The organism is Agathobaculum sp., assembly GCF_022775115.1.
Taxonomy (GTDB): Bacteria; Bacillota; Clostridia; order Oscillospirales; family Butyricicoccaceae; genus Agathobaculum.
Genome location: NZ_JALFLA010000042.1, coordinates 1 through 57671, shown reverse-complemented (window position 1 = coordinate 57671; position 57671 = coordinate 1). Strand labels below are relative to the sequence as shown.

Annotated in this window: 55 protein-coding genes and 1 pseudogene (1 of these 56 running past the window's edge); 20 read left to right on the top strand and 36 right to left on the bottom strand. The window is 59.9% G+C overall.

From position 1 onward, the window contains the following. From MR935_RS05650 to MR935_RS05635, 4 genes are all read left to right on the top strand, one after another. Positions 1-856, top strand: partial view of a radical SAM protein gene (locus MR935_RS05650; protein ID WP_442863015.1) — the 3' portion only. 17 nt of this gene lie to the left of the window's left edge; only the last 856 of its 873 coding nucleotides appear in the window; its start codon lies beyond the left edge, outside the window; its stop codon occupies positions 854-856. A 177-nt stretch (positions 857-1033) separates the two neighbouring features. After that, positions 1034-1633 carry a zinc dependent phospholipase C family protein gene (locus MR935_RS05645; RefSeq protein WP_290571834.1) on the top strand — a complete coding sequence of 200 codons (600 nt, stop codon included), beginning with the start codon at positions 1034-1036 and terminating at the stop codon, positions 1631-1633. 184 nt (positions 1634-1817) lie between these two features. After that, positions 1818-2255: a ribonuclease HI gene (gene rnhA, locus MR935_RS05640; RefSeq protein ID WP_290571832.1), complete on the top strand. Its 438-nt coding sequence runs from the start codon at positions 1818-1820 to the stop codon at positions 2253-2255. A 12-nt stretch (positions 2256-2267) separates the two neighbouring features. Continuing rightward, positions 2268-2924, top strand: coding sequence for a hypothetical protein (locus MR935_RS05635; RefSeq protein WP_290571830.1), 657 nt, complete (start codon positions 2268-2270; stop codon positions 2922-2924). Positions 2925-2981: 57 nt separating this feature from the next. Here the strand turns inward: MR935_RS05635 and trxA are convergent, their stop codons facing one another. From trxA to MR935_RS05600, 7 genes are all read right to left on the bottom strand, one after another. Beyond that, complete coding sequence (gene trxA, locus MR935_RS05630; RefSeq protein WP_442863017.1) at positions 2982-3311, bottom strand: thioredoxin; 330 nt, start codon at positions 3309-3311, stop codon at positions 2982-2984. Further along, complete coding sequence (locus tag MR935_RS05625; protein ID WP_290571827.1) at positions 3308-4117, bottom strand: DNA-3-methyladenine glycosylase family protein; 810 nt, start codon at positions 4115-4117, stop codon at positions 3308-3310. The genes trxA and MR935_RS05625 overlap by 4 nt, the downstream gene beginning before the upstream one ends. Then, the gene (locus MR935_RS05620; RefSeq protein WP_290571825.1) at positions 4098-4490 is read right to left on the bottom strand and encodes a DUF3783 domain-containing protein; all 393 of its coding nucleotides are present in this window, start codon (positions 4488-4490) and stop codon (positions 4098-4100) included. The genes MR935_RS05625 and MR935_RS05620 overlap by 20 nt, the downstream gene beginning before the upstream one ends. 154 nt (positions 4491-4644) lie before the next feature. Continuing rightward, positions 4645-4875, bottom strand: a complete 231-nt coding sequence (locus MR935_RS05615) for a hypothetical protein (protein WP_290571823.1) — start codon at positions 4873-4875, stop codon at positions 4645-4647. A 2-nt stretch (positions 4876-4877) separates the two neighbouring features. After that, positions 4878-5114 (bottom strand): preprotein translocase subunit SecG, encoded by a 237-nt coding sequence (gene secG, locus MR935_RS05610; protein ID WP_290571822.1) that lies wholly within the window; start codon positions 5112-5114, stop codon positions 4878-4880. A gap of 102 nt (positions 5115-5216) precedes the next feature. Further along, positions 5217-5738 carry a hypothetical protein gene (locus tag MR935_RS05605; RefSeq protein ID WP_290571820.1) on the bottom strand — a complete coding sequence of 174 codons (522 nt, stop codon included), beginning with the start codon at positions 5736-5738 and terminating at the stop codon, positions 5217-5219. 13 nt (positions 5739-5751) lie between these two features. Next, positions 5752-6672 (bottom strand): nucleotidyltransferase family protein, encoded by a 921-nt coding sequence (locus MR935_RS05600; RefSeq protein ID WP_290571819.1) that lies wholly within the window; start codon positions 6670-6672, stop codon positions 5752-5754. Positions 6673-6927: 255 nt separating this feature from the next. Here MR935_RS05600 and pyk point away from each other — a divergent pair, with 255 nt between their 5' ends. The 4 genes from pyk to MR935_RS05580 all read left to right on the top strand — a co-directional run bounded on the left by pyk (position 6928) and on the right by MR935_RS05580 (position 11851). Further along, complete coding sequence (gene pyk / locus MR935_RS05595) at positions 6928-8391, top strand: pyruvate kinase (RefSeq protein ID WP_290571817.1); 1464 nt, start codon at positions 6928-6930, stop codon at positions 8389-8391. A 4-nt stretch (positions 8392-8395) separates the two neighbouring features. Then, positions 8396-9613: an LCP family protein gene (locus MR935_RS05590; RefSeq protein ID WP_290571816.1), complete on the top strand. Its 1218-nt coding sequence runs from the start codon at positions 8396-8398 to the stop codon at positions 9611-9613. A 66-nt stretch (positions 9614-9679) separates the two neighbouring features. After that, the gene (locus tag MR935_RS05585) at positions 9680-10927 is read left to right on the top strand and encodes a M16 family metallopeptidase (protein WP_290571814.1); all 1248 of its coding nucleotides are present in this window, start codon (positions 9680-9682) and stop codon (positions 10925-10927) included. A 93-nt stretch (positions 10928-11020) separates the two neighbouring features. Beyond that, the gene (locus tag MR935_RS05580; protein ID WP_290571812.1) at positions 11021-11851 is read left to right on the top strand and encodes a polysaccharide deacetylase family protein; all 831 of its coding nucleotides are present in this window, start codon (positions 11021-11023) and stop codon (positions 11849-11851) included. An 8-nt stretch (positions 11852-11859) separates the two neighbouring features. On the opposite strand, the gene MR935_RS05575 is transcribed toward MR935_RS05580, so the two are convergent. Continuing rightward, complete coding sequence (locus tag MR935_RS05575) at positions 11860-12078, bottom strand: hypothetical protein (protein ID WP_290571810.1); 219 nt, start codon at positions 12076-12078, stop codon at positions 11860-11862. Between the two features lie 91 nt (positions 12079-12169). Between MR935_RS05575 and MR935_RS05570 the strand changes: the two genes are divergently transcribed. Further along, positions 12170-12388 (top strand): helix-turn-helix domain-containing protein, encoded by a 219-nt coding sequence (locus MR935_RS05570; protein WP_290571808.1) that lies wholly within the window; start codon positions 12170-12172, stop codon positions 12386-12388. Between the two features lie 116 nt (positions 12389-12504). On the opposite strand, the gene proC is transcribed toward MR935_RS05570, so the two are convergent. Next, positions 12505-13314: a pyrroline-5-carboxylate reductase gene (proC, locus tag MR935_RS05565; protein ID WP_290571806.1), complete on the bottom strand. Its 810-nt coding sequence runs from the start codon at positions 13312-13314 to the stop codon at positions 12505-12507. A gap of 192 nt (positions 13315-13506) precedes the next feature. On the opposite strand from proC, the gene MR935_RS05560 reads away from it, so the two are divergent. Together MR935_RS05560 and MR935_RS05555 are read left to right on the top strand one after the other, a co-directional pair. Beyond that, entirely contained in the window at positions 13507-14424 is a 918-nt protein-coding gene (locus tag MR935_RS05560) for an FUSC family protein (RefSeq protein ID WP_290571804.1), read from the top strand. Between the two features lie 59 nt (positions 14425-14483). Beyond that, positions 14484-15857: a sodium-dependent transporter gene (locus tag MR935_RS05555; RefSeq protein WP_290571803.1), complete on the top strand. Its 1374-nt coding sequence runs from the start codon at positions 14484-14486 to the stop codon at positions 15855-15857. Between the two features lie 62 nt (positions 15858-15919). Here MR935_RS05555 and MR935_RS05550 read toward each other — a convergent pair whose 3' ends face one another. The 12 genes from MR935_RS05550 to speD form a co-directional block, all read right to left on the bottom strand. Beyond that, complete coding sequence (locus MR935_RS05550; protein WP_290571802.1) at positions 15920-16939, bottom strand: Gfo/Idh/MocA family oxidoreductase; 1020 nt, start codon at positions 16937-16939, stop codon at positions 15920-15922. 174 nt (positions 16940-17113) lie between these two features. After that, entirely contained in the window at positions 17114-17968 is an 855-nt protein-coding gene (locus MR935_RS05545) for an AraC family transcriptional regulator (RefSeq protein WP_290571801.1), read from the bottom strand. A gap of 116 nt (positions 17969-18084) precedes the next feature. Further along, positions 18085-19194, bottom strand: coding sequence for an N-acetylglucosamine-6-phosphate deacetylase (gene nagA, locus MR935_RS05540; RefSeq protein ID WP_290571799.1), 1110 nt, complete (start codon positions 19192-19194; stop codon positions 18085-18087). A 14-nt stretch (positions 19195-19208) separates the two neighbouring features. Next, positions 19209-19949, bottom strand: coding sequence for a glucosamine-6-phosphate deaminase (gene nagB / locus MR935_RS05535; RefSeq protein WP_290571797.1), 741 nt, complete (start codon positions 19947-19949; stop codon positions 19209-19211). A 175-nt stretch (positions 19950-20124) separates the two neighbouring features. Then, positions 20125-20559 carry a PTS transporter subunit EIIB gene (locus MR935_RS05530; RefSeq protein WP_290571795.1) on the bottom strand — a complete coding sequence of 145 codons (435 nt, stop codon included), beginning with the start codon at positions 20557-20559 and terminating at the stop codon, positions 20125-20127. 52 nt (positions 20560-20611) lie between these two features. Further along, a complete protein-coding gene (locus tag MR935_RS05525) occupies positions 20612-20869 on the bottom strand; it encodes an HPr family phosphocarrier protein (RefSeq protein ID WP_290571794.1) in 258 nt (85 codons plus the stop codon). 35 nt (positions 20870-20904) lie between these two features. Continuing rightward, the gene (locus MR935_RS05520; protein ID WP_290571792.1) at positions 20905-21393 is read right to left on the bottom strand and encodes a PTS sugar transporter subunit IIA; all 489 of its coding nucleotides are present in this window, start codon (positions 21391-21393) and stop codon (positions 20905-20907) included. 364 nt (positions 21394-21757) lie between these two features. Continuing rightward, positions 21758-22888, bottom strand: coding sequence for a carboxynorspermidine decarboxylase (gene nspC, locus MR935_RS05515; protein WP_290571790.1), 1131 nt, complete (start codon positions 22886-22888; stop codon positions 21758-21760). A 1-nt stretch (position 22889) separates the two neighbouring features. Next, entirely contained in the window at positions 22890-24149 is a 1260-nt protein-coding gene (locus MR935_RS05510; RefSeq protein ID WP_290571788.1) for a saccharopine dehydrogenase family protein, read from the bottom strand. A 164-nt stretch (positions 24150-24313) separates the two neighbouring features. Beyond that, positions 24314-25171, bottom strand: a complete 858-nt coding sequence (speE, locus tag MR935_RS05505) for a polyamine aminopropyltransferase (RefSeq protein WP_290571786.1) — start codon at positions 25169-25171, stop codon at positions 24314-24316. Beyond that, entirely contained in the window at positions 25162-26622 is a 1461-nt protein-coding gene (locus MR935_RS05500; RefSeq protein ID WP_290571785.1) for an aminotransferase class I/II-fold pyridoxal phosphate-dependent enzyme, read from the bottom strand. Before MR935_RS05500 ends, speE begins: the two co-directional genes overlap by 10 nt. Positions 26623-26827: 205 nt before the next feature. Further along, positions 26828-27592: an adenosylmethionine decarboxylase gene (speD, locus tag MR935_RS05495; protein ID WP_290571783.1), complete on the bottom strand. Its 765-nt coding sequence runs from the start codon at positions 27590-27592 to the stop codon at positions 26828-26830. Between the two features lie 670 nt (positions 27593-28262). Here speD and MR935_RS05490 point away from each other — a divergent pair. Both MR935_RS05490 and aroF read left to right on the top strand, forming a co-directional pair. After that, on the top strand, positions 28263-28958 hold the full coding sequence (locus MR935_RS05490) for a peptidoglycan recognition protein family protein (RefSeq protein WP_290571781.1): 696 nt from the start codon (positions 28263-28265) through the stop codon (positions 28956-28958). A gap of 132 nt (positions 28959-29090) precedes the next feature. Continuing rightward, a complete protein-coding gene (gene aroF, locus MR935_RS05485; protein ID WP_290571780.1) occupies positions 29091-30113 on the top strand; it encodes a 3-deoxy-7-phosphoheptulonate synthase in 1023 nt (340 codons plus the stop codon). A gap of 77 nt (positions 30114-30190) precedes the next feature. On the opposite strand, the gene MR935_RS05480 is transcribed toward aroF, so the two are convergent. Continuing rightward, positions 30191-31312, bottom strand: a complete 1122-nt coding sequence (locus tag MR935_RS05480) for a DUF362 domain-containing protein (RefSeq protein ID WP_290571778.1) — start codon at positions 31310-31312, stop codon at positions 30191-30193. A 183-nt stretch (positions 31313-31495) separates the two neighbouring features. Continuing rightward, positions 31496-32524 carry a type I glyceraldehyde-3-phosphate dehydrogenase gene (gap, locus tag MR935_RS05475; protein WP_290571776.1) on the bottom strand — a complete coding sequence of 343 codons (1029 nt, stop codon included), beginning with the start codon at positions 32522-32524 and terminating at the stop codon, positions 31496-31498. 269 nt (positions 32525-32793) lie between these two features. Here gap and MR935_RS05470 point away from each other — a divergent pair, with 269 nt between their 5' ends. Next, positions 32794-33879 carry a sensor histidine kinase gene (locus tag MR935_RS05470; protein ID WP_290571774.1) on the top strand — a complete coding sequence of 362 codons (1086 nt, stop codon included), beginning with the start codon at positions 32794-32796 and terminating at the stop codon, positions 33877-33879. 90 nt (positions 33880-33969) lie between these two features. Here MR935_RS05470 and MR935_RS05465 read toward each other — a convergent pair whose 3' ends face one another. The 7 genes from MR935_RS05465 to MR935_RS05435 form a co-directional block, all read right to left on the bottom strand. Continuing rightward, entirely contained in the window at positions 33970-35364 is a 1395-nt protein-coding gene (locus MR935_RS05465) for an aminopeptidase (RefSeq protein WP_290571772.1), read from the bottom strand. Next, the gene (gene coaE / locus MR935_RS05460) at positions 35354-35959 is read right to left on the bottom strand and encodes a dephospho-CoA kinase (protein ID WP_290571770.1); all 606 of its coding nucleotides are present in this window, start codon (positions 35957-35959) and stop codon (positions 35354-35356) included. The genes MR935_RS05465 and coaE overlap by 11 nt, the downstream gene beginning before the upstream one ends. Before the next feature lie 53 nt (positions 35960-36012). After that, positions 36013-37041 (bottom strand): L-threonylcarbamoyladenylate synthase, encoded by a 1029-nt coding sequence (locus MR935_RS05455; RefSeq protein ID WP_330636462.1) that lies wholly within the window; start codon positions 37039-37041, stop codon positions 36013-36015. Continuing rightward, positions 37038-38123: a peptide chain release factor 1 gene (gene prfA, locus MR935_RS05450; RefSeq protein WP_290571768.1), complete on the bottom strand. Its 1086-nt coding sequence runs from the start codon at positions 38121-38123 to the stop codon at positions 37038-37040. The genes MR935_RS05455 and prfA overlap by 4 nt, the downstream gene beginning before the upstream one ends. Positions 38124-38166: 43 nt before the next feature. Then, positions 38167-38928, bottom strand: a complete 762-nt coding sequence (locus tag MR935_RS05445; RefSeq protein WP_290571766.1) for a YdcF family protein — start codon at positions 38926-38928, stop codon at positions 38167-38169. Continuing rightward, positions 38925-40826: a ribosomal protection-like ABC-F family protein gene (gene abc-f / locus MR935_RS05440; protein ID WP_290571763.1), complete on the bottom strand. Its 1902-nt coding sequence runs from the start codon at positions 40824-40826 to the stop codon at positions 38925-38927. Before abc-f ends, MR935_RS05445 begins: the two co-directional genes overlap by 4 nt. 129 nt (positions 40827-40955) lie before the next feature. Continuing rightward, positions 40956-43529, bottom strand: coding sequence for a X2-like carbohydrate binding domain-containing protein (locus tag MR935_RS05435; RefSeq protein ID WP_290571761.1), 2574 nt, complete (start codon positions 43527-43529; stop codon positions 40956-40958). A gap of 183 nt (positions 43530-43712) precedes the next feature. Here MR935_RS05435 and MR935_RS05430 point away from each other — a divergent pair, with 183 nt between their 5' ends. The 3 genes from MR935_RS05430 (at position 43713) to MR935_RS05420 (ending at position 46920) form a co-directional block, all read left to right on the top strand. After that, the gene (locus MR935_RS05430) at positions 43713-45083 is read left to right on the top strand and encodes a Mur ligase family protein (protein ID WP_290571759.1); all 1371 of its coding nucleotides are present in this window, start codon (positions 43713-43715) and stop codon (positions 45081-45083) included. Positions 45084-45097: 14 nt separating this feature from the next. Beyond that, the gene (locus MR935_RS05425) at positions 45098-45841 is read left to right on the top strand and encodes a type 1 glutamine amidotransferase (protein WP_290571757.1); all 744 of its coding nucleotides are present in this window, start codon (positions 45098-45100) and stop codon (positions 45839-45841) included. Positions 45842-46041: 200 nt separating this feature from the next. Next, entirely contained in the window at positions 46042-46920 is an 879-nt protein-coding gene (locus tag MR935_RS05420) for a helix-turn-helix domain-containing protein (RefSeq protein ID WP_290571755.1), read from the top strand. A 354-nt stretch (positions 46921-47274) separates the two neighbouring features. Here the strand turns inward: MR935_RS05420 and MR935_RS05415 are convergent, their stop codons facing one another. The 6 genes and pseudogenes from MR935_RS05415 to MR935_RS05390 form a co-directional block, all read right to left on the bottom strand. Further along, the gene (locus tag MR935_RS05415) at positions 47275-49176 is read right to left on the bottom strand and encodes an ATP-binding protein (RefSeq protein ID WP_290571753.1); all 1902 of its coding nucleotides are present in this window, start codon (positions 49174-49176) and stop codon (positions 47275-47277) included. Positions 49177-49183: 7 nt separating this feature from the next. Continuing rightward, positions 49184-50686 (bottom strand): hypothetical protein, encoded by a 1503-nt coding sequence (locus MR935_RS05410; protein WP_290571751.1) that lies wholly within the window; start codon positions 50684-50686, stop codon positions 49184-49186. Between the two features lie 40 nt (positions 50687-50726). Next, a complete protein-coding gene (locus MR935_RS05405) occupies positions 50727-51284 on the bottom strand; it encodes a hypothetical protein (protein ID WP_290571749.1) in 558 nt (185 codons plus the stop codon). Beyond that, positions 51281-51721 carry a LytTR family transcriptional regulator DNA-binding domain-containing protein gene (locus MR935_RS05400; protein WP_442863016.1) on the bottom strand — a complete coding sequence of 147 codons (441 nt, stop codon included), beginning with the start codon at positions 51719-51721 and terminating at the stop codon, positions 51281-51283. The genes MR935_RS05405 and MR935_RS05400 overlap by 4 nt, the downstream gene beginning before the upstream one ends. Further along, positions 51695-51871: pseudogene (locus tag MR935_RS05395) on the bottom strand (LytR/AlgR family response regulator transcription factor); the annotation flags it as partial. The gene MR935_RS05400 and the pseudogene MR935_RS05395, both read right to left, overlap by 27 nt. A gap of 18 nt (positions 51872-51889) precedes the next feature. Then, complete coding sequence (locus MR935_RS05390) at positions 51890-52012, bottom strand: hypothetical protein (protein ID WP_290571747.1); 123 nt, start codon at positions 52010-52012, stop codon at positions 51890-51892. A 198-nt stretch (positions 52013-52210) separates the two neighbouring features. Here MR935_RS05390 and MR935_RS05385 point away from each other — a divergent pair, with 198 nt between their 5' ends. Genes MR935_RS05385 through MR935_RS05375 form a run of 3 tightly spaced genes read left to right on the top strand, consistent with a single transcriptional unit; the run spans position 52211 to position 57426 of the window. Next, on the top strand, positions 52211-52564 hold the full coding sequence (locus MR935_RS05385; protein ID WP_290571746.1) for a hypothetical protein: 354 nt from the start codon (positions 52211-52213) through the stop codon (positions 52562-52564). A gap of 9 nt (positions 52565-52573) precedes the next feature. Next, a complete protein-coding gene (locus MR935_RS05380) occupies positions 52574-52954 on the top strand; it encodes a hypothetical protein (RefSeq protein WP_290571745.1) in 381 nt (126 codons plus the stop codon). Continuing rightward, positions 52951-57426 (top strand): S-layer homology domain-containing protein, encoded by a 4476-nt coding sequence (locus tag MR935_RS05375; RefSeq protein WP_290571743.1) that lies wholly within the window; start codon positions 52951-52953, stop codon positions 57424-57426. Before MR935_RS05380 ends, MR935_RS05375 begins: the two co-directional genes overlap by 4 nt. Positions 57427-57671: the final 245 nt, after the last annotated feature.

Genomic DNA, 57671 nt, shown 5'->3' with positions numbered 1-57671 from the left:
CCGTGTGTTCCGGCCGCCGTCTGAGGCACATAGCCTGATTGTGCAGGTCACAATCGGCTGCAGCCACAACAAATGCACTTTTTGCGATATGTACCGCGAAAAGTGCTTCCGCATCCGGAGGCTGGACCAGGTAAAGCGCGATTTTGAAGCAGCGCGCCAGATGTACCGCAAGGTCGACCGCATCTTTCTAGCCGACGGCGACGCGCTCATGTGCCGCGCCGAGCATATGGCCGAGATATTGTGCTACATTCGGGAAATTTTCCCCGAGTGTGAGCGAGTGACCAGCTACGGCTCGCCCGCGTCTATCCTGTGCAAAACGCAGGACGAGCTGAATATGCTGCACACGCTGGGGCTGGATATGATTTACCTTGGTCTGGAATCCGGCTCGGACGAGGTGCTGCGCCGCGTCAACAAGGGCGAGACTGCCGACGAGATCGTTCGCGCAGGATTGATGGTCAAGCAAGCGGGCATGAAGCTGTCGGTCACCTGTATTGCGGGGCTTGGCTCACTCGAGCTGAGCGAAGAGCACGCGATCGGCACAGCCGAGGCGCTCTCGCGCATGAAGCCGGAGTACATCGGCCTGCTGACGCTGCTGTTCGAGCTGGAGACCCCGCTCATGCGCGATTGGAAGGAAGGCCGCTTCTATCTGATGAACCCGATCGAGATCGCGCAGGAAACGCTCATCCTGCTCGAGCATATCGACGCCGAGGGCAGCGTGTTCCGCGCAAACCATGCTTCCAACTATGTCAACCTTGCCGGCACGCTCAACGCCGACCGCGAGGCCATGTGCGAGCGGCTGCGGCAGGCGCTCGAGGGCAAGGTCAAGTTCAAAAACGAAGCCTTCCGCGCCAGATAACGCGCATTTTGGATAAGTTTTCCGTTCATCATGTGCCATTTCCTGTGCATTGTGTGATTTCTATGAAATTTTCAAAAAAGGGGAGACAAGGCCGCAAAAGTATGCTATACTAACAAGGATGAACGCAAAGATCCGGTAAATCAAAACAGGAAAATGCGCCTGTCTGGAGGGCTGTTGATGGATTCCGTCTCCCATATTCGTGTTGCACATCTGCTGATGGACTATGTAGAGCAGACGTGCGGCGTTACATTTGACCAAAGCGGCTTTGTTTATGGCAATCTCAAGCCCGACCTGACGGGTACTTACCTGACCAAGCGCCATTATCCCTCGCTGATGATGGACGAGGTGATGGATAAAATTCGCGCGTTTACCGAAAAGTACACGATCGGCCCGGTCAACGGCCGCGAGCTGTCGGTCGATTTGGGCGAGATTTGCCACTTTATCACCGACTTTTTCACCTTTCCGCACAACGATGATATCTACGACCGCAATCTGCTGGCGCATTATGTGTATGAAAAGCGCATTGCGCTTGTCATCCGCCGCCGTATGACCGAAGCCCGCTTTGAGCAGTGGGCCAGCCCGATCATCCCGCCGGTGACGGTCGATGCGCTGATTAGCCGCATCGGCGCGATGCACGATGAATACCGCGCGGCCGACCGCCATCATGGCATTAACGATGATTTGGAGCACATCTGCCGCGCCACGGCCATGGTGGTGCTGTCCATCATCAACATCGTTTACGAGCAGGCCGAGGTATCGGCCGCCGTCATCGCCTGAGCGAGCGGATACCCCCTGTTTTACGGCTCAAGCGCCGTCTGGATGATACATCCGGGCGGCGTTTTGTTTTCCCTGGCGTGCGAGACAAGAAAGTTTTGCTATCGCCCGGCGGTAAAATCGAAATTTCGCCTGACAGCACGGCCAAAATTTGCTATAATTAAGAAAAAACCATTTGGGAGAAACTATGAAAAACGTTGTCATCTATACCGACGGCGCCTGCTCGGGCAACCCCGGCCCGGGCGGCTGGGGCGCTATCCTGCAATATGGGCAGGCCGAAAAGGAGCTTTCCGGTGCCGAGCCAATGACCACCAACAACCGCATGGAGCTGCTCGGCGTGATCACCGCGCTTGAAGCGCTGACCGAGCCATGCGCAGTCGACCTGTATTCGGACAGCAAGTATGTCGTTGACGGCATCACCAAGGGCTGGGCCAAAAGCTGGCGCGCCAAGGGCTGGGTCAAGAGCGACAAAAAGCCCGCTAAAAACCCCGAACTGTGGGCGCGGCTGCTCGACCTGCTCGAACGGCATGAGGTGCGCTTTCACTGGGTCAAGGGGCATGCGGATAACCCATATAACAACCGTTGTGACGAATTGGCCGTCGGGGCATACCAGCAGTACAAATAAAACGGAGGGTCTATGGAACGGATGAAGCGCGTGCGCAACGGCACGCTGGTGTTTTATTATGTCTTCACGGTCTATGCGGTGGTGTTCGGCCCGCGGCATGAAGCGGTGCTGTACAATGGCCTGCTGCCGGTGGCCGCCTTTGCGTTGCCGGCGGTGCCGTTTGTGCTGTACCGCGTGTGCCGCCTGCGCCCGGTCTACCTGTTGGAGATCGTGTTTAACGCCTTTGTGTGCGCGGCGGTGCCGTTTGCCAGCCTGCTCGGCGGCTACACGCTTATCCCGTTTTGGGATAAGCTGCTGCATTTTCTCTCAGGCTTTCTGTTCGCCGTGCTTGGCACGATTGTGTACTTTGCCAAAAAGCCCGGTCACGCGCTCGACGCGGCAGATGCCTTCAACGCCTCGCTCTATACATGGATGTTCGCTATGATGAGCGCGGTGCTGTGGGAGATATGGGAGTATTTCATCTCCTTTTTCGGCGTCGATCCGCAGCAGGTGGCACGCACCGGCGTGAGCGACACCATGCAGGACACCATCGTGTGTACGATTGGCGGGCTGATCACCGCGTTCTCTTGCTGGAAATATCTGCGCCACCGGGGGGAGAAGCGCCATATCGGCCTGATGATGCGGCTGTTTGAGGCCTATTATACGCAGAATATTGCGCCGCGCGGTTAAAAGCAAATCAAAAAGCGGAAACGGCTTTCCCGTTTCCGCTTTTTTGTTGTCCCCGCCTTACAGCAGGCGGAGAATCTGCTCCTTGGGCATCGCGCCGACGGCCTGATTGGTGATCTCGCCATTCTTGAGCACGACCAGCGTCGGAATGCTCATCACGCCGAACTGCTGCGCCAACTCGGGCTGCTCGTCGATGTTGACCTTGCCGACCTTGATATCGGTGCGCTCTTCGGCGATCTCATCGACGATGGGCGATACCATGCGGCACGGGCCGCACCAAGTCGCCCAGAAATCGAGCAGCACGGGCTTGTCCGACTGCTTGACCTCGCTCTCAAAATTGTCCTTCGTGACGGTTAAAACTGACATATCAGCATTCTCCTTTTTGTTTATTCTGTCTGAAGCTCGTAAAAAAATGCATACTGCTGCATCACGCCCGCAAAGCCCCTGTACCGCGAGAGCGGAAAGCCCTTGGGATAATGCGCATCCAGCATCTGCCGGATGTGCGTGTCCACCGGAAAGGCGGCTGTATGGTGCAGCGCGAACAGGCAGATGCACTCGGCCACCTTGACGCCCACGCCGGTCAGCTTCATCAGCGCGGCCTTGGCGCGCGGGTAGCGCATCCGCCCGATCGCGTCCAAATCGACCTCGCCCGAGGCGACCTGCTGCGCCGCAGCGACGATGTACCGCGCCCGGTAGCCCAACCGTACAGCAGCCAAGTCGTCCGCCGTGCAGGCAGCCAGCCGCGCGGCGGTGGGAAAGGCATGGTATGCCTGCCCCTCTATATTATAGCAGGTTTCTCCAAAAAGCAAACACAAATTTTCGACGCATTTCGTGATGCGCGCGATATTGTTCTGCTGGGAGATGATGAAGCAGACGATGGTTTCCCACAGCTCCTGCCGCAAAATGCGCAGCCCCCAGCCCGCCGCTACCGCGCCTTGCAGATACCGGTCGCGCTTGCCCACGGCGCACTTGTAGCGGCCGTAGTCAGCGTCCAGATCGAAATACGGCCGCCATACCGTGTCAAACTCGTCCGCATCGCAGTCAAAGCACACGGTCTGCCCCCGCTGTGTCAGCTCGAGATAGCGGCCATATGCGATAAGCGACCAGCGTCCCTCGCCCAGCGGGCGAAAGCGGAAGCACTGGCCCGACCGCGCGATCTGCCCAATATCAAAATCCTCAATGATGCGTTCGATCATTTTGCATGGCCTCATGCTCGGCGGCCAGCTCCTCATAGAGCTGGTGGAACAGCCAACCGAGGTTGTCCTGCGTGACGACCGCCTTGTACGGCACGGATACGCCGCTTTTCTTCAGCGCGCGCAGCAATAGCTCGAGCCGCTTGTCGGTAAAGCCGTCGAGCACAAGCACCGGCTCGGCAAGCGCGGGCGCCTCGGCCTGCTCGCGCGCGTCGAAGCCCTTGCGTCCCAGCAGGCAGCCCACCGTCTGTCCGACCGCGTCAGGCGCGACGTTTTTGATCCGCGCGCCCATGCGCACCAAAATGGATTTGACCGCCACGGCGCGTGCGCCGCCTTGGGGGTCGTAATATAATACTGTTTCACGAGATACCGGCATAGTAATGTCCTCCCGCCGTGTGTTTTTGTCCGCCCAAGGCGGTTTTTTCTATTGTATCACAAAACGTGCGTCGCTGCGACAATATTTTCCCGTACACCCGGCGCAGATAAAAAAAGCGGACTCTCCGCCCGAGAGCCCGCCCTTTTTGTTCCGTTCATGCGCCAAGGCGCGTGTATACGCCTACTAAAATGCAGAGCACCAAGCTGATGCCGGCCGCCGCGGCAAAGGCCGCCGCGCGCTTGGCGCAGTCCTTGGCCGCGGGGTCTGACTGGGGATCGTCATACGCGCTGCGGCCTGTGATCATGCCGTAGCGGAGCTGCTGGAAGGCGGTCAGCGCCGCGCAAACCAGAAAGAAGACCAGCAGACCCAATTGAAGCGAGCGCACAATCAGTGCACCAGATTGAGCACGATTGCCGCGATGATAAAGACCACGCCGATGACCGAGGTCAGGCGGGCGAGCACCTTATCCGCCGCGCTGGCCTTGCCCGAACCGAAGAAGGTCTCCGCGCCGCCGGAAACAGAGCCAAGCCCCTGCTGCGCGCCGCTTTGCAGCAGCACAACGATGATAAGAAACAGGCTGGCGATGATCATAACAGCGGAAAGTGCGATTTGTGTGGTGGTCATTTACAGATTCCTCCAAAATCATTGATAGGCGCGCGCAGCCGGAGCGACGCGGGCGCATTTCTGCCCATATACTGTGTACTATATCACAGCAGCGCGTGTATTTCAAGTGTTTTTTGACAAAAAAGGCCGCAAAATGCTCTTGAGCGGCTGGCCCATGCGGTTGACATAGATCGCGCCGCTGCCCAGCTCGACCGCGGCCGCGCGGATGGCCGACCAGCCCTGCTGCCCGCCCGCGAACTGCCGCTCAGCCTCGAGCTTTTTCAGCTTTTTCTGCGCCGCGCGGTCGACCTCGCCCGCGGCCAGCAGCAGCGAGATGAGCGAAAAGCTGTGCGAGGCGTCCGGCCGCACGAGGGCGCGCTCGGCCTCGATGGCGTAGCGCCACCAATCGTCCAGCGCGGGCGCGTCGAGCACGGGCACGCCGAACAGCAGCCGGTATTCATGCGCGCGGCTCGTGCCCCCGGTCGGCATTATGCCGAGCAGCTTGCGCTCGGTGCACACGTCAAAGCTGCTCAGCAGCGCGGCCGTGCGTCCGGCCACCTCGGCGTTTGCGCGGCAGACGAAGTCGTTGCCCTGCCCGTCGCGCATCCGGTCGCGCAGGGCGACAAATTCGGTCGAAAAGTCCATCCCTGTCCCTCTTTCACAGCCCGGCGGGATACGCGCCCTGCGCGGTCATCCCGGCAATCGCGGCGCACACGACCGGCTTATCCTCCCGGTAGGTCACGCCGAACCAGCGCGCGTCCGTCGGCAGCACGCGCGCACTCGCGCGCCCCGCGCCGATCAGATCATCGACCGCAAAGGGCAGGTAATACTCGCCCTTCAGCGGGTTGTGCGGCAGTGTTTCCGCGAAAAAGCGGCGCAGGCCGTCCGTAAGCGCGGGCAGGAAGGAGGGCGTGAAGCCCCACAGGTTCATCGAGACCGGCGTACCCGCGGCGATCTCGCCGGCGGGTGCGTCGCCGTCGGCGGCATAGACGATGCGCCCGTCCGCCGCGCGGGAGATGGCCGTGCGCTCGACGATGCCGGTCAGGCAGCCGTTTTCGTCCACCGTGCACACCCCGCGCGAGACCGTGCCGTTTTCGGTCAGCGTGTTTTCCACGCGGTAGCCGACCATGCAGTAGCGGTACCTGTCGTCATCCTCGGCTGTGCACAGGTAGTCATAGACCTTGCGGAAGGCGTCCGCGCCGTAAAAATCATCCGCATTGATGACTGCGATGGGCACGCCCGCGGCCAAATCGCCCGCACACCAGACAGCGTGCGCCGTCCCGAGCGGCTTTTGCCGGTCGGCAGGTGCGGTCAGGCCGGCGGGCAGGCGGTCAAGCGTCTGGTAAGCGTAGTCCACCTGCATCAGACGGCGCGCCTTGCGGCCGATGGCAGCTTCAAACGCCTGCTCAAGCTCGGGCCGGATGATGAACACCACCCGGGCAAAGCCCGCGCGGTGCGCGTCGTAGATCGAATAATCGAGGATGATCTGCCCCTGCGGGCCGACCGGGTCGATCTGCTTAAGGCCACCGTAGCGCGAGCCCATGCCCGCGGCCATCACGACTAAAATCGGTTTTTCCATTGCATACTTCCCCCGTTTTCGGTGAAAAATATCAAAAACGATACCGCCGCTCTCGCTCTTGTGTACCCATTATACAAGACCGTATCAGAAAACACAAGATGTTTGCGCCGCGCACGGGCTTTTTTGTAGAAAAGCAATGAAAATCGCATAAAAGCCGCGCCGGCAATTGCAAATCTGGGTGGAAACTGTTAAAATAATGCCGTTAAGAATCATAATAAAGGCAATCTGTTGATTGTAAGAGAGGAAGCAAAAACAATGCGCAAGACCAAAATCATCTGCACCCTTGGCCCCGCGGCTGAGCCCGTTCTGACCGAAATGATACAGGCCGGCATGAATGTCGCCCGCCTGAATTTCAGCCACGGCTCTCACGAGGAGCACAAAGCCCGCATCGACGCGGTCAAGGCCGCACGCGCGGCACTCGGTGTGCCGGTCGGCATCATGCTGGACACCAAAGGCCCCGAGATCCGCACCAAGACCTATCAGAGCGGCCAGATCGATATCACCGAGGGGCAGCAGTTCACGCTGACCACCCGCGATATCGAGGGCGACAACACCATCGTTTCGATCACCTACGCCGGCCTGCCGGGCGATGTGTGCCCGGGCACCCGTATTCTGATCGATGACGGTTTGGTGGCGTTTGAGGTGATCGAGGTCAAGGACGGCACGGATATCGTCTGCCGGGCGCTCAACGGCGGCCCTCTGTCCAACCGCAAGTCGATCAACGTGCCCGGCATCCAGCTGAACATGCCGTTCGTCTCGGACAAGGATCGCGCCGATATCGAGTTCGGTCTGTCGCAGGGCATCGACTTTATCGCCGCTTCCTTTACCCGCACCGCGCAGGACGTGCGCGATATCAAGGACATCCTCAAAGCGAACGGCCGCGAGGACGTGGAGATCATCGCCAAAATCGAAAACATGGAGGGTGTGCGCAACATCCAGTCCATTCTGGACGAGGCAAACGGCGTTATGGTCGCCCGCGGCGACCTTGGCGTTGAGGTGCCGTTTGAGGAGCTGCCCGAGATTCAGAAAAGCATCATCAAAACCTGCATCTCGCGTGGCAAGCGCGTGGTGACTGCCACACAGATGCTGGAAAGCATGGCCAAAAACCCGCGCCCGACCCGCGCCGAGGTGTCCGACGTGGCCAACGCGGTATACGACGGCACGAGTGCTATCATGCTGTCGGGCGAGACCTCGGTGGGCAAATACCCGGTCGAGACCGTCGCTACGATGAGCCGTGTGGCGGAAAACGCCGAGCGCACCATCCACTATGACCGCCGCCGTTCGACCCGGCTGGAGTTCCAGAACATGAATGTATCGGGCGACCTTAAGACCAACGCCATCGCGCACGCGACCTGCTCGACCACGGCCGACCTTGGGGCGAAGTGCATCGTCGCCTTTACCGAGTCCGGCTCGACCGCGCGCGCGGTATCCACCTACCGTCCGGGCGCGCCCATCATCGCGGCCACGCCCAGCGAGCAGACCTTCCACCGGCTGACCATGTCGTGGGGCGTTACGCCGGTGTTAGTGTCGTGCCGCCCGAATTCGGGTACCGAGCTGTATGAGCTTTCGGCTGGGGCGGCCGTGTCCGCGCTCGACCTGCGCGTGGGCGATACCATCACCGTCACCGCGGGTATGCCGGTCGGCCGCGTCAATTACACCAACACCCTGCGCGTACACCAGCTGACCGAGCACGCTTTCGCCCATCTCGTGCAGGATTAACACCATGTCGATCAAGCGCTTGCAGCGTGTGCTGACCCGGATGCTCACCGTGCTGGTCGTGCTGTCCGTCCTTTTCTGCTTTGGCCTGTATGCCTACCGGGTATTTTTCGGCTATAACTACGATTCCTCGCTGTTTGAAAGGGATCTCGCCGCCGGTATACAGGTGGATGAAAATATCACCAACCTCGCGCTGTTCGGGCTGGATGCGCGCGCGGGCGAAACGCAGAGCCATTCGGACTGCATGATGATCGTCACGATCGACAACACGCGCGGCAAGATCAAGCTCATCAGCCTGATGCGAGACAGCCTTGTGTCCATCCCCGGCTATGGGGAGGACAAGCTCAACGCCGCGTACTTTCTCGGCGGGCCTTCGCTCGCCATCGAGACGATCAACCAGAATTTCGGCACCGATATCCGGGATTATATCGCGGTCGGCTTTGAGCAGCTGGCCGAGATTGTAGACGCGCTGGGCGGCGTTGAGATCGACGTGCAGGCGTATGAGGTGGACGAGCTTAACCGCGTCATCCGCGATTACGGCATCGAGCAGGGCAAGACCTTCGCGGGGGTGGAGCGCGCCGGCCTGCAGCGGCTGGACGGCACACAGGCACTGTGCTACGGCCGCATCCGCAAGGGCAACACGGGCGATGACTGGGGGCGCGTCGAGCGGCAGGGCATCGTACTGAACGCGCTGTTCACCAGTGTGCAGAAAATGAGCGCCAGCCGCTTGATCGGCCTGATGAACAAGCTGATGCCCCATGTGACCACCTCGCTCTCCCCTGCTGCGCTTGCCCCGCTGATCGCAGGCGCGGTGCGCGGGGGCATGCCCGCGCTCGAGCGCACGCGCGTGCCGCTGGACGACGAGTGGGATTACTATGGCGCGTCGGGCGAGTATATCCTGTATGATCTGGATACCGCGGCCGACCACATCCATCAGTACATTTACAGCGACCTTTACCCCGGCGATACCGTGCCCGCCGATACACCGGCCGCTGACGGCCCGCTTGGCGGCGTTGACTTTGACGAGGAGCCGACCGGCCCTGCCGGACTGGACGAGGACGGCGGCGCTGCCGTCGACCCCGCTTCGCTCGCCGAGGAGGGCGGCAGCTACGACCCCGCGACCGGCGACTACCGCGATTCCGACGGCGATTATTATCGGCTCAACCCTGACGGCTCGCGCACCTATTACGACCAGCAGACCTACCGCGCCCGGCTGGCGGGCTGACGGACGCGCCACCGTTTGTTTCGTTTCTCCCCCGCCCCTATGTCCTGCAAGAAAGGAACAACGCCCATGTATGTCAAACGTGTTCTCCCCAACGGCGTGCGGCTGATCTCGGAGCGGCTCGACACGGTGCGCACCGCGTCGGTCGGCATCTGGATCGGCAACGGCAGCCGCTATGAACCGGCCGCGCTCGGCGGCATCTCTCATTTCATCGAGCATATGATCTTCAAGGGCACGGAAAAGCGCTCGGCGCGCCACATCGCCATTGCGATCGACGCGCTCGGCGGGCAGGCCAACGCCTTTACAGATAAAGAGTGCACCTGCTATTATATGAAGGTGCTGGACAGCCGCCTGCAAACCGGCGTGTCCATCCTTGCCGATATGTTTATGCATGCGCGCTTTGACCAGCACGATATCGAGCTGGAGCGCGGCGTTGTGCTCGAAGAGATCGGCATGTACGAGGATTCACCCGAGGACGTCGCCATCGACAAGCTGTTCGAGCAGTGCTACGCAGGCTCGGCGCTCGGCCGCCCCATCCTCGGCACGCCGGAAACGCTGCAAGCGATCAACTCCGAGGCCATGCACGACTATGTGCGCCGCTTCTACCGCCCACAGGATACGGTCGTGGCGGTGTCCGGCCACTTTACCGAGGATGACCTCGATTACATTGCCGCCCTGTTTGCCGATATGCAGGGCGAGGGGCGTAATGAGCTTGTCCCCGCCGTCTACCAGCCCGGGCTGCTGCTGCGTGAAAAGGACATTGAGCAGAACCACCTCTGCCTGTCCTTTCCGGGCGTTTCGCTGCTGAGCGAGGAGCGCTATGCGATGGGCCTGCTCAGCGCCATCCTTGGCGGCGGCATGTCCTCCCGCCTGTTCCAGACCGTGCGCGAGCAAAACGGCCTGTGCTACTCGATCTACTCCTTCACCACCCCGCATCTGGATACCGGCCTGTTCTCCGTCTACACCGGCCTTGGGGCAGAGACCGAGCAGCGGGCGCTCGAGCTGATCGTGCGCGAGCTGCGCGCGTTCTGCGAGGATGGGCCTGCGCCGGATGAGCTTTCCCGCTGCCGCGAGCAGGTCAAGACCAACCTGCTGATGGGGCTGGAGAGCACGGGTACGCGCATGATGACCATCGGCCGCAGCGAGCTGCTGCGCGGGCAGGTGCTCTCTGTCGAGCAGGTGCTTGCCGCCTACGACCGGGTGACCGAGCAGGATTTGCTCGGCCTTGCCCGCCGTGTGTTTGATTTTTCGCAGGCCTCGCTGGCCGTCGTCGGCCAGCCGGGCAGAGCAGAGGGCTACCGCGCCCTGCTGCAATAAATCCATAGCATGAAAACGCCGCCCGCGCCCGATAAACGGCGGCATACCGCATGCCCCCTCGGCATACTGTTTTACCGAGAGGGGCGTTTTTTTATGTTTATCACGATCACACGCGATACCCTGTACCGTTTTGCGGCTGCGGCCGGTGTATGCGGCCTGCTGGCCGCGCTGTTTGTGCTGCAGCCCATGGCCGGGCAGCGCGCCGCCCGCGCCAGCGCCGAGGCCGCTATACCCGCCGCCGTGACCGATTGGGGACTGTCCTTCCAGACCAAGGGTCAGCCGCCGGTCGGTAATGTCTCCGCCGAGACGCTGCGCCAGTGGAACGCCTACTATGTGGGCGACACGGGCAAAAAGGTGCTCTACCTGACCTTTGACGCGGGCTTTGAAAACGGCTTTACCCCGGCCATTTTGGACGCGCTCAAAAAGCACAACGCGCCCGCCTGCTTTTTCCTCGTCGGCAACTATATCGACACCGCGCCCGAGCTGGTCAAACGCATGGTGGATGAGGGACACATCGTCGGCAACCACACGCTGCACCACCCGGATATGTCCCGCATTGCTGACCGCGCCGCATTCGAGGCCGAGCTGAACGGCCTTGCCGACAAATACAAGGAGGTGACCGGGCAGGAGCTGCTGAAATTCTACCGTCCGCCGCAGGGCAAATTTTCTGAGGAAAATCTCAAGCAGGCGCAGGAGCTTGGTTATACGACAGTGTTCTGGTCGTTGGCCTATGTCGATTGGTATACCGACAACCAGCCCACCGACCAGCAGGCCTATGACAAGCTGCTGCCGCGCATCCATGACGGCGCGATCGTGCTGCTGCACTCGACCAGCGAAACCAATGCACGCATTTTAGACGATCTGCTGACCCGTTGGGAGGAGATGGGCTACACCTTCGCCCCGCTGACCGACCTGCCCAAATAACGCGGCTGTTACAGCAGGGTGACCCGCTCTTCCGCATCCTCGAGCGAGCGGGTGAGCAGTCGCTGTATGTAGTTTACGCTGAGGTTTTGCCCATCGGTCTCGATCTCTTGGATGATCGCTTCTATCCTGCTGGTCAGCACGGACAGCGCCTTTTCATAATGCAGCGCGCCGCCGTACTGCACACTACCGTCCTCCAGGTATGCGGCATCCAATTCTTCATGTGCCATCTTTATCACCTCATCACTATTTTAGAACATTTTGTTCTGAATAGCAATGAACATTTTGTTCTAGACTATACTAAACGCAGGTGATTTGAAGATGCTCTATCCGCGTATCCGCGCCCTGCGTGAAGACAAGGACCTCAAACAAAAACAGCTTGCGGCAGCCATTGGCGTTTCGCAGCGCACTTATTCTTATTATGAAAACGGCCAGCGCATGCTGCCGCCCGAGGTGCTCTGCGCCTTGGCTGATTTTTACGGCACCAGCACCGATTACCTCCTCGGCCGCACGGATGATGACGCGCCGCCGCCAAGGTAACGGGCTGTGCTGTGCGGCGCAGCTTGGCTTTGCCCTGTGCAGCCATGACGGCCAAAGAAAAATCCCTCTTGCAATCTGCAAGAGGGATTTTTGCGCTGTACGGGGCGATGCGCTATTCATTTGCCAAGGGCATAGGCGCGGTCGATGCACCGGTCGCACATTTCGGCGATCATGCCGTAAAAATCGTGCGCTTCGAGCACCTTCATGCCCTCTATCGTCGTGCCGCCGGGCGAGCAGACGGCGCGGATCAGCTCGGCCGGTGTTTGCTCGCGCCGCAGCAGCATATGCGCCGCGCCAATCATCGTCTGGCAGACGAGCGAGAGCGCGTCGTCCGCGCTGATGCCGTGCGCCCCGGCGCTCTGCACCAGCGCGTCGGCAAAGGCATAGAGGTACGCCGGGGCCGAGCCGGCGTAGGGGATGACCTCGTTGAGCATCCGCTCCTCGTCAAACACAACGGTCACGCCCATTGTGTCGAACAATGCGCGTACCCTGTCCAGCTGCTCGGCGGTAGCGGCAGCGTTTTTGACCAGCTGGGTCGCGCCCATGCCAAGCACGAGCGGCGTGTTGGGCATGACGCGGATGATGGGTGTGTCCGCGCCGAGCGCGGCCTCCATCCGAGCGAAGGGGATGCCCGCCGCGATGGACACGAGCAGCGGCTTATCCCCGCCGCACGCGGTCAGAGAGGGCAGCACTTCGTCAAAACTCTGCGGCTTGACAGCCAGCACGACCGTCTCACAGTCCCGCCAGACGGCGGCGTTGTCGCCGGTGACGGCGTAGCCCTGCGCAGCATGTGCCGCGCGGCTTTGCGCGCCGCGGTTGGCCAGCAGCACCTCGCCGGGGGGGAACAGCCCGGCGCGTACCGCGCCCTGCGCGATCGCCGTGCCCATGTTGCCCGCGCCGATCACGCCGAAGCGGTATTTTTTCATCAGGGATGCACTCCTTTTCCGCCGGTGCGGCGTGCGCCGTCCGGTTTTCTCTTTTTTCGGTGGCTTGCCGCGCACGGCTTGCGGCGCGGCCTGCTTGCATTATAGCACAATGCGCTTTTCTGCGCAAATAGCTTGTTAGAACCGGTTTTTCGTGGTACAATAAACACATTATCTGTTTGGAGGCTGACAGCTGTGACATGGCACATCCCGCATATCGGCCTGCGCACGGTCAAAACCGGCCTTGCAGTCGCGTTGGCACTGCTGTTTGCCGACCTGCGCGGCTCACCGGCGCATATTTTCGCCGCCATCGGCGCGATCAGCGCCATGAGCCGCTCGGTGGATGATTCAGTCGCCTCCTGCCGCACGCAGTTTTTCGGCATTCTGCTGGGCGCGAGCTTTGGCACGCTGTTTGTCAGGCTGTTTGAAGGACTGCACTACTTCGGCATCGGCCTTGGGTTGATCGTGCTCATCCTGCTCTGCGTGCAGCTGCGGCTGCGGTTTGCCGTGCCGCTGGCGTGTATCGTGTTTGTCTCGGTCTGCCTTTCGCCCGCGAGCGAGGCGCTGCACTACGGTACAAATCGCCTGCTGGACACCTCGATCGGTTTGTTGACCGCACTGGCGGTCAACATTGCGATCAAGCCGTATAACAACCGTGCGCAGATCGAGCGGATGCTGATGTATTTTATCCAATCCGCGCCGTCGCTGGTCAAGGAGCGCGCGCTGTACGGCCACTATCCCGCGCTGACCCCGCTGGAGCGCCAGCTTGAGCGTCTCGCACAGGAGCTTGCGGTGTTCGAGGGGCAGAATGTGTTCCATATGCGCGACCGCGCCGAGCAGGCCGCGTTCCTGCGCGGCTGTGAGCAGCTTGCGCGCTCGATCTTGCAGGAGCTGCGCGCGCTGTGTGCGATGGACGAGCGCGGCCGCATCTCGCCGGAAAACGCGCGGGAGCTGGCCATACTGGGGCTGGACGCGGCCGAGGCGCCGGTCGCCCCCTGCCGCAGCGAGGCCGATATCGTCGGCAACTACCATCTGGGCAACCTGCTGCGCGCCTACCGGTATCTGAGCGAGTTTTTGTCCATCCCGCCCTCCGGCGCGGCGGCGGTCAAATGATTCCGGCGGACGGCGCGGCACACGATGAGAAAACGATAAGGGGAGTTTAAACAACAAGTATGGAAAAGAAAAAGAGAAGCAGTTTTTCCAGCCGTATCGGCTTTGTGCTGGCGGCGGCGGGTTCGGCGGTCGGTCTGGGTAACATCTGGCGCTTTCCGTATCTGGCGGCAAAGTATGGCGGCGGTATTTTTTTGCTGGTCTATTTGATTCTTGCGGTGACTTTCGGCTTTGCGTTGATGATCACCGAGATCGCCACCGGCCGCAAAACGCGCTTGTCCTGCATCGGCGCTTACCGTGCGCTGGATAAGCGTTTTTCCGCGCTCGGCTGGCTGGCCTCGCTCGTGCCGGCCATCATCACGCCGTATTACTGCGTCATTGGCGGCTGGGTGCTCAAATACTTCTTTGAATATGTCACCGGCGGCGGCGCGGCGCTGACGGGAGACAGCTATTTCGGTGATTTCATCGGCTTTACGGGCGCGGGCGTGACCGCCACGCCGCTGTTCTGGTTTGTGCTGTATGTGCTGCTGACGACGGCTGTCGTGCTGCTCGGTGTGGAAAAGGGCATCGAGAAGGTCTCCAAGATTATGATGCCCGTGCTGGTCGTGCTGTCGGTCGTCGTTGCCGTGTTCTCGCTTACCATGCCGGGCGCGGTCGAGGGGCTGAAGTTCTATCTTGTGCCGAACTTCTCCCATTTCTCGGGCACGACCGTGCTGGCCGCGATGGGGCAGATGTTCTACTCAATGTCGTTGGCCATGGGCATCATGATCACCTACGGCTCGTATATGCCGCGGGAGAGCAACCTCGAGCGCTCGGTCGGCCAGATCGAGATATTCGACACGGCCATCGCGTTCATCGCGGGTCTGATGATCGTACCCGCGGTGGTCGCGTTCAACGGCGGCGACCCGGCCAAGATAAACGCCGGCCCGGGGCTGATGTTCGGCACGCTGCCCAAGGTGTTTGAGCGCATGTGGATGGGGCACATCGTCGGCACGGTGTTCTTCCTGCTCGTGCTGTTCGCGGCGCTGACCTCGTCGATCTCGCTGATGGAGACGGTCGTCTCGATCGTGTGCGACAAGCTGCACTGGAACCGCAGGCTGGCCGCGCTGGCGGTGGCCGTGTTCCTGCTGCTGGTGGGCATCCCCTCCTGCCTTGGCTACGGCCCGTGGGCGGGCGTGACGCTGCTCGGTATGCAGTTCCTTGACTTCTTTGACTTTATCTCCAACTCGATTCTGATGCCCATCGTCGCCTTCCTGACCTGTATGCTGGTCGGCTGGGTGGTCGGCACGAAGGTCGTATCCGACGAGGTGGAGAGCAACTTCCCCTTCCACCGCAAGCGCCTGTTTGAGGTGATGGTGCGCTTTATCGCGCCCATTCTGGTCGTCTGCATTCTGGCGGGCGAGCTGCTCAAGTTCGCGGGCATCCTTTCGGTATAAAACAGAAAAGCCTGCCGCAGAGTGCAATGCTCTGCGGCAGGCTCTTTTTTCGCTGCCCCGCCTCAGCGGATGGGCAGCATTTTGCCGGTTTCGAAGGACTCCTTGCAGCGGTAGGCGGCCTCGGATACGGCTGTGCCGTCGTACACGGTCAGGTCGCTCGGCTTGGTGCCCGTGCGCACATGGTCGGTAAAGGCGACCATCTCGGCCACGAACGCCTCATGCCAGCGGCTCATAAAGTCCGGGTAATACTCCTCGCGCGAGCCGTGCTCGTCGACGATGTTGAGCAGGTTCTTCGCGCCCACGTTTGCAATGCGCAGCGTGCCGTGCGTGCCGATGATCTCAGTCTCGACATTCGAGCCGGCGGCGTGGGTGCGGTTGGTGAACATAAAGCCCATCGCGCCGTTGTCCATCTGCACGGTCGCGGCGGCGTTGTCGGCGTCGTTCAGCTCCTTGTAAAGGTCAAACTCGAACACGCCGCCGATGGCCCATACGTTTTTAACATCCGAGCCGGTGAACCAGCGGATGAGGTCGATATCGTGCACGCACATATCGAGGAACTGACCGCCCGAGTGCGGCGCGAACTTGAGGGTGGATTCGATCGTCGTGCGGGGGTCCTGCGTGTAGGAGCGCACGAGCACGACCTTGCCGATCGCGCCCGCGTCGATCTTGCGCTTGGCCTCGGCGTAGGACTTGTCGAACCGGCGCATAAAGCCGAGCTGGAAGATCAGGTCGGGATGGGCTTCGACCACCTTTTCCGCGGCCTTGCACTGGGCGACATCGGTGCCGAGCGGCTTTTCGCAGAACACATGCTTGCCGTTTTTCATTGCGATCTCGATCTGCTCGCAGTGGAGGAAAGACGGGGAGACGATCACGATCGCGTCCAGCGCGGGATTTTTGCACATCTCCTCAAAATCTGTGTAAGTATGGGGCACGCCAAGCTCCTCAGCGACCTCCTTGACGCGCGCCGCGTCCACATCGCAGATCGCGGCCAGCTCACAGCCGGGCACCTGTGTGGCCAGATTTTTCGCGTGCTCATAGCCCAGACGGCCGAGGCCGACCGAACCGACTTTTACCGTTTTCATTTCGCATTCTCCTTTTCTTGTTAGGAATGGACGGGCGCGCCGCCCGCTTGTGTACTTTCTTTCATTTTACCGCGCCGCGCCCGAAAAAACCAGAGCGTTCTTGCTTTTTGCCGCGCGAAAAAAGCCGCCTCTCGGGCGGCGGGGCGGGCGGACTTTTGGATTCTTGTTTTCCGCTCATTTGTGATACACATACTCCCGGCGGAAGGTGCGCGGCGGCATACCGACCGCCTTGGCAAACTGCGCGTTGAAGTGCGTGACGTTGTCATAGCCGACCTGCGCGGCGATGCGCGCGATGGGCAGGCCGGTGGTGATCAGCAGGGTCTGCGCCTCGCCGATGCGGCGGCGCAGCACATATTGCAGCGGGGAATAGCCGGTCGCGTCCTTGCAGACGTGGGACAGGTAGTACGGACTGACATGCAGGCTGTCCGCCATCTGCCGGAGTGAAAACTCCTCGGCAAAATGCGCGTCGATATACGCCTTGATGCGGCGGGAAAGGGCGTTTTCGTCGGCTGTGTGCGCGCCCTGCCCGGCCGCGCCGCGGTATTGCTCGACCAGCGAGAGCAGCGCCATCAGCAGGTGGTGTGCGCCGTCGTCGTTGCCCTCGGTTAGCTCGTCGTACAGCACGTCATACAGCCGCTCGAGCCGTGCGGTCTGCGGCTCGGTCAGGCGGCAGACGGGCGAAGCGTCCTCCGCGATGAGCGCGTTTTCGCGCAGGCCGGGCGCGTGCAAGCCGCCTAGCGCAAGGCTGACCGTAGAAACCGGCCGGTCAGGCCCGGAGGGCTCGTCGTGCACAACGCCGCTGTTGTAGATGAACAGGTCGCCGCGCGTGGCATCGTAGACCGTGCCGCCGACAAAATAGCGGCTGCTGCCGCCACGCACCAGCACGACCTCGACCAGATCGTCGTGCGCGTGCATGACGCGCGGGTGCGCGGACGCTTTTTCGTCCGTGCGGCTGACCGAAAACAGGCGCGGCAGCGTGCTCAGGCCAAACGGCGGCTCGTATTCCTTTTTGACAAAGCACTGTACCATGCCGCCTGCCCCCTCTCTGCTTCATCGTAGCACAATCGGGCGCGCAGGTCAAGCGCCGTCCAAAAAAGAAGACGCGCCGGGCGTGTTAGACCCGAAGCGTCTCCGGAAAGAGGGCGTTAAATGATTTGCCCGCGCAGAATGACCGAGTGTACGTTCAGCTCGTCATCCAGCAGCAGGATATTGGCTAGCTTGCCCGGCTCGAGCGTACCGTAGTCATGCGAAATACCGAGGGCGCGCGCGGGGTTGGTCGATGCAGCGCAGATGGCCTCGCCCAGTGGGATGCCCATACCGACCGCGGCGCGCACACAGTCGAGCAGGTTGATGGCCGAGCCGGCGATCGTGCCGTCGTGCAGCGTGGCGCAGCCGTCCCGCACGGTCACCGGCTGCCCGTCCACCGAATATTCACCGTCGTCCAACCCGGTAGCCATGATGCTGTCCGAAATCAGGATGACCCGCCCAGCGAACAGCTTGAACGTCGTGCGCACGACCGAGGGATGCAGGTGCACGCCGTCGACGATCAGCTCGACGCTGACCTCATCGTTATCCGCCGCCGCACCGATCACGCCCGGCGCGCGGTGGGACAGCGGCGGCATCGCGTTATACAGGTGCGCCACCTGCCGCGCGCCCCGGCGGAAGGCTTCGCAGGCCGTTTCATAGTCGGCCTCGGTATGGGCGATGGACAGGCGTACCTCGCTTGCGAGCGCTTCGATGGTCTCCATCGCCCCCTCGACCTCGGGCGCGATGTTGCATATCTTGAACAGGCCGCCCGCCTTTTGCTGCAGGCGGCGGAACATCGCCGCGTCCGGCGCATGGAGGTAAGCGCCGTTCTGCGCGCCCCGCTTGCCCATTGATAGAAAGGGCCCCTCCATATTGATGCCGACCAGCGCGGCATCCTTGCTGCGCGGCACATAGCTGGCGGCGGTCTCGGCGATCTGCGCCAGCCTTTCCTCGGGATAGCTCATCGTCGCCGGGCAGATGGCCGCCACGCCGTTCTGCGCCTGATAGCGCGCAATGGTCGAAATGGCCTCGTGCGTACCGTCGCAAAAGTCATAGCCCATACAGCCGTGGAAATGCAGGTCGACCAGACCAGGCACGGCGTACAGGCCGCTCATATCACAGGCATCCGCCGAGGGCGGGGCGGACGAGATGCGGTCGCCCGAGATGGTCAGGCCGCCGGTGGAAAAGGTGCCGTCCGGGTGATAGAGCCTTAGGTTTTTCAGTTCCATGCGGATGCCTCCGCTCAGGGAACGAGGTCGCCGCAGAGGGACAGCGCGGCCTCGTCGGCAACGACCGACACATCGGTATGCAGCTGGAGGATGGAAGCCGGTACGCGCGGCGTGACCGGGCCGAAGAACGCTTCGCGCACGACCTCGGCCTTATTTTCGCCTGAAACGACGATGACGATGCGGCGCGCGAGCATGATGGTCTGCACGCCCATGGTATACGCCTGCCGCGGCACATCGTCCGCCGAGGCGAAAAAGCGCTTGTTGGCCTCGATGGTCGATTCGGTCAGATCGACGCAGTGCGTGCCCTTGGAAAAATACTCAGCCGGCTCGTTAAAGCCGATATGGCCGTTCAGTCCCATGCCCAGCAGCTGCAGATCAATGCCGCCTGCCGCGCGGATGGCCGTATCGTACCGCTGGCACTCCTTTTCGGCGTCCATCTGCGCGCCGTCCGGCAGGTTGATGCGCTCCTTGGGCACGTTGACGCGGCCGAAAAAGTTCTTGTGCATGAAATAGTGGTAGCTCTGGTCATGGTCAGCGGTCAGGCCGCGGTACTCATCCAGATTGAAGGTGGTGCACGCGCCGAAATCCACGTCTCCCTTGTTATACCACTTGATGAGCTGCTCATAAATGCCGATCGGCGATGACCCGGTCGCCAGACCGAGCACGGAATCGGGCTTCAGGATGACCTGCGCCGAGATGATGTTGGCCGCCTTGCGGCTCATGTCGTTATAATCTTTTGCACGGATGATCTTCATAAAGCATACACCTCTACTATGTTCGTCAGTAAATTCCGGCTGTGCCGTTTTCTCAGGGGAGAGCACTGTCCGTCCGCGCGGACAAACGCCTGCGTGTCCGCTGCGTGCAGACAGGGCTTGCCGCCCGCCGGCGCAACGGCTCATAGGGGGCTTGTTAAGCCCCCTATCAAGTAATTCACAGCAGCTTTGCCAGCTCGTCCGCGACGAACCCGACCTTCGTGCCTACGATCACATCGACCCGAGTCTTGGACGGGCGCATCACGCCCGCGACACCCGCGGCGCGGATCTTCTTTTCATCCACAGCGGTATAGTCCTTGACCAAAAGACGCAGACGGGTGATGCAATGCTCGAACGACACAATATTCTCCTTGCCGCCAAGCCCGTCCAGAATGGCGGCCGCAGCCGCGGCATAATCGCTGTCGCCCGCCGGGGGCTGCACCGCCGCCCCACCCCGGGGCTTGCGTCTCCGTCTGCCCACGATACGCACCAGCGCGAAAAGCACGAGCACCGCGCCGATGCACAGCAACACGGTGGACAACCACGACTGGCCGGCGGCAGGTGGAGACGAGAGGACAAGACCGGCAAAGCCGGCCGGCAGCTCGATGTTCATACGCATTTCTCCTCTCCTCGGTCTGCCGCCGTGCGCACGGCGGGCAGATCAATCACAGATTGGCTTTCAGGAAAGTCTGAAGTGCCTTTGCGGCCTCGGCCTCGTCCTCGCCCGAAATGGTCAGCTTGATGGTCTCGCCCTTTTTTGCGCCAAGGCTCATCACGCCCATGATGCGCTTGGCGCTCACTTCCTTTTTCGGTGAAGCGATTTGGATGTCGGACTTGAATTTGGCGACCATCTCGACCAGCATACCGGCCGGGCGGGCATGGAGACCGTAGTCATCGGTGATAACATACTCTACAACTTTCATAATGGCAGCTTCCTTTCCTGATGAATGTGTGTGAATTATTTATCAATGTGCAGCAGCGGGTCACCCGCAGCCACAGCGCCCGACCGAATCGGCCGGACGGCGGCGAAAGCTTCCGTGTTGCACACGATCACCGATGTGATGGTATCATAGCCCGCGGACTGAATGGCTACCGGGTCAAACAGGATGAGCGTGTCCCCTGCCTTGACGCTGTCCTCGGTCTTGCAGCACACGGTAAAGTGCGCCCCGGCCAGCCGGACAGTGTCCACCCCGATATGGATGAGCAGCGAAACGCCGTCCTGCGTGGTCAGGCTGACTGCGTGGCCCGTGTCGAATATCAAATCGACCGTGCCGTCCGCCGGGGCGGTGATGCGCCCCTCCGAGGGGACCACCGCGGCGCCCTTGCCCAGGATGCCCTGCGCCAGAGTGGGATCGGGCACCTCGGCCAGCGGCACGACCGTGCCCGCGACCGGGCTGGGGATATCGATCCCCGCACCGCCAAGCAGGCTTTTCAGCTTACCAAACATTTGAACATCCCCTTGTTTTGACGAGTATGCCTCCTGCTGCGGAAATTATCCCGAAAAACGAAAAAGACCAAACTTCTCCGCAGAAAGACAGACTTCTCCAGCCGCCCTGCGCGAAATTTGGTTTTGCCCGCCGACGCGGTAGCAATCCAATCAGAGCTTATGCATTTGTTGTTTCTATTGTAACAAATAGCCGGCCGTTCTGCAAGTCCCTTTGCCATGGCAAATGCAACAGAAAATACCAGATATTTTTGTATAACTGCACAAAGATATGCTGTGGTATCTGCGACAGTCGCACGGTTTTGACAAGAGAGCGCGGCCTTGCCGCCACGGAAATGCGGCCGCAGGCAGACAAGGCCGGCCTTTTTTATGACAAGCGGTGCTTGAAATCCTCGTAGCCGAACACCCGCACGACCTCGTCCGTGCCGTTTGCGCGGCGCAGGCCGATGCAGGGCAGCGGCACACCGTTGAAGGTGTTGGTTTTGACCATGGTGTACAGCGCCATGTCCTCGAACACGACCTGATCGCCCGGGCGGAGCATATTGTCAAACGAATAGGTGCCGATCACGTCTCCGGCAAGGCAGGACCGCCCGGTAAGCTGATAGGTGAAGGCCTTCTGCCCCGGCTCGCCCGCGCGGTACACAGGCGGGCGGTAAGGCATTTCGAGCACATCGGGCATATGGCAGGCGGCCGAGGTATCCAGAATCGCAATGTCCGCGTGGTTGCGCATCACCTCAAGCACGCCGGCCACCAGCCAGCCGGCATTCAGCACAACGGCCTCGCCCGGCTCCAGATAGATCTGCACGCCGTACTTGTCCCGCAGGCGGAGGATGCACTGCACCAGCGTTTCCACATCGTAATCATCGCGCGTGATATGGTGGCCGCCGCCCAGGTTGAGCCACTTCATATCCTCCATATACGCGCCGAAGCGTTGCTCAAACGCCGCGACCGTGCGCACCAAATCGTCCGCGTTCTGCTCGCACAGAGTGTGGAAGTGCAGTCCCTCCACGCCGTCGAGCAGGTCGGGCTGGAAATTATCCAGCGTGATGCCGAGGCGCGAGGTCGGGCCGCAGGGGTCGTAGAGCGCGTGCTCGGCGGGCTGGGTCGAGCACTCCGGGTTGACGCGCAGGCCACAGCTTTTGCCCGCCGCGCGCGCTACATTGCCGAATTTTTTCCACTGGGCGAAGGAGTTGAACACCACATGGTCAACATAGCCCAGCAGCTCACGGAACTCGCTCTCCGGGTAGGCGGGCGCGTAGACGTGCGTCTCCCCGCCGAACTCCTCATGGCCGAGGCGGGCTTCAAACAGGCCGCTGGCCGTCGAGCCGGACAGGTATTCCCGCAGCAGCGGGTAGACCGAGAACATCGAAAACGCCTTCTGCGCCAGCAGGATCTTAGCGCCCGTGCGCTCCATCACATCGCGCAGCACGGCCAGATTTTGCACCAGCCGGTTTTCGTCCACGATAAAGCAGGGGGTGGGCAGCTCAGTAAATCTCATATCAATCCACCAGCGCGGGGTTTTCATCGATCTGCCACGGCAGCCCCCACTTGTTCAGCGCCTCCATATACGGGTCGGGGTCGAACTCCTCGACGGTGTGCACGCCGGTCTTGCTCCACTTGCCGGTCATCAGCATGGCCGCGCCGATCATCGCGGGCACGCCGGTGGTATAGCTGATGGCCTGCGAGCCGACCTCGCGGTAGCAGGCCTCATGGTCGCACACGTTGTAGATATAGGCGGTCTTGGGCTTGCCGTCCTTGGTGCCGGTGAAGATGCAGCCGATGTTGGTCTTGCCGCGGGTGCGCGGGCCAAGGGTGGCCGGGTCGGGCAGCAGCGCCTTGAGGAACTGGATGGGCACGATATCCCTGCCCTCGTAGCTGATGGGCGTGGTGGACAGCAGGCCGATGTTCTCAAAGCACTTCATGTGGGTCAGGTAGCTCTGGCCGAAGGTCATAAAGAAGCGGATGCGCCGCACGCCCGGGATGTTCTTGGCAAGGGACTCGATCTCCTCATGGTGGAGCAGGTACATATCCTTGCGGCCGACCTGATCGAAGTCATACTCGCGCTTGATGGACATGGCCGGGATCTCGACCCAGCGGCCGTCCTCCCAGTACGAGCCGGGCGCGGAAACCTCGCGCAGATTGATCTCCGGGTTGAAGTTGGTGGCGAAGGGATAGCCGTGGTCGCCGCCGTTGCAGTCCAGAATGTCGATGGTGTCGATCTGGTCAAACAGGTGCTTTTGCGCATAGGCGCAGTAGGCCTGCGTCACACCGGGGTCGAAGCCCGAGCCGAGCAGCGCGGTCAGACCGGCCTTTTCAAAGCGCTCCTGATACGCCCACTGCCACGAATAGTCGAAATAGGCGGTAAAGCCCTGCTCCTTGCAGCGCTTTTCGTATACCGCGCGCCATGCGGGGTCGTCGGTGTCCTCCGGCTCGTAGTTTGCCGTGTCCATATAGTTGACGCCGCATTTCAGGCAGGCCTCCATGATGGTCAGATCCTGATACGGCAGGGCGATGTTCATAACGATATCGGGCTTGTATTCGTCGATCAGCGCGCACAGCTCGTCGATATTGTCTGCGTCCACCTTGGCGGTGCGTATCTTGGTCGGAGTCGTACCGGCCAGCTTGTCCCGTATCGCGTCGCACTTGGACTTGGTGCGCGAGGCGATCATGATCTCCTCAAACACGTCGCTGTTCTGGCAGCACTTGTGGATGACCACGCCGGCCACGCCGCCGCAGCCGATGATAAGAGCTCTTCCCATCTTTTTGTTTCCTCCTGATAGTTTGTTCGCGCCGCAGCGCGCAATCGAATTTAAGAAAGTCAGCTTGCCGCGCATGAATGTGATATGCAGCAGCAACCGCATAGCCGTTTGCGTCAAGGACGCAGCGTCTTTTTGTATATAGGGGGTATGGATACCCCGTATATTTATTCCTCCACCTTTTCCAGCAGCTTCTGCACATAATTGGGCAGATAGAACGCGCCCCGGTGCAGGTTGGTGTTGTAATACCGTGTCTCGATGCCACGCGCGTTCCATGCATCGGCGTTTAAGTCGCGCACGGGATGCACCCCGCGCGAAGAAAAGCCGAACAGCCAATGTCCCGAGGGGTAGGTCGGGATATGCGCCTGAAACAGCCGCGAAAGCTCAAACGAGTGCACGATATTCTTGTGCGCGCGCTGGCAGGCAAGTGCGTCGGCCTTGTAAAACGGGCTTTCGTGCTGGTTGACCAGCACACCGTGCGCCTTGAGCGCGCGGCAGCAGTTGCCGTAAAACTCCATGGTGAACAGCCCCTCGCCCGGGCCAAAAGGGTCGGTCGAGTCGATGATGATCAGGTCGTACCTATCCTCGATGCGGCGGATGTACTTCAGCCCGTCTTGGTACAGGATATGCACGCGCGGGTCGGTCAGGCTGCAGGCCACGCCGGGCAGAAACTCCTGGCAGACCTTGACCACGCGCTCGTCGATCTCGACAAGGTCGATGTGCTTGATATGCGGATAGCGGCAAAGCTCGCGCACACAGCCGCCGTCCCCGCCGCCGATGACCAGCACGGTTTCGATGCGCTCGCCCAGCACGGCCAGCGGGACGTGCACCATCATCTCATGGTAGATGAACTCGTCTCGCTCGGTCAGCATCATATAGCCGTCAAGCGTCAGAAAACGGCCGAATTCCTCGCACTCGAACACGTCGATGCGCTGAAAATCGCTGCGCTCGGTATAAAGCTGCCGGTCGATCTGGATCGACAGGCCGACGGTCGGCGCGTGCATTTCGGTAAAGGTCAGCCGCATGGGCTGATCACCCCCTTGATGACTTGCAGGTTGTTGACTTCGGGATCCTCCGTGCCGAGCAGCATACAGTTTTTCTCCTTGGCGTAGCGGATATAATCGACGATCTCGGGCGTGATGCGCTCGCCCGGGGCGAGGATGGGGATACCGGGCGGGTAGCACATGACAAACTCGGCGCAGACGCGGCCGGCCGCCGCATGGAGCGGCATGGGCTGCCGCGCGGCGTAGAACGCTTCCTGCGGGCCGGCTACCACCTGCGGCGAGATGTATTCCTGCCGCATGAGCTCGGCCTTGTCCCGCTTATAGCGGCGGCGGATATCGGAAAGCGCCGCGACCAGCCGTTCGAGATCGCGCTCCCGGTCGCCGACCGAAACATAGGCCAGCAGGTTGCCGAGGTCGCCGAACTCGGTCTGGATATCGTAAAAATCGCGCAGGATGTCGTACACCTCGATACCAGCAAGGCCGACGTCCAGCGTGTTGACGGCAAGCTTGGTCACGTCAAAGTCGTAAACGGTGTCGCCGTTTATCAGCTCCCGGCCGTAGGCGTAGTAATCGCCCAGTTGATTGATCTCCTCCCGGGCGTAGGTGACAAGGTCGGTGACCTTGCGGAAGATATGCTCGCCATACAGCGCAAGGCTCTTGCGCGAGATATCGAGGCTTGCCATCAGCAGGTACGAGCCGCTGGTCGTCTGCGTCAGGTTGATGAACTGACGGATGTGGTCGGCGTTCATGCTCTTGCCGCACAGCAGAAAACTGGACTGCGTCAGCGAGCCGCCCGATTTGTGCATCGAAACGGCGGCAAGGTCGGCGCCCGCGGCCATCGCGGAGACCGGCATATCCTTGCCGAAATAGAAATGCGTGCCGTGGGCCTCGTCGGCCAGTACCTTCATGCCCTTGGCGTGCGCCAGCCGCACGATCTCCCGCACATCCGAGCAGATGCCGTAGTAGGTCGGATTGTTGACCAGCACGGCCTTGGCCGCGGGGTGCTTGTCGATCGCCTCTTTCACATCCGCGACCGACATGCCCAGCGAAATGCCCAGCCGGTCGTTCATCTGCGGGTTGACATAGATCGGGATCGCCCCGGTCAGCACGAGCGCGTTGATGACGCTGCGGTGCACGTTGCGCGGCAGGATGATCTCATCCCCCCATGCGACGGCCGACAGGATCATGGCCTGCACCGACGAGGTCGTGCCGCCGACCATCAGAAAGGCATGTCCCGCGCCGAAGGCCTCGGCGGCGAGCTGCTCTGCTTCCAGAATAACACCGGTGGGGTGGCAAAGATTGTCGAGCGGCTTCATCGAGTTGACGTCAACCGTCATACACGACTCGCCAAGAAATTTGGTCAGCTCGGGGTTGCCGCGCCCGCGCTTGTGCCCGGGTACATCAAACGGCACGATGCGCATATCCTTAAAGTGTTCGAGCGCCTCCTTGATCGGCGCGCGGGATTGATCCATCGTGAGAACCTCCTGCCGGGGCGAGAAAATTTTCCGCGCCGCAGCGCGTATGCAGTGCCAAAAAAGCCGCGACAGGTGCGTGACTTTTTTGGCAGCAAGTGTCCGGAAGTGGCGCATTGATGCACCTTTTCCAAACGCTGATCGCCCGGAGCGCTTCGCGCGGCGGGCGTTTTGCGGGAAAAACGGCCGTTTTTCTGCAAGTTCGTCAGTATATATTTTTGCCCGAAAAGATCTCGATCATCTCACGCCGCAGGTCGGAGTGGATCTTCAGCCGGGTTTTGGGCGGCAGCTCATAGATATCGGTGTTGAACAGGTAGTTTTGCAGGTCGACCTCTTTGAGCAGCATCCGCGTGTGGAACAGGTTGGACTGGTAGACGTTTACGTCGCAGGCGTCGTAGCGCTCGAGTGTTTTGGGGTCGATATAGTCCTGTATCGAGGCCATATGGTGATCCATGAACAGCTTTTTGCCCTCGATATCGCGGGTAAAGCCGCGCACGCGGTAGTCCATGGTGATGATATCCGAATCGAACGAGCCGATCAGGTAATCCAGCGTGGAAAGGGGCGTGATCTCGCCGCAGGTGGCCACGTCGATATCGACACGGAAGGTGGCAAGGCAGGTGTCCGGGTGGTATTCGGGATAGGTGTGTACGGTGACGTGGCTCTTGTCCAGATGGGCGAGGATGGTCTCCGGCAGCGGGGCGGGCTTCATGTGCTCCTCTGCGATAAGAAAGGTGACCGACGCGCCCTGTGGGTCGTAATCCTGCTTTGAGATATGCAGCACATGCGCGCCGATCATCTCCGTAACGTTTTCCATCAGCTTGGTCAGGCGTTCGGAGTTGTATTGCTCGTCGATATAGGCGATGTAGTCGCGCTGCTCGCGCTCGGTCTTGGCGTAGCAAACATCGTAAATATTGAAGGACAGCGCCTTGGTCAAGTTGTTGAACCCGTACAGCTTCAGCTTGTTCTGCATCTCTTTGCACCCTCATCCACAAATAAAAAATCCCCAAACAGGTGTGCCGGCGGCGGCATCCTTGCTTGAGGAACAAGCTTTCTACGCTGCGCCCCGCGCCCGCAAACAGCGCGCGGCGGCTGAACGATAGAGGAAAGAGTCTATATAGCAGAAAATCTTCTAACTTTTACTACTCTTATTGATTGTTTCACAAGTGTGATGTGCCCGCGGCACACGGCTTTTAAGCAGCCAACTTATAAAATTCAATAAGGCAACAAAGCTGCCTTGTTCGGCATTCGACCCGGCTGTCCGCATGGCCTTGGCGTTCCCCGGACAGGGAAGCGGTCTGAAGGAATTCTGCTGGCAAAGGCTTTGCCCCTCCGAGTGGTATAATCGTAAGAGCATATAATGCCTGCTTGCGGCTATTATACCACAGCGGCAGGCAGTTGTTCAATCGAAAGCATGAGCCGATGCGCCGCTGGTGGTATAATCGTGAAATAATTTGTATAATAGCCGTCTTGCGGCTATTATACCCTAAAAACCGCCGCAATGCAAGGATTTATTACAGGTTTAACATACCAGCGGCCGGCTCGGGCGGATAAAACAAAAAGTTTACAGCTGGGGCTTTGAAAAATCAGTCGAATTGTAGTACAATAAGACCACTGACGATTTGGGGAGAGGGCATAAGCAAGTGAAAGCAGTAGGATTTTACACCAGCACCAAGGAGAAGAAAAAGCGAAGCGGCGGCCGGGCGCTGATCGTCCTTGCGCTCATGGCGGTATCATTTGCCGCCGGTGTGCTGACGCATAAGGCGCTGGCTCGTCCGCTCAAGCCGGATGCCAACATCACCTATATCGAGGACATACCGGTAACGACCGACTTCCTTACCGAAGGCAGCCGCGCGCGCCCCAGCCAACTGCGGGAGATCAAGTACCTTGTCGTGCACGAGACCGACAATTTCTCGCCCGGCGCGAACGCCGCCGCGCACAACTCCTTTATTCATCAGAACGCAAACGCCGAATCGGGCATCGTCTCGTGGCACTACACGGTAGACGACCACGAGATATACCATCATGTGCCCGATGACGAATCGGCCTATCACGCGGGCGACGGGCAGAAAAAGGACGGCGGCAACCTAAACGGCATCGGCATCGAGATATGCGTCAACGAGGACGGCAACTACGAGCAGGCGCTCATCAACGCCGAAAAGCTGTGCGCCCGCCTGCTGCTCGAATACGGCCTAAAGCCCAAGGCGCTGCGCACGCATCAGGACTTTTCCGGCAAGGTCTGCCCGGCCAAGCTGATCGGGGACGGCCGGTGGGACGAATTCTGCGAGGCGGTGGCCAACCGGTATGAGGAGCTGAAGGCCGCGCAGAAAAACAGCTGAGCACAGCGCGGCGGTGTGCAAAGATATGCTGAAAAAGAGGCGGTTTTGTTGCAAATCGCCTCTTTTCTTTTGCGCTGGGCGGTGCTATACTCTAAGATAGGTAAATTTCAACTGATAAAGGAGTAAACTGGCATGATCGTTGTACTGAAACAGCATCCGGAAAAAGAGCGTGTCGATCGCCTGATGCGGCACTTCACCGATATGGGTCTGCAAATCAACTATTCCGAGGGCGAAAACACCACCATCCTCGGCCTGATGGGCGACACCACCCGCGTCAACGAGCGCGACATCCTTGCCTATGACGTGGTCGAGCGCGTGCAGCGCGTGACCGAGCCGTTCAAGGCTGTCAACCGCAAGTTCCACCCCGAGGACACGGTCATCGAGGTCGCCGGGCGCAAGATCGGCGCGGGCTACTTCAACGTCATGGCCGGACCCTGCTCGGTCGAGAGCGAGGAGCAGATCATCGAGGTCGCTGAGACGGTCAAAAAGGCAGGCGCATCCTTTCTGCGCGGCGGCGCGTTCAAGCCGCGCACCTCGCCGTACTCCTTCCAAGGCTTGGAGGCCGAGGGTCTGCGCCTGCTGCTCGAGGCCAAGCGCCAGACGGGCCTGCCGATCGTGACTGAGATCATGAGCGAAAAGCATCTCGACCTGTTCGCTGATGTGGATATCATCCAGCTCGGCGCGCGCAACATGCAGAATTTCATGCTGCTCAAGGAGCTTGGCCGGTCGAACAAGCCCATCCTGCTCAAGCGCGGCCTGTCCGCCACGATGGAGGAGTTTCTGATGGCGGCCGAATACATTTTCGCCGGCGGAAACACCAACGTCATGCTGTGCGAGCGCGGCATCCGCACGTTTGAGACCATGATCCGCAATAATCTGGATATCTCGGCCATTCCGCTGGTCAAGCAGTGCAGCCACCTGCCCATTATCATCGACCCCAGCCACGCCGCCGGCCGCCGGGATATGGTGCAGCCGCTGTCTCGCGCGGCCATCGCCGCGGGTGCGGACGGTTTGCTCATCGAGACGCACAACAACCCGCGCTGTGCGCTGTGTGACGGCGCGCAGTCGCTCGACCTGCCGCAGTTTGACGCGGTGATGCAGGATATCAAGCGCCGCGCAGCGTTTGAGGGACGTGCGCTGCAGCCCGAAGTGTAAACGCGAAAAAACAGCAGCCGCGCAGGCTTGCCTCCGGGAAGGGAGGACGAGCCTGCGCGGCCTTTTCTTTTACAAATTCAGATGCGGATCAGCTGGTACGCCCGCGTGCCGAGACCGAGCTTTTCGCCGTGCTCAAGCGCGGCCTGCCAGCAGGTGTCCGGGTGGGCGGCGTGGAAGTGGTCGTCCGGGTCGTCGATGTGGTGGTGCTCGTGTACATCGTGCAGCAGACAGTTGGGGTTGACGGGCGCGGCGTTCACCGCGTCCGCGCACGCCTGATCGAGCGCGACCGGGTCAAACGAGGCGAACATGCCGATGTTCGGCACGAGCGGCACGTCGTTTTCGGCGTGGCAGTCGCAGTTAGGCGAAACGTCGATGACAAGCGAGATATGGAAGCACGGCCGTCCGGCCACGACTGCCTTGGTGTACTCCGCGATCTTGCGGTTGAGGATGACGGTCGATTCGTCGAACGCGCAGCCGATCGCGTCGGTCGGACACACGGCGATGCAGCGGCCGCAGCCGACGCACTTGTCATGGTCGATATGCGCCTTGCCTGCTGTGATGGTGATGGCGTCGTGCGCGCACATGCGTGTGCAGGTGCCGCAGCCGATGCAGGGCGCCGGCTCGACCTGCGGCTTGCCCGCATTGTGCTGCTCCATCTTGCCCGCGCGCGAGCCGCAGCCCATGCCGACATTCTTCAGGCAGCCGCCGAAGCCGGCCTGCTCATGCCCTTTGAAATGGGTCAGCGAGATGAACACGTCCGCGTCCATGATGGCCTGTCCGATCTTGGCCTGCTTGACATATTCGCCGCCCTCAACCGGGACATAGGCCTCGTCCGAGCCTTTCAGCCCGTCCCCAATGATGACATGGCAGCCGGTGGAAAAGGGGGTAAAGCCGTTTAAGTAGGCGCTGTCGATATGGTCGAGCGCGTTTTTTCGCCCGCCGACATAGAGCGTGTTGCAGTCGGTCAAAAACGGCTTGCCGCCGCGCGCGCGGACGAAATCGGCCACGGTCTTTGCCCAGTTCGGGCGCAGAAAGGCGAGGTTGCCCGGCTCGCCGAAATGGATCTTGATGGCGGTGAACTTCCTGTCAAAATCAATTTCGCCCATGCCGGCGGCGGTCATCAGGCGGGTCAGCTTTTGCTGAAGGTTTTCGGTCAGCGTCGTGCGGAAATCCGCAAAATAAACCTTGGCTTCTTGCATAGCATTCATCCTTTCTTGCTTGCTTTCAGTATAGCACAGCGCAGGACAAAAGAACAGCATAAAAAGCACCTCTTTCCCCGGCGCTGTGCCTTGGAGAAAGAGGTGCGGTTTTTGCCTTATACAGTGTCCCTGCCGCCGCCGCGCGGGCGGGGCGGATGGAACGGTGCGTCGGAGGAGGAAAGCTTAGGCGTTGTCCACCTTGGCCATGTGCTCGATGAGCATGAGCAGCTTGCAGGAGTAGCCCCACTCGTTGTCATACCAGGAAACGACCTTGACAAAGGTGTCGGTCAGCTGGATACCGGCCTTGGCGTCAAAGATAGAGGTGCGCGCATCGCCCAGGAAATCGGAGGAAACGACGTCCTCATCGGTGTAGCCCAGCACGCCCTGCAGACCGCCCTCAGCCAGCGGCTTCTCGGAAGCGGCTTTCATCGCGGCGCAGATGTCCTCATACTTGGCGGGCTTGGCCAGATTGCAGGTCAGGTCGACGACGGAAACGTCCAGCGTCGGCACGCGCATGGCCATGCCGGTCAGCTTGCCGTTGAGCTTGGGGTAAACCTTGCCGACAGCCTTGGCAGCGCCCGTGGAGGACGGGATGATGTTGCCGCAGGCCGCGCGGCCGCCGCGCCAGTCTTTCTTGGAGGGGCCGTCAACGACCTTCTGGGTGCCGGTGGCCGAGTGCACGGTGGTCATCAGACCCTCGGTGATACCAAAGGCCTCGTCGAGCACCTTAGCGATCGGCGCGAGGCAGTTGGTGGTGCAGGAAGCGTTGGAGACAAAGGTCATGTCCTTGGTGTAGCTGTCCTGGTTTACGCCCATGACGAACATCGGGGTATCGTCCTTGGACGGAGCGGACATGATGACCTTCTTGGCGCCGCCGTCGATGTGCGCCTGCGCCTTCTCCTTGGTCAGGAACACGCCGGTGGACTCGACAACGTAGTCCGCGCCGACCTTGCCCCACGGGATGTTCTTGGGATCCATCTCGGCAAAGAACAACACCTTCTTGCCATCGACGGTGATCGAGCTGTCATCGTACTCGATGGTGCCGTCATAGCGGCCGTGCATGGTGTCGTACTTGAGCATATACGCCATGTAGTCCGGCGTCATGAAGGGATCGTTCACCGCCACGAACTCGATGTTCGGGTTTTTCAGTCCCGCGCGGAAAACCATGCGGCCGATGCGGCCAAAGCCATTGATACCTACTTTGATAGCCATTTTCAGTTTCCTCCTCAAATTGAAACTTTTATCGTCGGTAGCTTTATTATACACTATCGGGACGCCGGGCCGCAAGATGCAATATTTGTGAAATTAATGTCGTCCGCAATGGGGTTTTTGTATATTTTTCTTTGCAAAGCCGACCCCTCTGGTGGTATAATAAGCACATCACACAAAATATAGTATTTCAGCCGCGCACACGCCTTATGCGCGCCGGCATAAAATACACAGAGAAAGCGCATGAATTTGGAGGATATGGAGGATAGAGCATGGCGGAACCCTTTTTCTCGCAAACAGACGGCGGCGCGCTGCTGGCGCTGCTCGAGCGCACCGCGCTGCGCGACGCGGCGCTGATCACGGTCAGCGCGGCGCGGCGGGTGGAAAACTGCAGCCGGCACGCGGCCGGCTTGACCGGCCTGCGGCCGCTCGACCCGGTAGACCCGATCCTGAGCGCGGCGGCGCTTGAGGCGCTGCGCGACTGCATCGCGCGGCAAAGCGCGCGCAGCGTGTGGGAGGAGCTGGACGGCGTCGAATACCGCCTTGAGCTGATTCCCCACCGGCAGGGTGCGCTGCTCGCCTTTCTGCGCGACGACCGCGCCGTGTATGACGGTAGCCTGCGCGTGCTGCACACCAAAAGCCTGACCTACCTCGGCGGGCTGATGGCCTGCGCCGATGAGGTGGCCGACCCCGCGCTGGCCGCGCGGCTGCGCCTGCAATGCCTGCGGATGCAGCGGATGCTGGCGCATTCGGATTTTCTGCACGACCCGCCGCTGACCGAGCAGCTTCGCCTGCGGCACTGCGACCTTGCCGACCTGTGCCGGGAGACCGCCGGGCAGACCGCGGCCTACTGCGGGTGCCGCATCACGCTGCAGCTGCCGGACGGCTGCGAAATGCTGCTCGACCGCCATCTGGTCGAGACTGCGCTCTATAACCTGCTGACCAACGCCGTGCAGGCCACGCCCGACGGGGGCGATATCACGCTTTCGCTGCGGTGCGACGGCGAGCTTGCGACCGTCACCGTGGCCGACCGGGGCGCGGGGCTGGACGCTGCGCTGTTTGAGGGCTTGCTCTCCGGCTGGCAGCGCACCGCGCCGCTGGAGGATTATCTTGCGCTGGTGCGGCAGGGTACGACGCCCGGCCTTGGCCTGCCGCTGGTGCAGCGCGTCGCCCAGCTGCACGGCGGCACGCTGCTGCTCTCGCCGCGCGAGGGCGGCGGCAGCGAGCTGCATTTTTCGCTTGCCCGCCTGCCCGACGCGCTGGCCGACCTGCATGCCTATGCGCCCATGATACTCGACGAGGGCTGCCCGGTCGCGCAGTTTGAGCTGTGCTGCCTTAATCAGCCTCCCCTTGCCTGACAGCCCCACACAAACGACAAAAAGTGCGAAAACCGGTGTTTTCGCACTTTTTTGCTGCAATCGTTACGCCGTGTCCGGCGGGGGGCTTGCTCAGTCCTGATAGAACGCCGCAAAGCCCTTGTATGCCATATACAGGTCGAGCTTGGCGATCAGCTCAAACGGCGAGTGCATCGAGAGCACGGGCACGCCCGCGTCCACCGTATCCACATTCCGGTTGGCCAGATACATGGCCACCGTGCCGCCGCCGCCCTGATCGACGCGGCCAAGCTGGCCGGTCTGCCAGATGACGCCCGCCTTGTCCAGTATGCAGCGGATGCGTGCCATCAGCTCGGCCGGGGCGTCGTTCGTGCCGGCTTTACCGCGCGAGCCGGTGTATTTGACCAGCGCAAAGCCGCAGTTGATGCGTGCATCGTTGCGCTTTTCCGATACCTCGGGGAAGTTGGGATCGAACGCGTTGCACACATCGGCCGACAGGCAGACCGAGTTTTCAAGGCACTCGCCGGTCAGCACGTCCTCAGCGCGGCACAGGTCGTCAATAAAGGTGTCAAACGCGCGGGACTGCATCCCGGTCACGCCGTCCGAGCCGATCTCCTCCTTGTCCACCAGCAGGCAGACGCAGGTGTGCGCGGGCGTGGTCTGCAAATCGATCAGCGCGGTCGCCGCGGGATAGGAGCAGACGCGGTCATCATGCCCGTATGCGCCGACGAGCGAGCGGTCAAAGCCGATGTCGCACGCCTTGAACGCGGGCACGCAGCATAGCTCGGCCGAGAGGAAATCGGCCTCGGTCATACCGTAGGCGCGGTTCAGGTGCTCCATGACGGCAAGCTTTATCTTGTCCGCGCATTTTTCGTCCACAGTCTCGCTCGGCGCGGAGCCGATGAGAATGTTCATGCCCTCGCCCTTGATGATATCGGTGGCCTTTTTGGTCATTTGCTCGCTGGCCAGATGGGGCAGCAGGTCGGTGATGACGAACTTGGGGTCGTCCAGCTGGTCGCCCACGCGCACGGGCACGGTCTTGACCTGACCGTTTTCGCACACGCACACCACGCCGCGCAGCTCAAGCGGGATGGCCGTCCACTGGTATTTTTTGATGCCGCCGTAGTAGTGGGTCTTGAAGAACGCCATACCGTTGTCCTCGTAGAGCGGCACGGTGCGGATGTCGATGCGCGGCGCGTCGAGGTGGGCGGCGGTCAGGTGTACGCCGTGGCGCAGGCTCTCCGTGCCGATCACGGCCAGCGTGATGCCCTTGCCCCGGTTGACCTGATAGAGCCGGTCGCCCGGCTTTACGCCGCCGTCGCGCGTCCACGCGCGAAAGCCCTTGGCCTCGGCCATGCGCACGATCTCGCGCACCGCGTCGCGCTCGGTCTTGGCCTCGTCGAGAAAGCGCTTGTACCCCTCGGCATAGGTCTGGATGGCGTGCTTGTCGCTGTCGGTCAGCCGGTCAAAGCCGGTTTTTTTGTCGTAAAACAGTTGTTCAGCTGTCATTTTTTCCATCTCCTTTGATGAGAATAGCATATAAAGCATCGGTGTCCCGCCACAGCGCGGCAAGATCGCCGTTGTTTTCCAGAATATAGTCGCACCGCGCACGGAAAAAGCCGTCGTCCGGCTGCGCGTCGATGCGGGCGCGGGCGGCCTGCTCGGAAATGCTGTCGCGCGCCATCACGCGCCGCACCCGCGTTTCGCGGTCGGCCAGCACGCCGACCACCGGCCCGCAGAGCGCGCGGTAATCGCCGTCAAACAGCGTCGGCGCGTCAAGCAGCACGATGGGATGGCCGCGCTGCGCTTCGAGCGCATCCATGGATGCCCGCAGGATATACGGGGCGGTCAGCGCGCCCAGCCGCGCGCGCTTTGCCGGGTCGGCAAAGACGAGCTGCGCGAGCTTCGGGCGGTCGAGCGCGCCCTCGGCCGTCAGCACGCCGCCAAAGGCAGCGTCGAGCGCGGCCAGCATCTCGGTATTCGTGCGGCACAGCGTGTGATAGACTGCGTCCGCATCCACCCAGCCCGCGCCAAGGTCGCGCATACGCGCCGCGACCGTGCCCTTGCCAGTACCGCTGCCGCCGGTCAGACCGATCACTTTCATTTTACCACTTCCTCTGTCCGGATATGCGGGCGGTGCTTTGGGTTTTCGGCCTGTCATACGTCGACCGTCCGGAAGCCCGCCGCCTTTTGGATGCGGTTGGCGACCGCAAGTCCCAGCCCGTCATTGGGGGGGCACTGCGCCCAGATCTGCCGCACGGCAGTGTCGTCAAACGCGCGCAGGCAGTCGAACACCGCGCGCGCCTGCGCGGCAAGGTCGGCCTGCGCGCCGAAGCAGGCCACTACGCAGGCGGAAAAGCAGTCCCGGTATTCGTCAAAGCAGAGCACGCCGTCGCCCGGGGCGGCGTGTGCCTTGATATAGGCCGCCGCGGCCTGCGGCTGCCCGCGCACGACCGTGACAGGCGCTTTCGGGGCGTAATGCCGGTATTTCATGCCCGGCGCGGACACCCGTGCCTCATCCCCGATCTTTTCATACAGCGCGCGGTCCAGCTCGACCGTGCCGAGCACACCTTGCAGCTGCTCGAGTGTAACGCCGCCCGGGCGCAGCAGGCGCGGCCTGTCCTGCGCGAGTGTGACCACGGTAGACTCAACCCCCACGCCGCATGGCCCGCCGTCTAGTACGGCGGCGATACGGCCGTCCATATCGCGCAGCACATGCGCGGCGGTTGTCGTGGACGGCCGTCCCGACAGGTTGGCCGAGGGCGCGGCCAGCGGCACACCGGCGGCGCGGATGAGTGCGCGCGCGAGCGGGTGCGCGGGCAGGCGGACGCCCACCGTGTCCAGCCCGCAGCAGACCTCCTCCGGGATGCAGGCCGCCTTGGGCACGATCAGGGTCAGCGGCCCCGGCCAGAACGCCTCAGCCAGCCGCGCGGCCTGCGGCGGCACGGCGGGGCACAGCGTATTCAGCTGCGTGGCGTCCGCGATGTGGACGATCAGCGGGTTGTCCTGCGGGCGGCCCTTGGCGTGAAAGATCTTTGCCACCGCGCGCCCGTCCAGCGCATTTGCCGCAAGGCCGTACACCGTTTCGGTGGGCATACCCACCACCTCGCCCTGCTTTATCAGGCCGGCGGCAATCTGCACCGCGTTTACATCGCTTTCCGGCAATAATAGATGTGTTTGCATCATGACACACTCCCGGTATCCGCGGCAAGGCCGCCTGCGCGCAGCTTTTCCGCGGTGTCGGCGGCGATGAGCGCGTCAAGTATCTCGTCCATCTCACCGTTTAAAAACTGGTCGAGCTTGTAGATGGTCAGCTTGATACGGTGGTCGCTGACGCGATTTTCCGGGAAATTATAGGTGCGGATGCGCTCGGAGCGGTCGCCCGTGCCGACCTGGCTTTTGCGGTCGGCCGCGATGGCGGCCTGCTGCTTTTCGACCTCGGCTTCGTACAGGCGGCTGCGCAGCACGCGCAGCGCCTTGTCCTTGTTCTTGTGCTGGCTGCGCTCATCCTGACACTCGACCACCGTGTTCGTCGGGATGTGGGTGACGCGGATGGCCGAGGAGGTTTTGTTGATATGCTGGCCGCCCGCGCCCGAGGAGCGGAAGGTGTCGATGCGCAGATCCTTGGGGTCGATATAAAAGTCGATCTCCTCGGCCTCGGGCAGCACGGCGACCGTTGTGGTCGAGGTGTGCACGCGCCCTTGGCTCTCGGTTTCCGGCACGCGCTGGACGCGGTGCACGCCGCTTTCAAACTTGAGGCGCGAATACACCATCTCACCCGCCACGCGGAACACGATCTCCTTATAGCCGCCAAGCTCGGTCTCGGATTTGCTCATCACCTCGGTCTGCCAGCCGCGCGCCGCCGCGTACATCGTGTACATACGGTATAGGTCGGCGGCAAAGAGCGCGGACTCCTCGCCCCCCGCGCCGCCGCGTATTTCGACAAAGATGTTTTTGCGGTCGTTCGGGTCCTTGGGCAGCAGCAATATGCGCAGCTCGCCGGCCAGCCGCGCCGCGTCCTCCTTGGCCTGCGCCAGCTCCTCCTGCGCCAGCTCCCGCATATCGGGGTCGGACAGCATTTCGGTCGCCTCGGCGATGGTCTGCCGCGCGGCCTCGTGGGCGCGGTACACCGCGACGATGGGCGCAAGCTCGTTGCGCTCGCGCAGCAGCGCTGCCGCCCGGCCGGGGTCGTCGTACAGGTCGGGCGCGGACAGGCGCATTTCCAGCTCGTCCAGCCGCGCGGCCAGCGATTTTACTTTTTCAAACACAAAGTGTACCTCCCTCAGACGGTCGAAAGCCCATGGTCTTTGCTTACCAGCGTCCGGTCAGCATCAGCCCCACAATGGAGCAGTATTCCCGGCAGCGCACGCTGATCCACTGGCCGGGGTACGGCGTGGGCGCGGGTATGCCCACGGGGTCAAGTCCCGCGCTTTGCAGCAGCACGCGGGCGCGCGCCACATGGTAATCGCTGGTGACGACCGCTGTGCGGTCGCTCGGCGCGAGGAACTCCCGCGCGTTTTGGATGTTTTCAATGGTGTTGTTCGACTTATCCTCCCGGTGCAGCCGCGCCGGGTCGATGCCCCGTGCCGTCAGGTAGTCGAACATCGCGTCAGCCTCGCTGCGCGGCTCGTTCGCGCCCTGCCCGCCGCATAGGATGGCCTGACTTTTCGGATATTGCGTGAGCAGCGCGGCTGCGGTATCGCACCGCGCAGCCAGCGCGGCGGAGGGCTGGCCGTTCGGATTGACCAGTGCGCCGAGCACGAGAAAAAAGTCGGTATTTGGCACATTCTCGCGGCTGTATGCATCCATGCGTAAGCCTGAGCCGATCACGACCAGCTGGATATAGGCAAACGAGAGGACGAACAGCGCAAACAGAGCACGCCCCGCCACGGCCAGCGTCGCGCAGAGCTTGTGCCGCGTCCGCAGGTGCAGCATGCATGCTTCGCCCGCGCAGCCCGCGGCCAGCGCCAGCAGAAACACCCCGCCAAAACGCGCCGGCGCCCACGGCAGCTGCACCGCGCCGAGCACGGTGGACAGCAGGGCAAGCCCCAGCCATAGCCTGCGCTCGCTCATGTCTGCATTTCCTCCAGCGCGGCGGCGGCCGTCTCCCATTCCGTGAGCTTGTCCGCAAGCGCGGCGTCGCATGCTTCCTTTTCGCTCATCAGCGTGAGCAGCCGCGCGGGATCGGAAGCCGCGTCGGCCATCTGCTGCGTGAGCGTATCGGCCTGCCGCTCGAGCGCGGCGACCTCGCGTTCGAGCGTGGCAAGCTGCTTTTGCAGGGTTTTCGCCCCACCCGCGCGCCGGGGCTTGGGGGAGGGGGCGGGCGTGTCCTCCTGTGCCTTGGGCGCGGACGGCGCGGTAGCGGGTGCTCCCGTCCGCTCGCGGTAGGCCAGAAAGGCCGTGTAGCCGCCGGCGAAGTCGGTCAGTCTGCCGTCCTCCAAATACAGCACGCGGGTGGCGAAACGCTCGACAAAGTAGCGGTCGTGCGAGACGAACAGCAGCGTGCCGTCAAAGGCCTCGACCGCCTGCTCGATCCACTCGCGCGAGGCAAGGTCGAGGTGGTTGGTCGGCTCGTCCAGAATAAGGAGGTTGAGCGGGTCGTACATCAGCTCGCATAGCCGCAGGCGGCTTTTTTCCCCGCCCGAGAGCATTTCCACCGTCTTATACTGTATTTCCCCGGAAAACTGAAACGAGCCAAGCCGGTTGCGCGCCACCTGCATGGAGACGTTCTTATCGTAGATCAACGTGTCGATCAAATTGCGGTGGGGATTGGCAAACTGCACCTGCTGCGGCAGGTAGGCGGGCTTCAGGCCGACGCCCCGGCGTATGACGCCCGTGTCCGGCTGCTCCTCACCCAGCAGCAGCCGCAGCAGCGTGGTCTTGCCCGCGCCGTTTGCGCCCAAGAGCGCCACGCGGTCACGGTTGCGGAGGGTAAAGCTGATATCGCGCAGGATCTCCCGCCCGTCATAGGTCTTGGAAATATCCCGCACCTTCAAAAGCTCCTCGGTCTCATAGTTCGGGTCGCCAAAGGTGACGGTCATACGCTTGTCGGCCTTGGGCCGGTCGGTGACAGTCATGCGCGCAATGCGCTTTTCAATGGACGCAGCGCGCTTGGCCAGATGCTCGGTGCCGTGCTCGTGCATGGTGCGCGCGACGGCCTCGAGCCGCTTTTTCTCGGCCAGCTCGTGCTCGTGGTGCTTGAGCTGCTCCGCGCGGCGGCGTTCGCGCTCGACCGCGTAATACGAATAGCTGCCCTGATAGAAATGGCAGGCGCAGTTCTCGATCTCGATCACGCGCGCGCAGCAGCGGTCGATAAACCAGCGATCGTGGGAAATGATGAGCACCGTGCCGCGGTAGCTCTCAAGATAGGTGCCCAGCCAGTCGACCGCGTCCATATCGAGATGGTTGGTCGGCTCGTCGAGCAGCAGGATATCGGTCTGCTCCAAAATGACGCGCGCCAGATTGATGCGCGTCTTTTCCCCGCCGGAGAGCAGATCAAAGCGCTGCGCGCGCATTTCCGCGGGAATCGCAAGGCCGTTGCATACGCGGTCGATCTCGTAATCGCGGTTATAGCCGCCGAGCGCTTCGAGCCGCGTTTCCAGCCGCGCGTAGCGGCGCAAAAGCGAAGCGTCGTCCGGCCGGCGGGTCATCTCGTCGGTCAGTTCGTCCATCGCCCGCACAAGCTCGTCCGACTCGCGCAGCGCCAGCCGAAGCACGTCCTCGACCGTCGCGTCGGGTGCGAAATCGGGCATCTGGTCGATCACGCCCGCCGTGCGGTTCTGTCCGAAGGACACATGGCCGCCGTCGTAGGGCAGGCGGCCGGTCAGGATGTGCAGCAGCGTGGTCTTGCCCGCACCGTTCGCGCCGAGGATGGCGACCTTCTCCCCAGGCTGGACGTCAAAGCTGATGTCCTTCAAAATCAGCTTATCGCCGTAATATTTGGTCAGGTTTTGTACGGTAATATCGGCCACAGAGGCAAGCCCCTTTCGATGCATTCATAATCAGCTTATAGTATAGCACATTTTGCGCGTATCGAAAAGCCTTAAAAAAGGGAGAGAACCCGGGGGGGTTCTCTCCCTTCATTGTATTTCCCTTGGCGGTCACTCAAGCATGACGCGCTCGCGGATCGGGCCGGTGACGGACAGCGTGACCGACTGCGTGGTATAGCCGACGCACGAGACCTGCGCAACATAGTTGCCGCGCTTTAGGCTGAACGAGGCCGTGCCGTCCGCGCCGGTGGTCACGCTCTTGCCGCCGACCGTGACCGACGCGCCCGAAAGCATTGCGCCGTAGCGGTTGGTGACGATGAGCTGCACGTTTTCCAGTATCTCGCCGGCCAGCTGCACCTTGCGGGGCGAGGATACGCTGACCGTCTGGCTCAGCGGCGCGGTGAAGCGCTCATGCGAGGCCGCGACCGTGTACGAGCCGCGCTTGACGTATACGGTGGCCTGTCCGTTGATATCGGTCAGCATGGTCTGCGTGGCCGTGCCGGTCAGGTTTTCGGTCGGCGTGAAGGTGACGGTCGCCCCCTCGATCGGCAGGCCGAGGTCGTCCACCACCTGCGCGGTGAGCGGATAGGTGGTGACAAAATTGACGCGCAGCACCGGATTTACGCCGCTGGACATGATAAAGGTGAAATCGACATAGGTCGCGTTGTTCTGGCCCAGCTCGGCGATGGCCGTGCGGTTGATGGTGACCTGATTGCCGTTTATTTTATACTGCCAGTTTTCCTCGAGCGTTTTGCCGCGCGCTTGGATGTTCTTCAGCGTCGCGCCGCTGGCGGGATTGAGCGTGACGGTGATATCGGCATAGCCGCCTGCGTTTACGTTGGAGTCAAAGTCGACCTCGCTCGGCAGGATCTCGTTGACCGGCGCGGTGTCGACAATGTTCAGCAGGCAGGAGAGCGGCAGACCCTTGCTCGGCACAAAGCTGACCGTGTACGAGCCTTTGCCCCGCTTGTTTAGTGCGTCCCGCATCAGCGTGACTTGGCCGGTGGCGTGGTTGTAGGTATAGTCCGTGCCGCGCTCGAGCACGGTGCTGCCCAGCTTGACCGAATCGAGCAGCACACCGGCGGGCAGCGTGACGGTAACGGTCAGGTCGGCGTAATTGGGCGAGGCGTCATACCGGTCGAAGGTCAGCTGGGTGGGATTTACCAGCCCCTGCACCGAGCCGGTCATCGAAAGGCCGATGGCAGCGGTCGAGCCGTCGGCAAACACCAGCTCGGCGGTGTATACGCCGGCCGTCAGTGTGGACAGGTAGGATTTGTAGATGCGGATGCCGTTTCGGTCGGTCAGCAGGTTATAGTCGCTGCCCATGCGCAGGACATCGTTGCCCACGGTGACGCGGACGAGGTCGTTCTTGTCCGCGTTGAAGGTAAAATCGTAGGAATGGGCGATCGCGTCGGCATTGCCGAAGTTGATCGACAGGGTGGACGGCTGGACGGACACGCTGGTCGACGAGGTGACGGTTTCACCCGCGATGGTGGCGGTTACGCCGCTGCCCAGCTCGACCGAGCCGGGGCGCATCAGCAGCTCGCAGCCCGAGGCGTTCAGGATAGCCTTTTGTACCGCGCCGCCGCCCGTCACGGTCGTGCGGCCGCCCGCCTTCAGCTCGGTGATCGAGGTGCTGCCCGTGGTCAGGATGGCCGCTGCGCCCGTGGTCGTCGTGCTCCACACGGCCGCGTCAAGCGTCAGCGACACGCCGTTTCCGGTAACGGTCAGGTCGGACAGGCCGCCGGCCGAGGCCGACAGGCCGCTTTCGCGCAGCACAGCGTCGGTCTGTACCTCGGTATAGCCGATGTTGGTGTTGCCCGTGCAGATGACCTCGGGATCGGGGCCGAGCGCGCCGGAGACGATCATGTTGACCGCGGACACGCCGTTCATGGTCACGCGGCCGCCGCCAATGATGATATCGCCGTCAACGGTGACGTTGGTCAGCGTCACGCTGCCCGCGCCGACACCCTCGGTGATGTACAGGTTGCCGGGCACGGTCACGTCGGCCAGCGTGCCCGCGGCGGAGATGGTCACGTTGCTGGTCGTGCTGCGCAGGTCGGCGTCGCCGTAGGTGCCGTTTTCCGTGCGCAGCGGCGAGCCGAGGAAGAAATAGAGGATCTTGGCGATCTCCGCGCGGGTGACAAGCCCGGTGGGGCGGAAGGAGCCGTCGGGATAGCCGCCTATGTAGCCCTGCTTGGCGGCCTCGGCCACATAGGCGCGGCTGTAATCGGCCAGCTTGTCCTTGTCGGTAAAGGTGAGCGCGTCGGTGTTGGCGGCCGGCGTGTACTTGTGCAGCCGGCCGAGGATGGTGGCCGCCTGCTCGCGGGTCAGCGTGGCGGTCGGCGCCATTTTATTGTTGCCCACGCCGTTGATGTAGCCGTATTTGACCGCAATCTGCACGGTCTCGTAGTATACATCGCCCGGCTGTACGTCGGTATAGCTGATCTCGGCGGTCTGGGTAAAGCCAAACGCGCGGTTGATGTAGCGCATGAACTCCCAGCGCATGATCGCCTGATCGGGCGTGTAGTTGCCCGAGGAGGACGGGTTTATCACGCCGATCTTGTGCAGCTCGGTCAGATACGTCTTGGCCCAGTGGCTGTCAATGTCGGAAACGGCAAGCGCCGCCGGCAGCGCGCACAGCAGCATGGCAGCCGCCAGCACGGCGGACAAAAATCTTTTCAAAGCAATCACCTCGTTGGTATGGTTATTTTCTATTTTACCATTATTTCATGCATTTGTGTAGTTATTTTTTTGCGCGCCGCCCTTAAAGCCGAAATAAAGCGGCGGGCGCGCTTGTGCCGCACCGCAAAATGCGGTATACTGATACCATCTATCAAAATCCACCACAGACAGAGGGATAAACCTATGAAACTCAAAACCAGATTGGCCGTGCTCGTGTGCAAGGCTGCGGGCGCGGTGCTGCGCCGCCTTGGCCGCGGCGGCACCAACCTGCCCGGCAAGCTCGCGCTGCGCATAGACGGCGATATCCTCGGCGCGCTGTCGCAAGGGGTAAAGGTTACGGTCGTCACCGGCACGAACGGCAAGACCACCACCTCCCGCATGATCGAAAAGGCGTTTGAGGACGCGGGACTGCGGTATTTTGCCAACAAATCGGGCGCCAATCTGCTCACGGGCATCATCGCCGTGTTCGCGCAGCACTGCACGCTTTCCGGCAAATGCCCGTACACCCACGCGCTGATCGAGTGCGACGAGGCCGCCTTCCGCACGGCGAGCAAGTTCCTGCCGGTCGAATGTCTGGTGGTCAACAACATCTTCCGCGACCAGCTCGACCGCTACGGCGAGATCACTCACACCCTAAACGCCATCCGCGAGGGCATTACACACATCCCGGAGGCGACCGTGTGCCTCAACGCCGACTGCTCGCTGACCGCCTCGCTCGCCCGGGCCCTGCCCAACAAGGTGGTCTGGTTCGGCGTCAACGTGCCGATCTACGAGGATGCGGCGCACGAGCTGTCCGACGCGCCCTACTGCATCCGCTGCAAGACCGAATATGAATACGATTATGTCACCTACGGCCATCTGGGTGGCTTCCGCTGCCCCAAATGCGGCTACCGGCGCCACGCGCCCGATATCGCGGTGACCAAGGTGGTGTCCGCCGGGGCAGATGCCTCCGACGTGCTGCTCTCGGTGTATGGCCGGGAGCATGAGGTACACATCAACCTGCCCGGCGGGTATAACATCTACAACGCGGCGGCGGCGGCCGCGGCTGCGCACGTCGTCGGCATCGGGGAGGAGACTGCGCTCGGCGCGCTGGCGGCGTTTGAGTGCGGCTTTGGCCGCGCCGAGCAGTTCAGCCTTGGCGCGTGTCAGGCGCGTATGCTGCTGGTCAAAAACCCGGCGGGCTTCAATCAGGTCATCAACCTGATCGCGCATGACGACGGGGTGTGCAAGCTGGCCTTTCTGCTCAACGACCGATTTGCCGACGGCACGGATATTTCGTGGATATGGGACGTTGATTTTGAGTCGCTCGCCGCGCAGCAGGCGCGGTTTACGCGCGTGCTGGTCTCGGGCATCCGCGCGGACGATATGGCGCTGCGGCTCAAATACGCCGGCTTTCCGCTGGACAGGCTGGCGGTCGTGCGTGACTTCGGCGCGCTGCTCGACGAGATCGGCGCGGACGACACGCCCGCCTTTCTGATGCCGACCTACACCGCGATGTTCGACCTGCGCGGCGAGATCGGCCGCCGCACGAACGTCAAGGCATTTTACGAATAAGGGGGGCGGAGCAAATGAAAACCGAACTCAATATCTGCCATCTTTACCCGGATATCCTCAACCTGTACGGCGACCGGGGCAATATCATCACCCTGCGCCGCAGGCTTGCCGCGCGCGGCATCGGCGTGACGGTAGACGAGTGCTCGATCGGCCAGTCGCTCGATATTGACGGGTACGATATCTTTTTCATCGGCGGCGGGCAGGATTTTGAGCAGGAGGTGCTGCTGCGCGACCTTGCCGGGGGCAAGGGGCGCGATATCCGCACGGCGGTCGAGGAGGACAAGGTCTTTCTCGCCATCTGCGGCGGCTACCAGATGCTCGGCCAGTATTACAAGACGTGGGACGGCGTGCAGCTCGATTTCATCGGCGCGCTCGATATCCACACCGTCGGCGCGAAGGAGCGCATGATCGGCAACTATATGTTCCAAACCACGCCCGAAAGCAGCGGGGCGCTGGTGGTCGGCTTTGAAAACCATTCGGGCAAGACCTATCTGGGCGAAAGCGTCGCGCCGCTCGGCATGGTGGTGGCGGGCTTTGGCAACAACGGCGAGGACCAGACCGAGGGGGCGCGCTACCGCAATGTGTTCGCCACCTATTCGCACGGCTCGCTGCTGCCCAAAAACCCGGTTTTGTGCGATTTTATCCTGCAAACTGCGCTCGAGCGCAAGTACGGCGCGGCCGAGCCGCTGCTGATTCTGGACGACACACTCGAGCAGAACGCGCACGATTATATGCAGAAGCGGCTCAGCAAGGCTTGAGGGGCGGCGCGCCCTGCGGGATAAGGCCGCCCTGCCGCCCGCAGCCAAGAATGTGTAGTCTTATAAGCCGCATCCCCTATTTTTGTGCAATATTCTTTGTGAACGCTGGGCAAAAAGTGCAGGATTGTTGAAAAGTGTCCGGGCTGTTTGTGCGATAATATAGGCAAAAAATACGCTGTGCCCAAGGGAGGTGCTGCCGTGTGCTGAATCCGTATTTTGAATCCGATCATCTTGCGCGTGCGTTTGCGGGCGGCAAGCATCCAACGCTCCTCTATATCACGAAGCAGCAGTTCGGCGGCGCAAAGCACGACCGCCCGATGCACAGCCACGACTCCTTCTGCGAGCTGCTGCTGGTTTACCGGGGCTTTGCCTCCTATGCGATCCGCAACCATTCCTTCCCCATTCAGGAGGGCGATATCCTGTTTTACAATCAGGATGAGTCCCACGAGGTGCGCAGCATCTCGGGCACAGAGGTCGGCACCTATTGCTTTGCCTTTTTCGGCTTGCAGTTTGAGGGCTTGCCCCAGAACCACATCATCCCGGCGAGCAGCCATCCGGTGCGATCCTCCGGTATGCAGTTTGAGTTTCTCAGCCAGCTGTGCGAGCAGGCCTACCAGAGCCTTGATACCGATTTGGCCGGCAAGGCGCTCGCCCAGTGCTTGGGCACGGCCTTTCTACTGATCGCCCGGGGGCTGGACGAGGCCTCCTTCGTCCACCAAAGCTCGCAGGATGACATGAAAATGGCCGACCGCATCCGCCGCTATCTGGACGCGCACTATACCGAGCCGATGCAGCTGGCCGCCATCGCCGAGGCGTTTGGGTGCAGCGAGTCCTATATCTCGCATGTGTTCAAGCGCTGTGTCGGTTATTCGCCCATCCAGTATGTGATACGGCGGCGCATTGGGCTGGCGCAGACCTATCTGACCACGACGGACTACACAGCCACGCACATCGCCACGCTGGTGGGCTACGACAACACCAATTATTTCAACACCATTTTTACCAAGGTGGTGGGCATCTCGCCCATGCGGTACAAGAAGCAGTATCTCGAAGCCATGCACGGCAAGGCCATGCCATAGCAGTAATAAAAAAGTCACGCTGACGGCAGCGTATAATAACACAAGTTTAATAAAGTTTAGTTCGAACAGCGTGGCGTAAAGTCACGCTGTTCTTCTTTCTGCTGCGTGATTGAGCATTTCCGCGATAATGCTTTCGGGTTAGGAAGCCGATACAGGCAAGGCTGATTTTTACATCCTGTTATGATGCTGCCAATTCTGTCAGCATCGTTTTTTTTTGATGCGCAGGGCGTCCGGTTGTGCAGGAGCGGAACAAGCCCCCGTTCCGAATCAGCTTCATTACTTTCCGGGCGGTCTTTTCCAATTCGCCGACTAAGCGGGGGTCTGCAATACGCACAGCTTGTCCGCCTCGATTTTTCACAACCCTATCGTAATCCCCACAAGAAACACGCCCTCGCGGGGGATAATATCAAGGTCGCCGCCATGGCTTTCAATAATTTTCCGGACGGAGGAAAGCCCGATCCCATGATAGGGGGAGATCCCTTTTCGGGAAAGGAACAGACTGCTCTCTTGCATTGTCTGACCGTTGTAAGTGTTTTCCACCTTCAGAAAATACATGCTGCCTCTGGTTTCTCCCGCGACCAGAATACGGCGCGCACCATGTTTTTGCCGGCCGCACGCTTCTACTGAATTGTCTAGCAGATTGCCAAGCACCGTACACAGCTCCACATCTGTCAGTGGTATTTGATCGGGAAGATCGAGCCGCACCTGAAATTCTGTCCCCTGCGTCTGCATCATGCCATAGTAATATTCGATCAGCGCATTTACGGCGGGATTTTGACAGAATGCAACATGGGAATAGCTGGATACTGCCGCCACCTGCTCCTCCACCTGGGACAGGAATAGACGTATATCCGATTGTCCGTGTTCGGCTGCCATCCGGTCTATGGTGCGCAGATGATGTTTGATGTCGTGGATCAGCCTCCGGTTTTCTGCTGCCGTTTCAGCAATCTGGCGGCTATATTCGGTCTGCATCGAGAGCTGACGGATGACCTGCTTGCGCTCCTCCTGAAAAACCAGACTGTTCCCATATCCTTCCACCACATCGCGCCAGAGGGAATAGCCGATCGCCGCTGCCAAAAAGAAGCTGCTCCATTCCACAAACCATCCCCCAATAACAGGCTCATAAACCGGCAGAAGCCGATTCCATACAAAGGCGCAGGTTGCGGCCACGGTAGCATAGAAAATCGCTTTGCTGCGTTTCTGTCCCCTGTGAATGGCAAGCACAGCAGTGATAAGCAGATAGAGTGCGCAAGCCGCTTTATAGCAAAAGACAGATGCCGAAAAGAAGCGGATCGCCGCCAGAGAAAGATGGGAGGCTATCATTCCATACCCCAACGCATACACACAAAAGGCAGCGCCCACCCCATTGCTGATGGCCGCGGGCAGAAATCCTGGCTTGCATATCCGGTTTTGCAGGATCACAATCAGCCATGCAGCCAGATAGATGCAGAACAGTTCCAACGCATACCAGGGGAACACAGGAACCGCCGCTAACATATGCAGCACAGGATAGGAAGAAAGGCCGCACATGGCAAGGCAGATCAGCCCGAACAGCAGAGTATTTTTCTGTTTCATCCGCTTGCTGAAATAAAAGGCCAGCAGCGCACAGACGAACATAATGGTACAGACGAATAGGCAGACTGCGAACCGAATGCCTCTGGAGGTGCTTACTGCAATCATCGTCCCGAAAGCAGGAGGATAAATGATTCCGCCATAAAAATGATCGTAGTTGCTGACCGCCATGGTGAGGGTAACCGGCTCTCCCCCATAAAAGGTGACTATACGGTTTTGAATCAGCGGTGTGCCGGACGCTGGTTTCCCCATTTGCAGGATCAGGTCGTCGTTCAGGTAAAGGGTGTAAGCAGAAAATACTTCAGGAATTTCCAGCGCATATCCGTCTTTGCGTTCCGGCAGAAACAAGGTCATCTGGTAAGTCCCACAGCCATAAGGAGAAGGGTTTGCCGGACTGGAAAAATTGGTCTGCTCCCCGATGGAAAGATACCGCATATAATGGCTGGAATGCCGTATTTCTTCCGGGCTCAGAAGCGCGTCAGGGTAGAACGCCCAGCCGGATACAAGAAAGCGCAGCGGCGACTGTTGCAGTTCCCTCTCAGAAAGCACCAGAATTCCATTTGCCGCCTGGATTGTATCCTGACTGTACTTATTATTGAACTGATACAGGCCAAGAAAAAGCAGGGACGAACACAGGCAGATTAAACATAAAGCAACATACTTTCTTACAGCAGAAGATACCATCCTATTTTCATCCCCTTTTTATGAAAAACACGCTGGCAGACAGGACAAGCAAAAATAACAGAACCGGAAAGCGTGCGAACGGCTGGTGACTCTCTGGGCCGGCTGCCTTTGTCAAAGAAGCTGCGGTATCTTCCTTTACCGCAATGGTATAAGTCCCTGTGTGGTCGATTTGGAAAGAAGCGGCTTTTGCCGTATCGTCGTAGCCCGTCATAGAGTATTCTGCACCATTTTCATCCAACAGGTACAGGGTGTCAGCCGCTGGCTTGCCAGAATACGGCAGCATGACAAAAACACCGGGAAGGGATTCAGGCGAGGTTCCATTGATGGAAAACAGGAAAGAGAAACCACCGTCCTGTTCCTTTTGGATGGTGACCGCGATCTGATCTTCGTTTTGGATTCCATCCGGCAAAGCGTCTTTGGGGATGCTGATGGTGATACCCTGCTTGGAAAACACGGCTCTTTGGTTGCCTGCTTGCAGCATCATGAAAAAGCGTACACCGGAAATCCGGTCTGTGGTTTCACCGAAACTTTCTAAAAAAGCAGCGTTTTCAGAAGCTCTGCTTTCCGCGGGAACGGTTGGGCTGCTTTCGTCCGCTTCTTTTCTTTCCCGCGAAGGCTTCAAAAGAGAAAGGGGGAGGGGGCGGGGTATTTCGCCGGCATCGGTCTGTGCTTCCGTTTCAGAGGTCTGCGGCTGCGGTGCACCGCCGGCTGATTGACCGGATAAATTGGGAGATTCACTTTTCTGACTGTTATCGGTATCAGCGTCAGAGTGCGGTTGCTCTGCCCCGGTTGTGCTGTCATTTTCCTGTATGGAGGGGGCATCGTTTTTACCCGAATCACCCACCTGCGTATCCGCAGGTGGGTCGGGAGATTGGACAGGCGGCCGGTCATCAGAATTTTCTTTGCTGCCGTCGGCATTTCCGGGAGGCTCGGGACTTGGCTGGACGATGTCATCGGGCGGATTCCCACCTGCATCCCCTCCGTCCCGGTCCCCTTCGTGATACCCCTCAAGGACGATTTCATCCGAATAAGTAAAGGATAGAATATCGGTCTGCCCGCCATCATAATCTGCCTGCAGGTGGTAGCTGCTGCCGTATGTCAGCAAACGGGTCGCAATGGAAAGCATTTCTGCTCCAACATAAACGCCATCCTCCAAGCATATCCAGGGGCCGTTGTTTTCGGACAGCCATACGCTGACTTCTTCCAGATTCCCCGGCGGCGTCACCCACGGGAAATAGAGGTTTCCTCTGCCCGCCAGCATACAGTTGATGTCCGGCTTTCCGGATGCCTGCACAGAAATAGGGATGGAAATCTCCGGCAAATTCAGGGCTTGTGCAAACACAGTGTTTTCCGGGGGCGGGAGATTTCCCTTTGCATAGTACAGCCCAACAGCGCTCAAATCAATGCCGCAAAAATCCCATTCCACCATAGCGGTGTAACTGTTTCCGTTTTCCGCATAACATTCCAAATGGTAAGGGGAAAACGTAAATAATTCTTCCAGCGCTTCCATTTCGCTGCCCTGTAAGAGCGCAAAAGCATCTGTGTAAGGGTTACCACCGCTCCACCGAAGTGATAACAACGGGCGGCATTTCTTCCACCCGGACAGGGATTTGAAGTTCCCGCAGCACATTCTCGCCAAAAGCATAGCCCTCCGGCAGTTCAATCCTGCCCACTGCCGTGTATTCGCCCAGTGCGGTCTGGTCGATGGCGGAAAAATCCCATGCGACCGAAAAAGTTTCCTCACGGCTGTCTCCGTCCGCCGTTACAGTGGCGGAAATGATCTGATACTGAAGGGCCAGCCGATAGATTCCTGCCAGGTCATCGTTGGATGGGGTAGTTCTAAGAGGCAGGGTAAAAGATGGCAGGGATGCCAGTTCCGTTTCGTTCTGTATTGCCGTAACAAGGACCTGCGCTTGTGCTTTTGGCGGTTCTGGATTGCCGCTATCCGACACATCCGGCATCTCACTGTGTGCACTGGGAGGATTCTCTGGTATTTCATCAGCGTTGGAAGGGGCTGCAGCCGCAAACACAGTCAGGCTGCTTGTAAAACAGAAAAGGCAGGCCAGACAGGAAGCCAGAACGCGCCGGCGTATTTTGACTTTGCTCATACAATGCCTCCCATCTTGGAAAAAACATACTGACGATAATTTTCCCGGATATGCTTTCCATTGCGCAGAGCGATGGGAAGCCCCTCTCCGTTTATCAACCGAATGGTTTGGCTGTCGATATGACTGATATAATCCATGTTGATTAAGATACCGCGATAACTGGCTAGAAAGCGCTTGTCCTGCTGCAATGCGGCGGTAACTTCCATAAAACTCCCACTGACAGGTGTGACACGTTCAGCCGTATGAATCCGCGTCACACGGTTTTGGTAATCTATGTATAGGATCTTCTCTGTGAGGAGTTCCAGCCTTTGGCGGTCAACCGTAACCGTGAGCGTCATCACCTCATAGGGCGGTTTTAACCGGCACAGCTCCATCGCTTCATCAAAGTCCGACTGATGAAGCGAAAGCGGCTTGAGCAGATAATAGGTGGCCGACAAGCTATACCCCATTCTGGCATAATCTTCGGTTATGGTCAGAAAAATAATCTTGCACAGCCTGTTTTTCTGACGCAGCCTTTTGGCTGCTTCCATCCCATCCATGCCCTCCATATAGATGTCCATAAAGACAAGCTGAAAATCTGTCTGTGCAGCGGCATTTAAGAAATGCTATGCATCCTCAAACTCAGTAAGCGTATAGTCCAGATGATTCTGCTGCATATATTTTTCAAGGCAGGCGGACAATTCGTTCCGGTCCTCTGCTCTGTCATCAACGATTGCAATCTGCATCATACCATCTCCTTTGCACAATAACCCAGTATCAGTATAACATAAAACCGCAGGAAAAAGCTTGCGTCTTAAACGGAAAACCTGCGTCTTGAACAAAGTCGGTTGATTTTCCCTTGACAAGATGTTACCCTAATAATACCAGACTTTTCAGGTGGAAAGGTCTGTTTTTTTATTCTCAATATGCAGGAGAGGAGGCCGAACATGAGGATCGCACTTTGTACGGAGCTAAGAAACGCTGACCAGTTTGAAAACAGGCTGCGCTCCCCTTTTTGCGGGGATGAACAGGTTGAGATTGACGAATTATGGAACGAAAAGCAGCTTGCCCATGCGGTCAGGCGGGGCCAATACCATGCGGTTGTCATTGCCCTGCCGGGGGCCAGAGGGCTTGAAGCGGTCATACAGGCAAGGGCACTGGCGCCAAAAATACCGGTCATCTGGTGCAGCGATGACGAAAGTTTTGCCCTGATGGCATATCATTTGCGGGTTTCTGCTTTTCTGCCGATCGCCTGCTCTGAACAGGAGCTGTATGAAGCAATAAAGCCCATAACGAAATAGAGGTATAAAATGCGGATTGCATTATGCAGTTATAGCCAGAAAGAAAAAGAAACCGCTTTGCTGATGAAGCTGGGCAAAGTAGACCGCTTTGACAACGGCGTGTTTTGCACCTACGCCATGCAGCGGGATGGGCCTTATGACGCGGTGGTGGTCATGGAGGACGGAGCCAAAGGGATGAATTTTTGCATGAGCATACGGGGGTACAGCAAAACAATCCCTCTCCTGTGGATCAGTGACCAGGCGGAATTTGAACCCCAAAGCCGCAGGATGCAGGTCGAATCATTTCTGGTGAAGCCTGTGGCGGAACAAAGCTTGCAGCAGGCAGTCCTTGAGCTGCTGCAGACAGCAAAGGGATTTAGGCAAATGGATAAGGAGGGTGAAATAAAATGAAGCTGGATTGCAAGCGGCCCCTCGCAGTTTTACTGGCGGCGGCCATGACTTTTACCATGTCCGGGATGCCGGTATTTGCGGTGGGTGCCGGTGCAGCTACCGCCCATACGGGTCTGTGTGAACACCACACAGAGCATACGGAGACATGCGGCTGCACCGAAGGGACACCCTGCGCCTATGTGTGCGAAATCTGCAATCGGCAGGACAGCGGACTCGTTTCCGGCGTATCCGGGGATGACCCGGCAGAATGTATCTGTGAAACTCGCTGCCGGGCGGATGCGGCTAACCCCGACTGCCCGGTCTGCGCCGCTGAGGGTATAGGCCTCTCCGCCTGCCTTGGAAAAGAGACTGCCGCCCGTCCTGACGGATACAGCATGGCGGAGGGCGTCCCTGCCTTGGAGCTGATGGAGAAACGCAGCGAAGTGATGCTGATGGCTGACGGGGACACCCTGAATATCGCCGAACTGCCGCTTAGCGACAAAAGTGTCATAGGCGGCAGGCTGCAGGAATCGTATTTCGGAGTGATTCGTATCGACAGCGGCAACCTAAGCGATTATGAAGGAAAGACTCTGACCGGCAGCGCAGTTTCCACCGGTCAGGCAGACTGTGGAAGGGGTTTGTTCATTGACGGCGTGACATTAAATCTCACCATTGAGAATCTGACCATCGACCGAAGCGCGGGCTATGGCATCATGGATTCAGATTATTCCTACTGTTCCGTCATTACACTTGTAAACGGGGCAAAACTGAACCTGACCTTAAAGGGAGAGAATGTGCTGAAAGGCTATTATACCGGCGGGGCAGGAATCTGCGTCAATGGAGGAACCACATTGACGATCACCGGTGAGAGCGACGGTTCCCTGCTGGCAGTTGGCGACGGCGGAGGAGGCAGCGCCGCCGGCATCGGCGCGTGCGGCCCCGGTTATTTCCTCAACGGACAGATGCAGGGCGTGCGGACGATGGGAACCATCCGCATAGAAGGAGGAACTGTCATAGCCCAGGGCGGCCATCATTCCTATGAAGGACTGTCCGCGGCTGGGATCGGCGGCTCCTTTGACGGAAATACGGGAGTGATTGAAATCATCGAAGGCGATGTGACTGCCATCGGCGGAAATGGCTCGGCCGGTATCGGCGGTGGACTCAGCGGTTCGGTGGGCAGCATCGCCATCAGAGGCGGCAAGGTGACCGCCACGGCAGGAGGCAGAGGAGCCGCTATCGGCAGCGGACAGAACACATATACGGACAGCACGACCATTCCCTGCGGTTCGATCTCCATCACCGGAGGCAAGGTGACCGCTAATGGCAACATCGGTTACGCAGGGGATGCAGGCAAGTACAGCGGCGGCAGTGTGACCATATCCGGCGGCTCTGTGGAGGTAAACGGTGACATCAATGCTGATACCCAAAACGTAGATCAGAGCCATATCCTGCATCGTTACAGCCTGAAGCTGCTCATTTATGCGGACGGCCTGACAGCATCCGGCGAAGCGGTGACCGGTACGGTGACCATCGGCACAGGAGAAGATCAATACAAGGATGAGCAGGCAAGCTTTACCGTGGAGAACGGAAAAGCCACAGCACAAATCGAGGCAGCGATGCTTCTTCACGGAGAGCAACCCATAACGGTGACGTTAAACGGCCAAACCTACGGGGATAAAACCGTCGATCTTGACACGCAGAACGAGGCCATATGGGGCAGCCAGCCGCAGCTTCAGGTGAAAGACTCCTCCGGCGTCACCTATACCTATGATAACGGCTTTCTGACTTGCAGCGAGACCGGCTCGGCTGAGGTGACGATGGCAGAGGGCGTGACTACCACAGACCATCAGATTCAGATCGCGGAAAACGCAAATGTAACGCTGACGCTGCGGGATGTGGCGATAAACGCGGGAGATAAGAATCGGCCTGCCATCCTTGTGAGCAACGGCGGAAATCTGACCCTTGTCCTTACGGGAAGCAGCACAATGGAGGCAAGCGTAAGGCATGGCGCAGTGCTGGCGGCCTCGGAAGCTGCGCTCACGATCCAGGGAACGGGCAGCCTGACGGTGAAAAACAGTGCCCAATCAGCGGACCGGTTTAGTTACAATGTCGGCATTTGGGCAAAAACGCTTGCAATCGAGGGAAATCCTACGCTGACGGCAGAGATAAATAGCGATGGGATTGGCCTGCGCGGAACCACGATCGGTATCCATGGCGGGCGCATAGAAGCAAAGTCAGGCAACTATGGTGCAGCCGGAATCGGCGGGGCATATAACGCGCCAAGCACAGTGACTATCACGGGCGGAACGGTTTATGCGGAAGGCGGAAGGCTTTACTCAGAAGGCGGAGCACTTTCCAATCCATATACACAGGCCGTCATTACCGGCGGCAGCGTAAATATGAACAGGCTGCACAATTCATCGCGAAACGATTTCAAGCAGCCGAAGAATACAAGCGACGCGCTGCTTTACTGTGCCACGCTCACCATCGGCAGCGGCAGTACCCTATCCAAAAACGCCCAAGTGCTTGGGCTGACCATCAAAAGGGGTGGTTCCAATTATACGTATGGCATGGACAATATGCTTACTGACGGCAACGGCAAGCTGTATCTGTGGCTGCCGGAGGGCGCGGTGGTGAGTGAAGTAAAAACGGTAAACGGAACCTATAGCGGCTCCTGCACAACTAACACCAACCGTACGTCCAACGATTCAGGAAATATCTGGGGAACGGCAAGTGCGGCCTTTACCATAAGCGGTGCGATGTTTTATCCCGTAGAGGATATCACCCTGGAGGAGATCAGCAAAACAGGTAAATTTAATTTAAGCAGCCTTGCCGCTGTCGCTCCTGCCAATGCTGCAAACAAGGATATCGTCTGGTCCATCGAAGGTGAAAATACCGCAAATGCAGCGATAGACGGCCAAATGCTAACGATTAATAAAATAGGCGCATTTACTTTGAAAGCGACGATTGCCGACGGAAAAGGGGCGAATACTGACTTTACCAAAGCCTTTTCCATCCGCATTACAGACGCTGTCGTAGAACCGACAGCTGCCAACCGGATTTCTTATGGCCAGTCGCTTTCTCAGGCTGCCTTGAGCATCCAAGGCTGGAACTGGGTGGATGGTACGGTTATTCCCACTGTGAGCAACAGCGGCTATCCGGCCTATATCTCTGTCGCCGATGACTCAAGTACGGACTATACCGGTGTAGATGGATACAATGACCAGGACAAAACGGTTACCCGCACTATTGCAGACCGGCCAGACGAAATCAAGCCGGACATTCCTGCCGCGAGCGAAACCAAACCCGTCAAGCCGGATGCAGACGGCAACGCGGCGGTGGATCACAGTGCTGTCCAGTCTGCAATCAATGCGGCAAAGACGGAGACGAATAAGAACGGCAACACCGGAAATAGGATTGCCGTCACCATCCCCATCATCCCGGCGGCAGGCCAGACCTCCTTCAGCGTGATACTAAAGCCCCAGACGTTGGATACCCTCGTCAGAGAAAAGGTAAAACAACTGAAAATTGACATTGATGGCGTGATTGTTGAGGGAATGGACGCTGACCTGCTCAAATGGCTGGACACCACATCCGCAGGCGGGGACATTATCTTCCGGGTAAAACAGGTGGATGTACCTGGCTCGTCCGCGGCCAAAGCCGCCATCGGCACAAGACCGGCCTATGACCTGTCGCTGGCCCATCTCTCCGGCGGCAAGGAAGTTTCCATCACCGGCCTGGGCGGTCACACGATCGCAGTGCGTATTCCTTACATTCCGGCAAAGGGTGAACAGGCTGGCAACCTTTACGCAGTCTATGTGGACGATGACGGCAAGGTGGAATGGCTGAGCAAATCCAGCTATGACGCCGGCCAGCAAGCGGTCATTTTCGAGGCAGAGCATTTCAGCATCTACGGTGTAGGTTACAAGAACCCTGCCCCGGCCTTTACCGACATCAGCAGCCATTGGGCAGAGGACAGCATCCTCTTTGTGACCAGCCGGGGATTGCTCTCCGGCACCAGTGACACCACCTTCAGCCCCAACACCGGCATGACCAGAGGAATGTTTGTCACCGCCCTGGGGCGGCTGGCGGGGATCAGCCCGGACAACTACAAAGCAGGCAAGTTCACTGATGTAAAAGCGGATGCCTACTACGTCCCTTATATCAACTGGGCGGCGCAGACCGGCATTGTGGGCGGCACGACTGAAACCACCTTCTCCCCGGATACCAACATCACCCGGGAACAGATGGCAGTCATTATGAAAAATTATGCGGAAAAGATGGAGTATCCCATCCCGAAAACACTGGAGGCAGTAACCTTTGCAGACAATGGCCAGATCAGTAGCTGGGCAAAGAATGCGGTCAAAGCCATGCAGCAGGCGGGCATCCTGGCCGGAAAGGACGGAAATCGGTTCGACCCGAAAGGAACCGCCACCCGCGCCGAGGTTGCCGCTGTCCTGCGGCGGTTTGTGGAGATCGTCATCGACCCGTAGACCGTAAACGGCTGGACGCAGAACGACAGCGGCCAGTGGAGCAACTACAAAGATGGGGAGCCAGTGAATGGCTGGCTCTCCGATAACCAGATGATTGACAACATCGAAAGATTAACTATTAGAAGTCAACCCCCAAAATGAATGGTGGTGGTGAAAAAAGATGGCCCAAAAAGGTATAGCAAAGCTGAGGTCTTGTCAGACCCCTGCTGGCTATTCAAGTAGTTGCACTCAAGCTGCTGAGCAAT

Coding starts and splice junctions, on each gene's coding strand:
- MR935_RS05470 (WP_290571774.1), top strand. CDS start 32,794: ATGGCGGAACCCTTTTTCTCGCAAACAGACGGCGGCGCGCTGCTGGCG.
- speD (WP_290571783.1), bottom strand. CDS start 27,592: ATGCAGAACAAGCTGAAGCTGTACGGGTTCAACAACTTGACCAAGGCG.
- speE (WP_290571786.1), bottom strand. CDS start 25,171: ATGCGGCTGACCTTTACCGAAATGCACGCGCCGACCGTCGGCCTGTCG.
- MR935_RS05600 (WP_290571819.1), bottom strand. CDS start 6,672: ATGGAAAAACCGATTTTAGTCGTGATGGCCGCGGGCATGGGCTCGCGC.
- MR935_RS05530 (WP_290571795.1), bottom strand. CDS start 20,559: ATGAACATCGAGCTGCCGGCCGGCTTTGCCGGTCTTGTCCTCTCGTCT.
- MR935_RS05510 (WP_290571788.1), bottom strand. CDS start 24,149: ATGGGAAGAGCTCTTATCATCGGCTGCGGCGGCGTGGCCGGCGTGGTC.
- nagB (WP_290571797.1), bottom strand. CDS start 19,949: ATGAAGATCATCCGTGCAAAAGATTATAACGACATGAGCCGCAAGGCG.
- MR935_RS05520 (WP_290571792.1), bottom strand. CDS start 21,393: ATGTTTGGTAAGCTGAAAAGCCTGCTTGGCGGTGCGGGGATCGATATC.
- aroF (WP_290571780.1), top strand. CDS start 29,091: ATGATCGTTGTACTGAAACAGCATCCGGAAAAAGAGCGTGTCGATCGC.
- coaE (WP_290571770.1), bottom strand. CDS start 35,959: ATGAAAGTGATCGGTCTGACCGGCGGCAGCGGTACTGGCAAGGGCACG.
- MR935_RS05635 (WP_290571830.1), top strand. CDS start 2,268: ATGGAACGGATGAAGCGCGTGCGCAACGGCACGCTGGTGTTTTATTAT.
- MR935_RS05590 (WP_290571816.1), top strand. CDS start 8,396: ATGTCGATCAAGCGCTTGCAGCGTGTGCTGACCCGGATGCTCACCGTG.
- MR935_RS05555 (WP_290571803.1), top strand. CDS start 14,484: ATGGAAAAGAAAAAGAGAAGCAGTTTTTCCAGCCGTATCGGCTTTGTG.
- pyk (WP_290571817.1), top strand. CDS start 6,928: ATGCGCAAGACCAAAATCATCTGCACCCTTGGCCCCGCGGCTGAGCCC.
- MR935_RS05390 (WP_290571747.1), bottom strand. CDS start 52,012: ATGATGCAGATTGCAATCGTTGATGACAGAGCAGAGGACCGGAACGAA.
- MR935_RS05625 (WP_290571827.1), bottom strand. CDS start 4,117: ATGATCGAACGCATCATTGAGGATTTTGATATTGGGCAGATCGCGCGG.
- MR935_RS05465 (WP_290571772.1), bottom strand. CDS start 35,364: ATGACAGCTGAACAACTGTTTTACGACAAAAAAACCGGCTTTGACCGG.
- nagA (WP_290571799.1), bottom strand. CDS start 19,194: ATGGAACTGAAAAACCTAAGGCTCTATCACCCGGACGGCACCTTTTCC.
- MR935_RS05585 (WP_290571814.1), top strand. CDS start 9,680: ATGTATGTCAAACGTGTTCTCCCCAACGGCGTGCGGCTGATCTCGGAG.
- rnhA (WP_290571832.1), top strand. CDS start 1,818: ATGAAAAACGTTGTCATCTATACCGACGGCGCCTGCTCGGGCAACCCC.
- MR935_RS05580 (WP_290571812.1), top strand. CDS start 11,021: ATGTTTATCACGATCACACGCGATACCCTGTACCGTTTTGCGGCTGCG.
- proC (WP_290571806.1), bottom strand. CDS start 13,314: ATGAAAAAATACCGCTTCGGCGTGATCGGCGCGGGCAACATGGGCACG.
- MR935_RS05375 (WP_290571743.1), top strand. CDS start 52,951: ATGAAGCTGGATTGCAAGCGGCCCCTCGCAGTTTTACTGGCGGCGGCC.
- MR935_RS05645 (WP_290571834.1), top strand. CDS start 1,034: ATGGATTCCGTCTCCCATATTCGTGTTGCACATCTGCTGATGGACTAT.
- MR935_RS05620 (WP_290571825.1), bottom strand. CDS start 4,490: ATGCCGGTATCTCGTGAAACAGTATTATATTACGACCCCCAAGGCGGC.
- secG (WP_290571822.1), bottom strand. CDS start 5,114: ATGACCACCACACAAATCGCACTTTCCGCTGTTATGATCATCGCCAGC.
- MR935_RS05545 (WP_290571801.1), bottom strand. CDS start 17,968: ATGGTACAGTGCTTTGTCAAAAAGGAATACGAGCCGCCGTTTGGCCTG.
- MR935_RS05425 (WP_290571757.1), top strand. CDS start 45,098: ATGAAAACCGAACTCAATATCTGCCATCTTTACCCGGATATCCTCAAC.
- MR935_RS05525 (WP_290571794.1), bottom strand. CDS start 20,869: ATGAAAGTTGTAGAGTATGTTATCACCGATGACTACGGTCTCCATGCC.
- MR935_RS05550 (WP_290571802.1), bottom strand. CDS start 16,939: ATGAAAACGGTAAAAGTCGGTTCGGTCGGCCTCGGCCGTCTGGGCTAT.
- MR935_RS05455 (WP_330636462.1), bottom strand. CDS start 37,041: ATGATGCAAACACATCTATTATTGCCGGAAAGCGATGTAAACGCGGTG.
- MR935_RS05430 (WP_290571759.1), top strand. CDS start 43,713: ATGAAACTCAAAACCAGATTGGCCGTGCTCGTGTGCAAGGCTGCGGGC.
- MR935_RS05570 (WP_290571808.1), top strand. CDS start 12,170: ATGCTCTATCCGCGTATCCGCGCCCTGCGTGAAGACAAGGACCTCAAA.
- MR935_RS05415 (WP_290571753.1), bottom strand. CDS start 49,176: ATGGTATCTTCTGCTGTAAGAAAGTATGTTGCTTTATGTTTAATCTGC.
- MR935_RS05575 (WP_290571810.1), bottom strand. CDS start 12,078: ATGGCACATGAAGAATTGGATGCCGCATACCTGGAGGACGGTAGTGTG.
- MR935_RS05480 (WP_290571778.1), bottom strand. CDS start 31,312: ATGCAAGAAGCCAAGGTTTATTTTGCGGATTTCCGCACGACGCTGACC.
- MR935_RS05500 (WP_290571785.1), bottom strand. CDS start 26,622: ATGGATCAATCCCGCGCGCCGATCAAGGAGGCGCTCGAACACTTTAAG.
- nspC (WP_290571790.1), bottom strand. CDS start 22,888: ATGAGATTTACTGAGCTGCCCACCCCCTGCTTTATCGTGGACGAAAAC.
- MR935_RS05605 (WP_290571820.1), bottom strand. CDS start 5,738: ATGGACTTTTCGACCGAATTTGTCGCCCTGCGCGACCGGATGCGCGAC.
- MR935_RS05405 (WP_290571749.1), bottom strand. CDS start 51,284: ATGAGCAAAGTCAAAATACGCCGGCGCGTTCTGGCTTCCTGTCTGGCC.
- MR935_RS05385 (WP_290571746.1), top strand. CDS start 52,211: ATGAGGATCGCACTTTGTACGGAGCTAAGAAACGCTGACCAGTTTGAA.
- gap (WP_290571776.1), bottom strand. CDS start 32,524: ATGGCTATCAAAGTAGGTATCAATGGCTTTGGCCGCATCGGCCGCATG.
- MR935_RS05380 (WP_290571745.1), top strand. CDS start 52,574: ATGCGGATTGCATTATGCAGTTATAGCCAGAAAGAAAAAGAAACCGCT.
- MR935_RS05410 (WP_290571751.1), bottom strand. CDS start 50,686: ATGGAAGCGCTGGAAGAATTATTTACGTTTTCCCCTTACCATTTGGAA.
- MR935_RS05445 (WP_290571766.1), bottom strand. CDS start 38,928: ATGAGCGAGCGCAGGCTATGGCTGGGGCTTGCCCTGCTGTCCACCGTG.